At 61.8% G+C, this 54289-nt stretch carries 59 protein-coding genes (2 of these 59 only partly in view); 23 read left to right on the top strand and 36 right to left on the bottom strand.

What is annotated here, in order from left to right; all coding sequences use genetic code 11:
• Positions 1-557 carry the beginning of an MFS transporter gene (locus AC15MQ_RS06700; RefSeq protein WP_483079713.1) on the bottom strand. Its footprint begins 724 nt before the window's first position, so only the first 557 of its 1281 coding nucleotides appear in the window; it begins with the start codon at positions 555-557; its stop codon lies beyond the left edge, outside the window.
• Between the two features lie 213 nt (positions 558-770).
• Here AC15MQ_RS06700 and bamE point away from each other — a divergent pair, with 213 nt between their 5' ends.
• From bamE to zapD, 6 genes are all read left to right on the top strand, one after another.
• Positions 771-1259, top strand: coding sequence for an outer membrane protein assembly factor BamE domain-containing protein (bamE, locus tag AC15MQ_RS06695; protein WP_483079712.1), 489 nt, complete (start codon positions 771-773; stop codon positions 1257-1259).
• An 85-nt stretch (positions 1260-1344) separates the two neighbouring features.
• Complete coding sequence (gene speD, locus AC15MQ_RS06690) at positions 1345-1755, top strand: adenosylmethionine decarboxylase (protein ID WP_483079711.1); 411 nt, start codon at positions 1345-1347, stop codon at positions 1753-1755.
• 59 nt (positions 1756-1814) lie between these two features.
• Positions 1815-3179: a TrpB-like pyridoxal phosphate-dependent enzyme gene (locus tag AC15MQ_RS06685; RefSeq protein WP_483079710.1), complete on the top strand. Its 1365-nt coding sequence runs from the start codon at positions 1815-1817 to the stop codon at positions 3177-3179.
• On the top strand, positions 3176-3874 hold the full coding sequence (locus tag AC15MQ_RS06680) for an SPOR domain-containing protein (RefSeq protein WP_350496178.1): 699 nt from the start codon (positions 3176-3178) through the stop codon (positions 3872-3874). Before AC15MQ_RS06685 ends, AC15MQ_RS06680 begins: the two co-directional genes overlap by 4 nt.
• The gene (gene coaE, locus AC15MQ_RS06675) at positions 3871-4494 is read left to right on the top strand and encodes a dephospho-CoA kinase (RefSeq protein WP_483079709.1); all 624 of its coding nucleotides are present in this window, start codon (positions 3871-3873) and stop codon (positions 4492-4494) included. The genes AC15MQ_RS06680 and coaE overlap by 4 nt, the downstream gene beginning before the upstream one ends.
• Before the next feature lie 60 nt (positions 4495-4554).
• The gene (gene zapD / locus AC15MQ_RS06670; RefSeq protein ID WP_287655624.1) at positions 4555-5310 is read left to right on the top strand and encodes a cell division protein ZapD; all 756 of its coding nucleotides are present in this window, start codon (positions 4555-4557) and stop codon (positions 5308-5310) included.
• A gap of 428 nt (positions 5311-5738) precedes the next feature.
• Here the strand turns inward: zapD and AC15MQ_RS06665 are convergent, their stop codons facing one another.
• Positions 5739-6194: a copper resistance protein NlpE N-terminal domain-containing protein gene (locus AC15MQ_RS06665; RefSeq protein WP_353849914.1), complete on the bottom strand. Its 456-nt coding sequence runs from the start codon at positions 6192-6194 to the stop codon at positions 5739-5741.
• Positions 6195-6414: 220 nt separating this feature from the next.
• On the opposite strand from AC15MQ_RS06665, the gene AC15MQ_RS06660 reads away from it, so the two are divergent.
• Both AC15MQ_RS06660 and AC15MQ_RS06655 read left to right on the top strand, forming a co-directional pair.
• Positions 6415-6894, top strand: a complete 480-nt coding sequence (locus AC15MQ_RS06660; protein WP_287652960.1) for a CBS domain-containing protein — start codon at positions 6415-6417, stop codon at positions 6892-6894.
• A 324-nt stretch (positions 6895-7218) separates the two neighbouring features.
• Complete coding sequence (locus AC15MQ_RS06655; RefSeq protein ID WP_483079708.1) at positions 7219-8409, top strand: cation diffusion facilitator family transporter; 1191 nt, start codon at positions 7219-7221, stop codon at positions 8407-8409.
• Positions 8410-8439: 30 nt separating this feature from the next.
• Here the strand turns inward: AC15MQ_RS06655 and AC15MQ_RS06650 are convergent, their stop codons facing one another.
• The 3 genes from AC15MQ_RS06650 to AC15MQ_RS06640 all read right to left on the bottom strand — a co-directional run bounded on the left by AC15MQ_RS06650 (position 8440) and on the right by AC15MQ_RS06640 (position 11711).
• Positions 8440-9672, bottom strand: coding sequence for a glycoside hydrolase family 108 protein (locus AC15MQ_RS06650; RefSeq protein WP_483079707.1), 1233 nt, complete (start codon positions 9670-9672; stop codon positions 8440-8442).
• A gap of 120 nt (positions 9673-9792) precedes the next feature.
• On the bottom strand, positions 9793-10506 hold the full coding sequence (locus AC15MQ_RS06645; protein WP_483079706.1) for a DsbC family protein: 714 nt from the start codon (positions 10504-10506) through the stop codon (positions 9793-9795).
• 35 nt (positions 10507-10541) lie between these two features.
• Positions 10542-11711: a UbiH/UbiF family hydroxylase gene (locus AC15MQ_RS06640; RefSeq protein ID WP_287667097.1), complete on the bottom strand. Its 1170-nt coding sequence runs from the start codon at positions 11709-11711 to the stop codon at positions 10542-10544.
• 85 nt (positions 11712-11796) lie between these two features.
• Between AC15MQ_RS06640 and AC15MQ_RS06635 the strand changes: the two genes are divergently transcribed.
• Positions 11797-12138 carry a hypothetical protein gene (locus tag AC15MQ_RS06635; RefSeq protein ID WP_287667094.1) on the top strand — a complete coding sequence of 114 codons (342 nt, stop codon included), beginning with the start codon at positions 11797-11799 and terminating at the stop codon, positions 12136-12138.
• A 160-nt stretch (positions 12139-12298) separates the two neighbouring features.
• Here AC15MQ_RS06635 and AC15MQ_RS06630 read toward each other — a convergent pair whose 3' ends face one another.
• From AC15MQ_RS06630 to AC15MQ_RS06555, 16 genes are all read right to left on the bottom strand, one after another.
• A complete protein-coding gene (locus AC15MQ_RS06630; protein ID WP_287652966.1) occupies positions 12299-12616 on the bottom strand; it encodes a PsiF family protein in 318 nt (105 codons plus the stop codon).
• Positions 12617-12663: 47 nt separating this feature from the next.
• Positions 12664-13608 (bottom strand): HPr(Ser) kinase/phosphatase, encoded by a 945-nt coding sequence (hprK, locus tag AC15MQ_RS06625; RefSeq protein ID WP_287652967.1) that lies wholly within the window; start codon positions 13606-13608, stop codon positions 12664-12666.
• 2 nt (positions 13609-13610) lie between these two features.
• Positions 13611-14057, bottom strand: coding sequence for a PTS IIA-like nitrogen regulatory protein PtsN (ptsN, locus tag AC15MQ_RS06620; RefSeq protein ID WP_287652968.1), 447 nt, complete (start codon positions 14055-14057; stop codon positions 13611-13613).
• 101 nt (positions 14058-14158) lie between these two features.
• A complete protein-coding gene (hpf, locus tag AC15MQ_RS06615) occupies positions 14159-14485 on the bottom strand; it encodes a ribosome hibernation-promoting factor, HPF/YfiA family (RefSeq protein WP_287652969.1) in 327 nt (108 codons plus the stop codon).
• A gap of 16 nt (positions 14486-14501) precedes the next feature.
• Positions 14502-15926, bottom strand: coding sequence for an RNA polymerase factor sigma-54 (locus AC15MQ_RS06610; protein ID WP_287667091.1), 1425 nt, complete (start codon positions 15924-15926; stop codon positions 14502-14504).
• An 80-nt stretch (positions 15927-16006) separates the two neighbouring features.
• Positions 16007-16741 carry an LPS export ABC transporter ATP-binding protein gene (gene lptB, locus AC15MQ_RS06605; RefSeq protein WP_287667088.1) on the bottom strand — a complete coding sequence of 245 codons (735 nt, stop codon included), beginning with the start codon at positions 16739-16741 and terminating at the stop codon, positions 16007-16009.
• Between the two features lie 4 nt (positions 16742-16745).
• A complete protein-coding gene (recX, locus tag AC15MQ_RS06600; protein WP_332337688.1) occupies positions 16746-17198 on the bottom strand; it encodes a recombination regulator RecX in 453 nt (150 codons plus the stop codon).
• A 10-nt stretch (positions 17199-17208) separates the two neighbouring features.
• Complete coding sequence (recA, locus tag AC15MQ_RS06595; protein ID WP_287652972.1) at positions 17209-18225, bottom strand: recombinase RecA; 1017 nt, start codon at positions 18223-18225, stop codon at positions 17209-17211.
• 158 nt (positions 18226-18383) lie between these two features.
• Complete coding sequence (locus AC15MQ_RS06590; protein ID WP_483079705.1) at positions 18384-20126, bottom strand: type IV pilus assembly protein FimV; 1743 nt, start codon at positions 20124-20126, stop codon at positions 18384-18386.
• A 153-nt stretch (positions 20127-20279) separates the two neighbouring features.
• A complete protein-coding gene (locus AC15MQ_RS06585) occupies positions 20280-20789 on the bottom strand; it encodes a CinA family protein (RefSeq protein ID WP_287652974.1) in 510 nt (169 codons plus the stop codon).
• The gene (locus tag AC15MQ_RS06580; protein WP_287652975.1) at positions 20786-21319 is read right to left on the bottom strand and encodes a phosphatidylglycerophosphatase A family protein; all 534 of its coding nucleotides are present in this window, start codon (positions 21317-21319) and stop codon (positions 20786-20788) included. The genes AC15MQ_RS06585 and AC15MQ_RS06580 overlap by 4 nt, the downstream gene beginning before the upstream one ends.
• Positions 21264-22223 carry a thiamine-phosphate kinase gene (gene thiL / locus AC15MQ_RS06575; RefSeq protein ID WP_483079704.1) on the bottom strand — a complete coding sequence of 320 codons (960 nt, stop codon included), beginning with the start codon at positions 22221-22223 and terminating at the stop codon, positions 21264-21266. Before thiL ends, AC15MQ_RS06580 begins: the two co-directional genes overlap by 56 nt.
• Before the next feature lie 36 nt (positions 22224-22259).
• Positions 22260-22754: a transcription antitermination factor NusB gene (gene nusB, locus AC15MQ_RS06570; protein WP_287652977.1), complete on the bottom strand. Its 495-nt coding sequence runs from the start codon at positions 22752-22754 to the stop codon at positions 22260-22262.
• Entirely contained in the window at positions 22754-23272 is a 519-nt protein-coding gene (gene ribH / locus AC15MQ_RS06565; RefSeq protein WP_287652978.1) for a 6,7-dimethyl-8-ribityllumazine synthase, read from the bottom strand. The genes nusB and ribH overlap by 1 nt, the downstream gene beginning before the upstream one ends.
• Positions 23272-24405, bottom strand: coding sequence for a bifunctional 3,4-dihydroxy-2-butanone-4-phosphate synthase/GTP cyclohydrolase II (gene ribBA, locus AC15MQ_RS06560; RefSeq protein WP_287652980.1), 1134 nt, complete (start codon positions 24403-24405; stop codon positions 23272-23274). The genes ribH and ribBA overlap by 1 nt, the downstream gene beginning before the upstream one ends.
• A gap of 309 nt (positions 24406-24714) precedes the next feature.
• On the bottom strand, positions 24715-25674 hold the full coding sequence (locus AC15MQ_RS06555) for a hypothetical protein (RefSeq protein ID WP_483079703.1): 960 nt from the start codon (positions 25672-25674) through the stop codon (positions 24715-24717).
• 45 nt (positions 25675-25719) lie between these two features.
• Between AC15MQ_RS06555 and AC15MQ_RS06550 the strand changes: the two genes are divergently transcribed.
• Positions 25720-26082: a response regulator gene (locus AC15MQ_RS06550; RefSeq protein WP_332337691.1), complete on the top strand. Its 363-nt coding sequence runs from the start codon at positions 25720-25722 to the stop codon at positions 26080-26082.
• Positions 26083-26088: 6 nt separating this feature from the next.
• Positions 26089-26532, top strand: coding sequence for a thioredoxin family protein (locus AC15MQ_RS06545; protein ID WP_287667072.1), 444 nt, complete (start codon positions 26089-26091; stop codon positions 26530-26532).
• A gap of 10 nt (positions 26533-26542) precedes the next feature.
• Here the strand turns inward: AC15MQ_RS06545 and AC15MQ_RS06540 are convergent, their stop codons facing one another.
• From AC15MQ_RS06540 to AC15MQ_RS06530, 3 genes are read right to left on the bottom strand one after another with little or no spacing between them, the layout of a single operon-like run.
• The gene (locus AC15MQ_RS06540) at positions 26543-27049 is read right to left on the bottom strand and encodes a GtrA family protein (RefSeq protein WP_332337692.1); all 507 of its coding nucleotides are present in this window, start codon (positions 27047-27049) and stop codon (positions 26543-26545) included.
• Positions 27046-28281: a glycosyltransferase family 9 protein gene (locus AC15MQ_RS06535; protein ID WP_287652986.1), complete on the bottom strand. Its 1236-nt coding sequence runs from the start codon at positions 28279-28281 to the stop codon at positions 27046-27048. The genes AC15MQ_RS06540 and AC15MQ_RS06535 overlap by 4 nt, the downstream gene beginning before the upstream one ends.
• Positions 28278-30221 carry a glycosyltransferase family 39 protein gene (locus tag AC15MQ_RS06530; RefSeq protein ID WP_483079702.1) on the bottom strand — a complete coding sequence of 648 codons (1944 nt, stop codon included), beginning with the start codon at positions 30219-30221 and terminating at the stop codon, positions 28278-28280. Before AC15MQ_RS06530 ends, AC15MQ_RS06535 begins: the two co-directional genes overlap by 4 nt.
• Positions 30222-31019: 798 nt before the next feature.
• Between AC15MQ_RS06530 and AC15MQ_RS06525 the strand changes: the two genes are divergently transcribed.
• Positions 31020-31667: a TMEM165/GDT1 family protein gene (locus AC15MQ_RS06525; protein WP_483079701.1), complete on the top strand. Its 648-nt coding sequence runs from the start codon at positions 31020-31022 to the stop codon at positions 31665-31667.
• 49 nt (positions 31668-31716) lie between these two features.
• Here the strand turns inward: AC15MQ_RS06525 and aceA are convergent, their stop codons facing one another.
• Both aceA and moaC read right to left on the bottom strand, forming a co-directional pair.
• Positions 31717-33015, bottom strand: a complete 1299-nt coding sequence (gene aceA, locus AC15MQ_RS06520) for an isocitrate lyase (protein ID WP_287652991.1) — start codon at positions 33013-33015, stop codon at positions 31717-31719.
• A gap of 268 nt (positions 33016-33283) precedes the next feature.
• Entirely contained in the window at positions 33284-33766 is a 483-nt protein-coding gene (moaC, locus tag AC15MQ_RS06515; RefSeq protein ID WP_287652993.1) for a cyclic pyranopterin monophosphate synthase MoaC, read from the bottom strand.
• A gap of 146 nt (positions 33767-33912) precedes the next feature.
• Here moaC and AC15MQ_RS06510 point away from each other — a divergent pair, with 146 nt between their 5' ends.
• The 3 genes from AC15MQ_RS06510 to pabB all read left to right on the top strand — a co-directional run bounded on the left by AC15MQ_RS06510 (position 33913) and on the right by pabB (position 37523).
• Positions 33913-35373, top strand: a complete 1461-nt coding sequence (locus AC15MQ_RS06510; protein WP_353739653.1) for a beta-barrel assembly-enhancing protease — start codon at positions 33913-33915, stop codon at positions 35371-35373.
• Positions 35374-35405: 32 nt separating this feature from the next.
• Positions 35406-35633, top strand: coding sequence for a sulfurtransferase TusA family protein (locus tag AC15MQ_RS06505; protein ID WP_287652994.1), 228 nt, complete (start codon positions 35406-35408; stop codon positions 35631-35633).
• Between the two features lie 66 nt (positions 35634-35699).
• Entirely contained in the window at positions 35700-37523 is a 1824-nt protein-coding gene (pabB, locus tag AC15MQ_RS06500) for an aminodeoxychorismate synthase component I (RefSeq protein ID WP_483079700.1), read from the top strand.
• A 2-nt stretch (positions 37524-37525) separates the two neighbouring features.
• Here pabB and AC15MQ_RS06495 read toward each other — a convergent pair whose 3' ends face one another.
• The 4 genes from AC15MQ_RS06495 to AC15MQ_RS06480 form a co-directional block, all read right to left on the bottom strand.
• The gene (locus tag AC15MQ_RS06495; protein ID WP_483079699.1) at positions 37526-40411 is read right to left on the bottom strand and encodes a valine--tRNA ligase; all 2886 of its coding nucleotides are present in this window, start codon (positions 40409-40411) and stop codon (positions 37526-37528) included.
• Positions 40412-40477: 66 nt separating this feature from the next.
• A complete protein-coding gene (locus AC15MQ_RS06490; RefSeq protein WP_483079698.1) occupies positions 40478-40966 on the bottom strand; it encodes a hypothetical protein in 489 nt (162 codons plus the stop codon).
• Positions 40966-41391 carry a DNA polymerase III subunit chi gene (locus AC15MQ_RS06485; RefSeq protein WP_287652998.1) on the bottom strand — a complete coding sequence of 142 codons (426 nt, stop codon included), beginning with the start codon at positions 41389-41391 and terminating at the stop codon, positions 40966-40968. Before AC15MQ_RS06485 ends, AC15MQ_RS06490 begins: the two co-directional genes overlap by 1 nt.
• On the bottom strand, positions 41388-42884 hold the full coding sequence (locus AC15MQ_RS06480) for a leucyl aminopeptidase (protein ID WP_287652999.1): 1497 nt from the start codon (positions 42882-42884) through the stop codon (positions 41388-41390). Before AC15MQ_RS06480 ends, AC15MQ_RS06485 begins: the two co-directional genes overlap by 4 nt.
• Positions 42885-42958: 74 nt before the next feature.
• On the opposite strand from AC15MQ_RS06480, the gene lptF reads away from it, so the two are divergent.
• Positions 42959-44038, top strand: coding sequence for an LPS export ABC transporter permease LptF (gene lptF, locus AC15MQ_RS06475; RefSeq protein WP_483079697.1), 1080 nt, complete (start codon positions 42959-42961; stop codon positions 44036-44038).
• Positions 44035-45108 carry an LPS export ABC transporter permease LptG gene (gene lptG, locus AC15MQ_RS06470; protein WP_287653001.1) on the top strand — a complete coding sequence of 358 codons (1074 nt, stop codon included), beginning with the start codon at positions 44035-44037 and terminating at the stop codon, positions 45106-45108. Before lptF ends, lptG begins: the two co-directional genes overlap by 4 nt.
• Before the next feature lie 21 nt (positions 45109-45129).
• Here the strand turns inward: lptG and AC15MQ_RS06465 are convergent, their stop codons facing one another.
• From AC15MQ_RS06465 to AC15MQ_RS06450, 4 genes are read right to left on the bottom strand one after another with little or no spacing between them, the layout of a single operon-like run.
• Entirely contained in the window at positions 45130-45555 is a 426-nt protein-coding gene (locus AC15MQ_RS06465; protein WP_483079696.1) for an RDD family protein, read from the bottom strand.
• Positions 45555-46166: a DUF3106 domain-containing protein gene (locus AC15MQ_RS06460; RefSeq protein ID WP_287653004.1), complete on the bottom strand. Its 612-nt coding sequence runs from the start codon at positions 46164-46166 to the stop codon at positions 45555-45557. Before AC15MQ_RS06460 ends, AC15MQ_RS06465 begins: the two co-directional genes overlap by 1 nt.
• Positions 46139-46516, bottom strand: a complete 378-nt coding sequence (locus AC15MQ_RS06455; protein WP_287653005.1) for a DUF3619 family protein — start codon at positions 46514-46516, stop codon at positions 46139-46141. The genes AC15MQ_RS06460 and AC15MQ_RS06455 overlap by 28 nt, the downstream gene beginning before the upstream one ends.
• Positions 46513-47076 (bottom strand): RNA polymerase sigma factor, encoded by a 564-nt coding sequence (locus AC15MQ_RS06450; RefSeq protein WP_287653075.1) that lies wholly within the window; start codon positions 47074-47076, stop codon positions 46513-46515. The genes AC15MQ_RS06455 and AC15MQ_RS06450 overlap by 4 nt, the downstream gene beginning before the upstream one ends.
• A gap of 134 nt (positions 47077-47210) precedes the next feature.
• Between AC15MQ_RS06450 and ilvB the strand changes: the two genes are divergently transcribed.
• From ilvB to AC15MQ_RS06425, 5 genes are all read left to right on the top strand, one after another.
• Positions 47211-48923 carry a biosynthetic-type acetolactate synthase large subunit gene (gene ilvB / locus AC15MQ_RS06445; protein WP_287667056.1) on the top strand — a complete coding sequence of 571 codons (1713 nt, stop codon included), beginning with the start codon at positions 47211-47213 and terminating at the stop codon, positions 48921-48923.
• A 12-nt stretch (positions 48924-48935) separates the two neighbouring features.
• Complete coding sequence (gene ilvN / locus AC15MQ_RS06440; RefSeq protein WP_287653008.1) at positions 48936-49427, top strand: acetolactate synthase small subunit; 492 nt, start codon at positions 48936-48938, stop codon at positions 49425-49427.
• Positions 49428-49456: 29 nt separating this feature from the next.
• A complete protein-coding gene (ilvC, locus tag AC15MQ_RS06435) occupies positions 49457-50473 on the top strand; it encodes a ketol-acid reductoisomerase (RefSeq protein WP_287653009.1) in 1017 nt (338 codons plus the stop codon).
• A 77-nt stretch (positions 50474-50550) separates the two neighbouring features.
• The gene (gene pssA / locus AC15MQ_RS06430) at positions 50551-51324 is read left to right on the top strand and encodes a CDP-diacylglycerol--serine O-phosphatidyltransferase (RefSeq protein WP_287653011.1); all 774 of its coding nucleotides are present in this window, start codon (positions 50551-50553) and stop codon (positions 51322-51324) included.
• A gap of 103 nt (positions 51325-51427) precedes the next feature.
• A complete protein-coding gene (locus AC15MQ_RS06425; RefSeq protein ID WP_483079695.1) occupies positions 51428-52966 on the top strand; it encodes a 2-isopropylmalate synthase in 1539 nt (512 codons plus the stop codon).
• 25 nt (positions 52967-52991) lie between these two features.
• Here the strand turns inward: AC15MQ_RS06425 and AC15MQ_RS06420 are convergent, their stop codons facing one another.
• Together AC15MQ_RS06420 and wrbA are read right to left on the bottom strand one after the other, a co-directional pair.
• Positions 52992-53333, bottom strand: coding sequence for a DUF2069 domain-containing protein (locus AC15MQ_RS06420; protein WP_483079694.1), 342 nt, complete (start codon positions 53331-53333; stop codon positions 52992-52994).
• Complete coding sequence (wrbA, locus tag AC15MQ_RS06415) at positions 53333-53926, bottom strand: NAD(P)H:quinone oxidoreductase (RefSeq protein ID WP_287653014.1); 594 nt, start codon at positions 53924-53926, stop codon at positions 53333-53335. The genes AC15MQ_RS06420 and wrbA overlap by 1 nt, the downstream gene beginning before the upstream one ends.
• A gap of 84 nt (positions 53927-54010) precedes the next feature.
• On the opposite strand from wrbA, the gene AC15MQ_RS06410 reads away from it, so the two are divergent.
• Positions 54011-54289: the 5' portion of a YihY family inner membrane protein gene (locus AC15MQ_RS06410; protein ID WP_287667052.1), read on the top strand. It continues 564 nt past the right edge of the window; only the first 279 of its 843 coding nucleotides appear in the window; it begins with the start codon at positions 54011-54013; the stop codon falls past the right edge of the window.

Here is a 54289-nt window from a genome sequence, read left to right as displayed (position 1 = left end):
CAGATGGCCACCGCCAGCATGGCGGTAACTGCAGCCGAGACCCCCATCACCGGACGCCAGCCCCAGGCTTCGATCAGCAGGCGCAGGGGTACTCCGGCAATCACTCCGCCGACCACGCCGAAGAGCAGGGCCAGGCCCGAGGCGAGGGCAAACTGGCGTGGCGCGAACCACCGGGTCGCCAGTTTCAGCATCGAAACGAAGGCCACGGCCACCGAAGCGCCGATCAACAGGCGCCCGGCGCTGGCCCACCACAGGTCGCCGGCGCAGGCAAAAAGCACGCTGCCAGCGGCAGCCACGGCGGCACCCGCGGTGAGCAGGCGGCGTGGCCCCCAGCGATCCGCCAGAATCCCGGTCGGGATCTGCATCAACACATACGAGTAGAAATAGAAAGCCGAGAGATTCCCGAGGCCGGTGGCGCCGATGGCGAATTCTTCCATCAGCCGGTCGGTCATCACCGCCGGTGCGATACGCTGGTAGAAACCAATCAGATAGAGCAGTGCCCCCAGTCCCCAGATGCTCCAGGCCACCGCGGCCGGTGGATAGCTGCGCTCGTTCACCGGCCCGGCTTTCGCCGCGACTGTTCTGCACCCCCGCCACGGCGGCAATGGCGCCCGGTACGGCACGCGCATCGATGCCAGTTGATCAGCACGGACGCGGGGCGGGGATCACAACGCGGTGGGTTCCGGATACGCCAGGCTGCGCATCCGCTCTGGTCTATACTCGTGGCTTGCAGGCAACGATTGCCACTGTCCCCATGGAGCACGCAAGACATGTTCAGAAAACGCTTCGCACGCCTGTTTCTGGCTGCTTCAATCGCCGCGCTGCTGCCAGCCTGCGACGTTGATCGCCTCAACCAGCTCAAGCCGGGTGTCAGTACTGGCGAAGAAGTACGGAAGATCATGGGCCAGCCAAACTTCGAGTGGAAAGACGCTGATGGTACGCGTATCTGGGAGTATCCGCGCACCCCCGAGGGTATCGTCAACTACATGCTGGTCATCGGCCCCGATGAAGTCCTGCGCGAAGTGCGGCAGGTGCTGACCGAAGACAATTTTGCCCGCGTCAAGGCGGGCATGAGCCAGGACGAAGTCTATCGACTACTCGGCCGGCCAGCGCACCAGCAACGCTTCTCCCTGCAACAGGAGACGGTGTGGGACTGGAAGACCAGGGTGGAACCGGGCATGACCTGGTTCTTCAACGTACACTTCGACCCCGCCGGGGTGGTGACCAGAACGAGCACCCACTTCGTTGCCAGGGGCTGAGGCTGGCCCTTGTTTCATGACGTACGCGCACCCGCCCCGAACCGGAATACTCATTTACCGGCTGCCCGGGCACAGGGGATTTATCATGCATGGCCTGCATCTGATCGACGAGCTCTATGACTGCCGCTGCGACCCGCAACTGCTGGCCGATGCCGCAGCGCTGCGGGGGCTCTGTCTGGCAACCTGTTCCGCCGACGGCTTGACGCCTGTCGGTCTGGTCTTTCATCAGTTCGGCAACGCGCTGGAACCCGCTGGTGCGACGGGAGCGGTGGTGCTGGCCGAGTCGCATCTGGCCGTGCATACCTGGCCGGAAACGAAATCCGTATCCCTCGACCTCTACGTCTGCAACTTCAGACAGGACAACAGCAGCGCAGCCCGCAACGCCTGCCGGCGTTTGATCAGTGCCTTTGCGCCCACGCGCGTGCTGCGACGCGAACTGGTACGCGGATTGCCGGAACTGGCCGGGCCGATCGACCCCACCGGCGAAAGTGATTAGGCGCAGGATCAAGGGGTATACTTCCCGCTTCTGTCCAACAAGAAACACAGGGAGGCTTCGTGGAATCGCTCCGCATCACGCTCGAACAGTCCGAGATCCCCACGCACTGGTACAACGTCGTCGCCGACATGCCCAATCCGCCACTGCCACCGCTCGGGCCGGATGGCAAACCGGTGTCCCCGGAGCAGATGGGGATGATCTTTCCGATGGCGATCCTCGAGCAGGAAATGTCGGCCGAACGCTGGATTCCGATCCCCGATGCGGTACGCCAGGTCTACCGGCTGTGGCGCCCCTCACCCTTGATTCGTGCCCGCAGGCTGGAGGAAGCGCTCGGCACGCCGGCCAGGATCTACTACAAGTACGAAGGCGTTTCCCCGGCCGGTTCGCACAAGCCCAATACCGCCGTACCACAGGCTTTCTACAACCAGCAGGCTGGCATCAAGCGCATCACCACCGAAACCGGCGCCGGGCAATGGGGGTGTTCGATGGCCTTCGCCGGCCAGATGTTCGGCCTCGAGGTGCGCGTCTACATGGTCAAGATCAGCTACGATCAGAAGCCTTTCCGCCGCTCGATGATGCAGACTTGGGGCGCCGAGGTGTTTGCCAGTCCGTCGGCCATGACCCGGACCGGGCGTGCAATCCTGGAACGTGATCCCGGGAATCAGGGCTCGCTCGGCATCGCCATCTCCGAGGCCGTCGAGGAGGCGGCGTCACGGGCAGACACCAGTTACGCCCTGGGCTCGGTGCTCAATCATGTGGCGCTGCACCAGACCATCATTGGACAGGAAGCGAAAAAGCAGTTCGAAAAGGCCGGCGACTGGCCGGATGTCATTTTCGCACCCTGCGGTGGCGGCTCGTCGTTTGCCGGTGTGGCCTTCCCGTTTCTCGCCGACAACGCGGCTGGCGGGCGCCATGGCCGACCGACTCGGCTGGTGGCCGTCGAGCCGAGTTCCTGCCCGACCCTGACCAAGGGCATCTATGCCTACGACTTCGGCGACGCCTCGGGCTTCACGCCACTGATGAAGATGTACACCCTCGGCCACGACTTCATGCCACCGGGCATCCATGCCGGTGGCCTGCGTTATCATGGCGATTCGCCACTGGTTTCGCAGCTCTACCATGAAGGCCTGATCGAGGCTGTTGCCGTGGCGCAACTGGCGACCTTCGAAGCCGGCGTGATGTTCGCCCGCGCCGAGGGCGTGATTCCCGCACCGGAGTCCAACCACGCGATCCGCGCGGCCATCGACGAAGCGCTGCGCTGCAAGGCAACTGGCGAGGCACGGACGATCTTCTTCAATCTCACGGGGCACGGACACTTCGACATGGCTGCCTACGACCGCTATTTTGCCGGTGAACTCGAGGATTTCGAGTACCCGGCTGAAGCCATCAGAACGTCGCTGGAACATCTGCCGAAGGTGGGATGATTGCCAACATGCGTATCGCCGTGTTCCTGCTGTTGCTGGCCAACCTGCTGGTGCTGGTGTGGACGCGCGGCTACCTCGGCGCGCCGGCCAATCCCGACGCGCGGCGTGCCGAGCAGCAGTTGCTTCCCGAGCAGGTGAAGGTCGTCGGGCGGGCGAAACCACCGCAGGCGACGAACAGGAAAGACGAAGACGAAAAAGCCGCCGACGGGAAGGGCGCCGTCGCCTGCCAGTTCTGGAGCGATCTGCTCAGCGCCGACGCGGATCAGGTCGAGCGCCTGCTGGCGGAACAGTTCTCGGCGTTCAAGGCAACGCGGCGGACGATCGCCGAGAACAGCGGCTACTGGGTCTATGTCCCGCCACTGGCCAACAAGGAGGAAGTCAACAAAAAGACCGCTGAATTGCAACTGCTGGGCATCCAGGATTTCTTCGTCGTGCAGGCCAGCGGGCCCAACCAACTGGCCATCTCGCTGGGCACCTACCGCACCGAGGAAGCGGCCAAGGCAGGGCTGGAAGGCTTGCGCGCCAAGGGCGTCAAGTCGGCAAAAATGAGCGAGCGCAAGGGTAAGCCACCGTTCAACACCCTCGAAATCCGTGGGCCTGCAACCCAGGCCGATGCTCTGCGCCAGGCGATTGTCGCACTGCTGCCGAAAGCCAGCCCGACCGCCTGCAAAGTCAAGACCGAGGCGGCGCCATGAGCTTCGTGGTGGGGCTTACCGGTGGCATCGGCAGCGGCAAGAGTACGGTCGCCGAACTGTTCGTTCAACACGGCGCCGCCCTGGTCGATACCGATGCCATCGCGCATACTCTGACTGCCCCGCAGGGCGCGGCCATGGCCGCGATCAGGAACGCCTTTGGCGAGCGCGTGCTGCGGGCCGACGGTGGCCTGGACCGCGCCGCGATGCGCAGCCTGGTTTTTTCTGATCATACGGCGAAGGCGACACTCGAAGCCATCCTGCATCCACTGATCCGAGAGCATAGCGAGGCGCGTTGCGCAGATGCCACAAGTGCTCCGTACGTGTTGCTCGTGGTACCTTTGCTGGTCGAATCGGGCAGCTACCGCCGCCGCGCCGACCGGATCCTCGTCGTCGATTGCGACGAGGCGGTACAGATTGCTCGCGTCATGACGCGTAGCGGACTCACCGCCGGAGAGGTCGAGGCGATCATGGCCACGCAGGCGTCACGACTCGAAAGGCGCGCGGCGGCAGACGATGTGGTGCTCAACGATCGCGAACTCGGCGCTCTGGAGCCACAGGTCGACGGTCTGCATCGCCAGTATCTTGAACTGGCCATGGCCAAAGCTCATGCTGGGCGTTGAGGTTTTGCTGCAAATGATTCAGAATTATCGAAAATCCCCGTTCCCGGCGCTGGCGGCAGTGTGATCACATACGAATATCCTTTCAATGAACGCATACGCACGCTGTTGCGTCTGGAGGATTTGTTCCAGAAGGCTGGCAGTTTCCTGCAGCGGGATGGATCCCAGGAGCACCATGTTGTCCTGTTGACGCTTTTCGAAATCCTCGATGTCGCAGGGCGCGCCGACCTGAAAATGGATCTGATTCAGGAACTCGAACGCCAGCGCCAGAGCCTGCAGCTTTTTCGCAACAATCCGGATATTTCCGAAGAAGCCCTCTCCGGCGCCCTGTACGAGATCGAGCACGCCTCCGCCGCGTTGCTGGGCATGACCGGAAAAATGGGGCAGCATATTCGTGACAACGACTGGCTGATGAGCATCAAGAGTCGAGCCAGCATTCCCGGCGGCGTCTGCGAGTTCGACCTGCCGTCATACCACTACTGGCGTCATCAGGCCCCCGGCATTCGCCGTGACGCCCTGCTGGCCTGGCTGCAGCCCATGCTGCCGCTGCGTGACGCGCTGGCCATCGTGCTGCGCCTGTTACGTTCCAGTGGCCGTCCCGAGCACCACGTGGCTACCGGCGGCGCCTTCCAACTCATGCTTGGCGGTAGTAGCTCACAGATGGTGCGTATCTCGCTCAAGCTGCACGATCCCTATATCCCTGAAATCAGCGCCAACAAGTACGCGCTGAACATCCGCTTCACACGACCCGACAGCGATCACCGGCCGCGGCATTGTGACAACGATGTCGAGTTTGACATGCTGTTCTGCAACCTCTAGGCAGGTTCCAGACGTTGCAGAACGAGCAAGAACCAAGCTAACGCCCCGATTATTCGGGGTTTCTTGTTTCTGAACGTGTCGTAACGTAGCAGGACAATGCACCCTTCCTGAGTGGCTACGTGAGTAGCCACAGCGACGCTGACTAGCCAGGGGCGAGAGGACTGGGCATTGACGGTTGGACAAGGCCGGTATATCTATATGGAATATTTGTAATTCTCGCCCACCAATGACAAAACACACCCCGTTTGCATTCTCCGTCTCGCCAATCGGCTCGACTGCTGTGCTTCGGCGCAGGTCAGGGCTGGCGGTCGACCTGATCGGCTGCCCAGGCGATCCAGCAGGCGCAAGGACACATCGTTCCGTACGGCGAACAGCGTTGTCTGCAAACCGCTGCGCATTCTCAGCACTTTGCCGCCAGCCTCTGCGGTTCACCGACCAAGCTCGGTAAAAGACCCCTCAGACTTGCTCAGGTAAGTTCGCCGCAAGCGATACAGACCATCTGTGCGCAAAGTCAACGTTTGCGCAACGCCGGGGCAATCGGCGCACGGCACTACCTCGAAGAAAGTGGCAGGCAGTTCGACGCCGAGAGAAGTCGCCGGTTGGGTAGTGGGATTTGCCGACACGCCAGTGATCGCTGGCCGCGCCGTCCGCACTTTCTCAAGTACCAGGTCGACCTGGTACGGCGCACCGCTCGTCAGTACGGCAAGTCGGGAACGCGTGCAATCTGTGCCGCATCCGCTCCCTCCCTGCGCCAGGCGCCCGCGAATCTCCGTGCCTCCCAGCCGTCGAGCCCGAGACGCAGCGAGCGCCCTGCACCTCACACTGGCGTCCGTTTCGCCGGACAACTCGGCGTACTTGTGGGCATCACCGCGCGGGGTGAGCATCAGGCCTTCGCCGGTGCAGATAGCGGCAAACGGATGCTTGCCAGGGGTGAATCAGGAGTGTATTAATATTCCTTTCTACGTCGATCAGGAGGACTGCAAAATGCCAGACACTCGCTTCAAGCCTCTACCTTTGACCAGGCTCACGAGAGGCGTCCCCTGTTTCCTCCCCCAAGCGGCCGTGCGCACCGGGGTGGATGCCACTTCGCCGGCATTGGCGGTCATGACCGATCTCCAGCACGTCACACTCGTCACGATTGCTCGCGATACCTCTCTCGACGAAGCCAACAGGATCATGCGCCTGTGCCATGTGCGCTACCTGCTGGTCGCCGATGCGCAGAGACACCTGCTCGGGATCGTGACCGACGCGGGCACGAAGGGCGACAAGCCGCTGGCCGTGGCTCATACGCTGGGTGTGCGCCCAAGTGAACTGGTGGTCGGCGATGTGATGGTCAACAAGCACGACGACGCCCAGGTCATGCACCTGTCGGATGTGACTGCGGCAAAGGTGGGCAACATTATCGCTACCCTCAAGGAGTTGGGCACACCTTTCTGCCTGGTCGTGGATCACGACGCCGAGGACAATCACGTGCTCTGTGGCGTCTTTTCCTTGTCTCAGATCGAGCGCCAGATGGGGCTTGAGTTGCATGGGGAAGAAATCGCACAGACCTTTTCGCAGGTAGTGACATCTCTGGGCCATTGAAGTCATAGGCTTTCTTGATCCGTTGCAGGACTGACAGACTGGCGTGCGAGGACGCACCGGTTTCGTTCGCAGGCGCCGATTCTGCTGGTTATTCTGTCAACCACCCGGATACCCGATCGGAAGCGACGGCTGACACCCCTGCTGTTGTCAGATTGGATGCTGCTATTACGGGATTAAGCTTGGCTTAAGCTGTTTGTCGGACGATCGTTCGGAGTTGGTGCGTGCTGATCAGGACGTACGGCAGCAGGCAGCAGCAAGCCATGCGCCATGATGGGTATGGACCGCGGTAGAATGCGCGCAATTGATTGGGAAGGTGAGTGAGCCATGGGTACCCATAACGAGGCCCCCGAGATTTCTTTCGACGACCCGGGGCGGCACGGCATGACGCAGCGGGTCACCTGGATCAGCGTGGTGGTCAATGTTTTCCTGACCCTGGCGCAGGTGGTCGCGGGTATCCTCGCCCATTCCCAGGGCCTGATCGCCGACGGTTTGCATTCGCTCTCCGATCTGGTGTGTGACTTCCTGGTTCTTTTTGCTGCCCATCATAGCCGGGATCCAGCGGACGAGACACATCCGTACGGGCATGCCCGTATCGAAACCGCTGCGTCGTTCGCCCTCGGAGCGATTCTGGCAGCGACCGGCGCGGGTATCATCTGGGGCGCAGGGGTCAAGTTGCAAAACCTGGAAGGTTTGCCGCCGGTTCAGCAGTTGGCCTTATGGACGGCGATTCTGGCGTTGGCGGCGAAGGAGGGGCTGTTTCGTTACATGCTGCATGTCGGAGAGCGCCTGCGCTCTCCGATGTTGATCGCCAATGCCTGGCACGCCCGCTCCGATGCGGCCTCGTCACTCGTGGTGGCCCTGGGGATCATCGGCAATCTGCTGGGCTACAACTTTGCTGACTCGGTAGCGGCGGTCATTGTCGGCTTCATGATCGTCCGCATGGGGGTCGTGTTTTCCTGGGATGCCGTCCAGGAGTTGATCGATACCGGACTGTCGGCCGAAGAGGTCGCCAGCATCCGCCAGGTGATCGTCGATACCCCTGGTGTCGGCAGTCTGCACGAACTACGGACGCGCCGCATGGCGCATCGTTCGCTGGTTGATGCGCATGTTTGCGTCGATGCGCGGATCAGCGTTTCGGAAGGTCACCGTATTGCCGAGATGACCCGCAAACGGGTGCTCGATAGTCACCCCTCAGTCTCCGATGTTCTCGTCCATGTCGACGTCGAGGACGATCTGGAGCACGACACCAAGAGCCAGAGCCTGCCGGATCGCAGCGAGTTGCTGAAGCAGTTGGCACCACTGCTCGTCGACCTGCCGCAACCCCAGCGCGTCGTCCTGCACTATTTCAATGGTCGGGTTGAAGCCGAACTTCATCTGCCCCGGCAAGCACTCGAAGACCTCGCCGCTGTCACCAGGGTTGAGCACGCGATCGCCAGGCGCCTGGCTGAGCACCCCTTGCTGCGCTCGCTGTCGATCAATTATGGACGGCAGGTCTTTCCTGCCAGAACGCACTGATGTCTCCTGCGTACGTTGCCACCAGCAACGTCATGTTGTCTCAGGTGTGGTCATCGAGTGCGCGAGTGCTGCGACCTCGGCGGTGCGTTTGCTCCAGCCCGCGCCGAAGACGTCAAAGTTGTCGAGAGAACGGTAGTAGGCCAGGCGCGCCTCGGTCAGGGCATCGATCAGTTTGCCGGCGTCGGTAGCCGTTGCCGCAGCCAGGGTCAGTGGTCCCAGCGATCCATCGGCGGTAACCCCCACGGCGCGCTGCATCAGTTTTACCGAGGTGCGTGGGCCGGCGTTTACGCCGAAATCGAACAGCATCAGATCCACCCCTCGCGGCAGGTCTCCGCAGCGCATCGGTAACCAGTAGTTGGCACGGTAGATCTCCGCTGCCTCCCGCCTGGTCAGCGCCTTGAGGTCGGCGAGCAGTTTCGCCTTGGCCTCCTCGGTGATCTCTTCGAAGTTCAGTCCTTGCCACGATGCCAGCGTGCGGAGGGTAATGCCCAAGTTGGTTGGTCCACCGCGGTCGCGGGGATGGTCGGAAAAGCCGCCTTCCTTGTCCACCACGATGGCCAGGCAGCGCTCGAAATTGGCATCGCCGGACGACGCAGCAGGTTTGGCCGCGGGCGCGACGGGGTTCGCGGCCGAAGCCAGCGTCTGGACCATGCGTTCGGTTGCCGCGGCATGCGTGGCTTGCAGGTTGAGCGTCGCAGTCTGCAGGTCGCGCGCCGTCGAATCCTTGTCGCGTGAGCCCTGGGATGATCCGAGCCAGAAATTCACGACGGTGGCGAAGGCCGCAGCCAAGGCACCAACGGTGATGTTGATGATGCTCGTCAGTTCGGCCGGAAATGCCTTGTCCGTCATGATGAGGACGAGCAGGATCCCGAAGAAGCCGACGGTGACGATCACCGAAACGACTGGCGCCCCCCAGGCGACCGAACTGCCGGACTTGACCAGATCGACCATGGTGTTGCGCGCCCCCTGGGTGTTCTCGAGAGCTTTCTGCTGCGCCGCCAGTTCCGCCTGGCGCTTCTGCTCGGCGGCGCTGTCCATCGCCTTCTGGGTTTCCAGTGCGATCTCTGCCAGACGAATGCGCAACTGGCCAGCCAGCGCGGGATCCGCGGCGAGCTTGCGCTGCGCCTCGATGGCGTCCGGAGTGCCGGTGACTTCCTGGACGACGTTGGCGACAGTCGTTGCCACGTCGCCGGCCTTGTCGCCGGCGATCATCTTGATGAGTTCAGGGACGATGGACAGAGCCAGCGGAACGAGCGGCAGCATCGGCGTTCTCCCAGGAAAAGGCAGCGGCAGGTTCACCAGTAGCGTCAGGAGTATCTCTCGCCGTGGCGAGTGCCGTCAAGCCGGCTCCGACTGCCGGGTTGTCGGGGTCACCCGGCTGGTTTATCGCGCCGGTGACTGAGCCTGCATCAGTTTTTGCTCGATCTTGGCCAGCGGAACGGCACCGGGGATGCGCTCGCCATCGGCGAAGAAGATCGTCGGCGTGCCGTTGATGGCCAATCTTCGTCCGGTCTCGACGCTCTTCTTGACCGCTGTCGTGTCGCAGTCGCCCTTGCCGCCGGGCGCCTTGCCATCGATCATCCAGTCGTTCCACGCCTTCGCCTTGTCAGCGGCGCACCAGATTTGATTGGACTTTTCCAGGGAATCCGGCGAAAGGATGGGGTACAGGAAGGTGTAGATGGTCACGTTGTCCAGTTTGGCGATTTCCCGGGCCATCTTCTTGCAGTAGCCGCAGTTCGGATCTTCGAAGGTGGCCAGAACCCGTTTACCGTCGCCGCGCACCTGCTTTACCGCAAGTGCCAATGGCAGGTCGGCGAACTTGATGGCGGTGAGCTTCTGCATACGCCCGTCGGTCACGTTCTTCATCGTCTTGCCGTCGATCAGTGCGCCAAGAAGCAGTGCTGAAACCTTTTCGTCGGTGTAGACGATCTGGCCGTCTACGTAGACTTCATAGAGGCCAAGATAGGGGGTCTTGGTGACGCTGGTCACCGCGCCTCCCAGCTTGCCTTCAACAGCCTTCTTGACGCTGGCCTCATCGGCCAGACTGGGCATGCTCAGGGCCATGGCGAGCGTGAGCGGCACTATTGTCTTGTACATCGGGGGCATTTCTCCGGGGTAGAGGGGTTGTCGCTTCAGAAGGCGCCGGTGGCGTACCGCACAAGCATGTTTTTTACGACAGGCAAAGCGTTCGTCAGGTTCATTCCCAGATTGCGCAAGGTCCTGAACCCAGGGAAGTCCTGCTGGAAGAGGTGGTGCAGGGCGTGCGTGGTGGCTTGCATGAGCAGTGTCTCTTCGCGCCGCTGCCGCTGGTAAGCCTTGAGCAGGCGTTCGCTGCCGATGTCCTGCCACTCGGGCCTCGCTGCCAGCAGCTCGGCCAGGGTTCTGGCGTCCTGGTAGCCGAGGTTGATGCCGTGGCCGGAAAGTGGGTGAATTCCGTGCGCCGCGTCGCCAAGCAGTGCCAGTCTTGGAGCGACGATCTGCGGCACGCGCACCAGGCGTAGCGGGAAGGCTGTTGCCGGGGTGAGAAGCGTGAACGGACCCAATTCGCATTCGCCGGCAGCGGCGACCCGCGAGCAGAGTTCTTCAGCCGGTAAGGCCAGCAGTGCGCGCGCGTTCTCGTCGGGAGTGGACCACACGATGGAGATGCGATTGCCTGCCAGCGGCAGCCAGGCCAGCACTCCGTCACGGCGAAACCACTGGCGCGCGATACCACGATGCGGCGTCTGGCACTCGAAATTTGCGACCACACCCATTTCGTCATACGCAGTGACGTGCGCCCTCAAGCCAAGCGCGGTACGTGTCCAGGAGTCGCGTCCGTCAGCGCCGACCAGCAAGCTGGCGGCCAGCGTTCTACCGTCGGTCAGAGTCAGCAGCGCGCTGGCGGTGCCCATTTCGAGTTTGGCTGGCGTCGCGGGACACAGCAGGGTGACATTGCTCTGACGCTTGACGTTTTCCCAGAGTTCGCAGGCCATCAGCGACGACTCCAGGATCCACCCGAGTTCTGGGAGACCGGCGGCGTAGGCCGAAAAATCCAGGCGCGCGCCACCGTCGCCAACGACCTTCATGGCGGAAATCGGCGCCATGCGCTCGGCCGGCAGGTGCTTCCAGATGCCGATCGTCTGCAGGAAGTCGGCATTGGCCGGTGATACGGCGTAGACACGCGCATCCCAACCCGGTGCGGGGTGCGGCGGGCGTTGTTCCACCAGAGCGATCTTGAGGCGCGTGTCGCGCAGGGCACAAGCCAGCGCAAGGCCGGCCAGGCCACCACCAACGATAATGACGTCGAACCTCGTGACTTGCATGCCTTGTAACTCAGAGAAATGAAAGATGTGCCGCCCACGGTCGGGAATTTACAAGCGTGGCCAGTGATGTTAGAACTTCATCATCATGATCCCCAACGCCAACTTTCCCTGCCTCGGCTACTTTCCGGCCATTGTCCGCGTCGAGTGTGATTCCCCAATAGATGCGCTCGTCGCGGCGTGCATCCCGCGTCACGAGGCAATGGACCTGGTCGCCGCCTCTTGGTCCAAGGGGGGGACGGCGTGTATTGTTGCCACTCTCGACGGTGGTCGCCAAGTCGTCGTCCTGCGTACCCCGGAAGGGCGCTGGGCCGCGTGCAATGCCTTCCTGGGCAAGCTCTGTGCTACCCACCAGGAGGCAGAACGGCGATTGAGCCAACTGCTAAAACACTCTCGCCAGGGTTACGTGGTCTGCCTGGAGAGTGGTTAAACAGTACCGATGGCCGCGGTTGGGGGCGCTGCCCCCGAACCTGGCAGGCCAGCGGATGTCTGTCGGAACGCTCACCGCATTGTGCCGGGGGCCGAGTCGTCCAATCGAGGGAACCCAGGCCCCTGCGCCGCAGCATTGGCGATGGCCGGCGTCAGCCAAATTAACTCGGGTTGGCCTTGAGGCACTCGCTCATGAACTGCTTGCGCTCGTCACCCTTGAGTTGCTTGCTGCCGGCTTCCCCGTTGCAGGCTTTCATCTTCTCCTGCTGGGTCGCTTTTGCCGGCTTTGCCCCGAGGCAGGTGCTCATGAACTGCTTGCGCTCGTCGCCCTTGAGTGCCTTCTCTGCGGCCTGCGCGTTGCAGGCTTTCATCTTGTCCTGCTGCGCTTGCTGGGCGGCCGAGGGTTCTTTCTTCTCTTCGGCCGCAAGAGAGCTGCCGGCAGCAAAGACTAGGGCGACAAGGGCGATCACGGCTTTCATCGGAGGTTTCTCCTGAGGGTTGAGGAAGTCTGCTGATTAAGCCACTGCTACAGGTCGTCGTCAAGGAGCGCTTGCTGCTGCCGGTTGATGAAGTCGCCCATGCTGTCTATGCCACGCAGTTGCAGAATGCTGTTGCGCACCGCCGCCTCAAGCAGGACGGCGATGTTTCGCCCGGCCGCGACCGGGATCACCACCTTGCGTATGGGTACCCCGAGGATCTCCTGGGACTGCGCATCGAGTGGCAGGCGAGGACCATCGGCGCTGCTGAGCGGCTTCTGCAGATGCACGATCAACTTGAGTTTCATCTTCCGGCGCGATGCGGTTTCACCGAAGATGGTGCGGATATTGAGGAGGCCCAGGCCCCGCACTTCAAGATAGTCGCGCAACATACTCGGACAGCGTCCTTCGATCGTCGTCGGTGCGATGCATGACAGTTCGACGACGTCGTCGGCAACCAGGCCATGACCACGAGAGATCAACTCCAGCGCCAGTTCGCTCTTGCCAACGCCGGAATCGCCGGTAATCAGGACGCCCATGCCCAGCACGTCCATCAAGACGCCGTGCACTGATGTCGAGCCGGCCAGACGTCGGGAAAGATAGATGCGCAACAGGTCAATCACCGCCGAGCAGGGCTTCGGACTGACAAAGAGAGGCGTTGCGGTTGACTCGCAGGCCTCGCGAATCGCCGGCAGGATTTCAACGTCATCAGCAATGATCAGCGCCGGTGGCCTGGCGGCCATCAACTCCCTGACCTGGTAGCGCAAGCGATCGGCCGTTACCCGGCAGCCCCAGGCGGTTTCCGCCCGACCAATCACCTGCAGCCGTTCGGGATGAATCAGGTTGAGGTGCCCAACGACATCAGCACCGAAATAGCCCTGATCCTTGAGCTCGATCTGACGGTCGACACCGACGGCGACGACCCATGAAAGCTTGAGTTTTTCACGGTGGTCGTCATAGAGCTGCGCGACGCTGAACTGACGCCGGGTGTTCATCTTTAGCCGGCAAAAATCTGACGAATCACACTGGCGTCTGCGGCCTTGGCCAAAGCTTCTCGACAATTGCGGTCGGAAAAGTGTTGCGCCAGTTCGGACAGGATTTGCAGGTGCTGTTCGGTCGCCACTTCGGGCACCAGCAGGACGAACAGCAGTGACACCGGTTTCCCGTCCGGGGAATCAAACGCTACCGGTGCGGCCAGGCGCAGGAAGGCGCCGGTCGCATCCTTGAGGCCCTTGATACGTCCGTGCGGAATGGCAACACCCTGACCGAGACCGGTAGAGCCCAGCTTCTCGCGTGCAAACAGGCTGTCGAACACCGTGCTGCGTGCGATGCCGAGATAGTTTTCAAAGAGCAGCCCGACATGTTCAAAGACGCGTTTTTTGCTGCTCGCGTCCAGATCAAGAATGATGTTTTCTAGGGGCAGTAGTTGGGTGATCTGGCTCATGCGACAAAAACCCGAAAAGGCGGACGTGGAAGAATGCAAAAAAGGAAGCACACGGAGCGAGGGCCTGTTGCCGCTCAGTCCGTGCGCAGACTACACCAACTTCACTCGGCGACGATGTGATCGGTAATCTTGTTTCCGCGATGGTGGTCCTGCAGTTTCTGCTTGTACTTCTGCACCTGCCGCTCAAGCTTGTCTACCAGGCCATCCACCGCTGCGTACAGGTCCTCGTCGACAGACTCCACGTATACATCCTTGCCAGCGAGATGAACGGTAACTTCGGCCTTCTGCTTCAGCTTGTCCACCGACAGAATCACGTTGACGTCTATTACGTTATCGAAGTGACGAGTGATTCGCTCGAGCTTGCCGGTGACGTAATCGTGCAGCGCCGGGGTGATCTCGAGGTGGTGACCACTGACTTGCAGGTTCATGATGTGGCTCCTTTTGCTAAATGGACTTGCGTAAGTTGACCGGCGGGATGCTGAGCGCTTCACGGTATTTTGCAATTGTTCGCCGTGCGACAACAATGCCCTGCTGACCAAGAACCTCGGATATCTGGCTATCCGAGAGAGGCTTCTTAGGCTCTTCGGCGCTGATCATCTGCTTGATCAGCGCCCGAATGGCCGTTGCTGAACACGCCCCGCCAGCATCCGTGCTGACGTGACTGCCAAAGAAATACTTCAACTCAAAGATCCCACGCGGTGTTGCCATGTACTTCTGGGTCGTGACCCGCGAAATGGTCGATTCATGCAATCCGAGTACCTCGGCGATTTCACGCAGTACCAAGGGTCTCATCGCGACTTCACCATGATCCAGAAACTGACGCTGACGTTCCACAATAGCCTGCGCCACACGCAGGATCGTGTCAAACCGTTGCTGTACATTCCTGATCAGCCAGCGGGCCTCCTGGAGTTGACCCGCGAGGCCGGAACCGCGCTGCCTGGCCAGAATCTGGGCGTAGAGGCTATTGATCCGCAGTCGAGGAAAGGCGTCGGAATTGACGTTGACCAACCATTGCCCGCGCATTTTGCGCACCACGACATCGGGTGTGATGTAGCGGGTGTCGGGCGAGGCATAAGCGGCTCCGGGCCGCGGATTCAGGCTGCAGATCAGCAAATGCGCTGCGCGCAGTGCATCGTCATCACAACCGGTATGTTTCTTGAGTCTCGGGAAATCGTGGCTGGCCAACAGTTCGAGATGCTGGCCGACGATCTGCATCGCCAGCGAGCGGGTCTGATCAGCGGGGAGCACTTCCAGTTGCAGCGTGAGACATTCCTGGGCGGTGCGGGCGCCGACGCCGGTGGGGTCGAAATGCTGCAGGTGCCTGAGCGCGATCTGCAGTTCTTCCGGCGCTATTTCCAGTTCCTCGGGCATCGCTTCCGAGAGCTCCGCGAGTGACTGGGTAAGGTAGCCGTCATCGTCGAGAGCCTCGACCAGACATCGCACCAGGACGCGGTCACGGTCGGAGAGAGTCATCAGGCCCAGTTGCGCCAACAGGTGCTCGCGCAAGGAAACCGTTGCCGCCTGGATGTTTTGATAATCGCCGTCGCCGTCGTCATCGTCGTCGAAGGAACCGGACGAACCCGCAGTAACGGCCTGGTCGCCCAGCCAGCTGTCGTCCTCGGCCTGAGAGTGTTCGCCTTGCTCGGCAGCGGCGCCCGCCTCGGCAGGGGCGTCCGCGTTGCCCTCGTCGCGCGGCGTTTCGGGTGTGCGGTAGTCCTCCTGGCGTTCGAGCAGCGGGTTGTCCAGTAAATACTTTTCCAGCTCCTGCTCAAGTTCAAGCGTCGACAGTTGCAACAATCGGATCGACTGCTGCAACTGCGGGGTCAATGCAAGATGCTGGGAAAGCTTGAGCTGGAGGGATGGTTTCATCTACGGAACCGGGTAAGCCGCCGCTTTGGCATGGAAAACTCCCCGCATGGTTCTCGAATTATGGCTGCAGGCCGTTGGGTTCAGAGGCGGAAATTTTCACCCAGATACACCTTCCGGACATCGTCATTATAAATGATTTCCTCCGGCCGACCAGCGGCAAGGACGCTACCGTCGTTGATGATGTACGCGTGGTCACAAATGCCCAGCGTTTCGCGAACGTTGTGGTCGGTAATCAGCACTCCGATGCCGCGTTCCTTGAGGAAACGGATGATTTTCTGGATGTCGAGCACGGCTATCGGGTCGACGCCGGCGAAAGGCTCGTCAAGCAGGATGAATCGCGGTCCGGTGGCGAGAGCACGGGCGATCTCCACCCGTCGCCGTTCTCCACCGGAAAGGGAGGTTGCGGGGCTGATGCGCAGGTGGCTGATGTGCAGTTCTTCGAGCAGACTTTCCGTGCGGCTATCGATTTCGTCGGCCGACAGGTTCTGCAGCTCGAGTACCGCCTTGATGTTTTCGCTTACCGTCAACTTGCGGAATACGGAAGCCTCCTGCGGCAGATACGAAACACCCAGGCGCGCGCGCTTGTGAATCGGCAAATGCGTCAACTGCACATTGTCGAGATGAACGTCACCTCCATCACATGCAATCAGGCCGACCACCATGTAGAAGCAGGTGGTCTTGCCGGCACCGTTCGGGCCCAGCAATCCCACGACTTCGCCGCTGACCACGTCGAATGAAACGTCATGCACTACCGTGCGTGACTTGTAGCGCTTGTTGAGCTTGCGGGTGGACAATCTGCTCTGCTGGTCTGGCATGGGTTCAATCATCTTCAACAGTGGCGCGCAACAGGCGCCGAATGGTTTCTGCGGAAAAGCCCCGGGCGGCCAGGAAGCGCATCTGCCGGGCACGTTCGGTGGTGTCGTCGGCGCCATGCGGATTACTGCCGAAGCGCTTCTGCCAGACGCGCCGCGCCCGTGTCAGTTCGTCCTCGCCGGCAGCCAGGCTGGCACTCACCAGTTCGTCTGCAACTCCCCTGGAACGGAGTTCATAGGCCAGGCGTGCGTCGCCCAAACGGATACCCCGGGACTTGACACGTGTCTCCGCGTAGCGGGCATCGGAAAGCAGATGCCGGCTTGTCAGTTCGTCGAGCAAGGCATCCAGCTGTTCCGGCGACTCGGCCAGGGACAACAGCTTGCCAGCCAGCTCCTTGCGCGTGTGTTCGCGGCGAGTCAGCAGACCCAAAGCGCGTTCGCGCAACCCTTTCAACAGCACTGCCGGGAACTCACGACGCTGCGATCGCAGCCGGTGATGGGACTTTCACCGCGGCACGGATTCTCGCTTCGATTTCCTGGGCAATCTGCGGCTTGCTCTTGAGATACTCGCGGGCATTGTCCTTGCCCTGACCGATCTTCTCGCCGTTGTAGGCGTACCAGGAGCCGGACTTGTCGACCAGTTTGTGCAGCACTCCGAGTTCGATGATCTCCCCTTCGCGCGAGGTACCTTCGCCATAGAGGATGTCGAAGATGGCCTCGCGAAAAGGTGGTGCGACCTTGTTCTTCACCACCTTGACGCGCGTTTCGTTGCCGATGACCTCGTCACCCTTCTTGATGCTGCCGATGCGGCGGATGTCGAGGCGTACCGACGCGTAGAACTTGAGGGCATTGCCACCTGTCGTCGTTTCGGGACTGCCGAACATGACCCCGATCTTCATGCGGATCTGGTTGATGAAAATGACCAGGGTATTGGTACGGTTGATATTGGCGGTCAGCTTGCGTAGCGCCTGGCTCATCAGGCGGGCCTGCAGGCCGGGCAGGGAATCACCCATCTCGCCTTCGATTTCCGCCTTCGGGACGAGCGCGGCAACCGAGTCGATCACGACGACATCGACACTTGCCGATCGGACCAGCATGTCGGCGATTTCCAGCGCCTGTTCGCCGGTGTCCGGCTGCGAGATGAGAAGCTCATCAAGGTTCACTCCGAGTTTCTGCGCATAGCCAGGGTCGAGAGCGTGCTCGGCATCGATGAATGCTGCCGTGCCGCCGAGTTTCTGCATTTCGGCAATGACCTGCAGGGTCAGGGTCGTCTTTCCCGACGACTCGGGGCCATAGATCTCGACCACCCGACCGCGAGGTAGCCCACCAATGCCAAGGGCTATGTCGAGTCCGAGTGAGCCAGTCGAAACGACCGGGATGTCGGTGACGACGCTACCTTCACCCATCTTCATGATCGAGCCCTTGCCGAACTGCTTTTCGATCTGGGCCAGCGCTGCGGCTAGCGCCTTCGACTTGTTGTCGTTCATTGCCTATCCTTTTCCTTGGTTGAGAGGAATTATCCCACGTTCGACCGTGCTGAACATTGCCGTAGCAGGGCTGCCAATATACTGGAAATATGTACAGCAGTGAACCGGCAGCTGGCTGCGTGGCGCTGCCCCGCCGTGAGCCGGCGGACTGCGCCAGCTCACGGCGGGGCAGCGCTGCTGCTTTCCTGGAGCTCGATAAGAAACAGCAATTCACGCACACTGCTCAAGGAAAAGCCTCGTCGCTCACCATTGCGATTGTCTCGCAAGAGTTGGTTCAGGTAGGCCAGACACTCGGGAGAACCCCAGGTACGGGCAACCTCGCTGCAGATATGCGGCAGTTTCCCGAGTGTTGGCAAACGGGTCAGCAATTGTTCGATCGATGCGGCGTCGGTGGCGGACAGCTTCGGGTCCGGCGCGTCGCCCATCGTTTCCCAATCCGCCGGAGCAACATTGAAATGACGCTGCAGTTTGACGGCCAGCGTTTCGAAGGCGGCACGCTGCTGATCCTGCCGGTAAACTTCAAGCAGCTTGAGCCAGGGAGTCAGTGCCGCCTTCGGATGGTGCTCGATGAACTCTTCAAGAGCCTCCTCTGCCCCCTTGACGCGACCGAAGGAAACCATGATCTCCGCCAGTTCGAGCACGGTTGTCACTTCATCCTCACCTTTGGGCGACACCGGAACCGCCGTCGGGAACCAGTCCTCACGTGGGCGAGATGCCGTAGCGGTCGTCTGGATCTCGCGAACGATGGACAATTCTTTTACCTGCCCGGTGGTCGGCAATTGCCCATCACCGCCCCCCGTAGCGCCCGCGGTATCCGCGAGGCCCGCGGGCGCTGCCATCTCCGGCAGCTGCGAAACCTTGCCGGAGCGACGCCGAAGTAGCCAGGCCAGGCCGGCAATCAGCCCGAGCAGAAGGGCAGCCTCAAGCCACCAATCGGATAACTCGACACGGGGCGCTGCCTGAGCGGCAGCCACCTGAACCGGCTGCCTGCTTGTGGCAGCGTTCGCTGTCGGCTGCGGGTTGCTGGTTGCTGCCGTGGATTGTGTCGCCCGCGCGTCGTTCTTCTTCGCCAATTCCCCGAGCGTGGCGTCGAGTCGGCGTAGCCGTTCGGCGACAGCCAGTTGTTGCTCGGCCTGCGTATACAGGGCCGACAACAGTTTGTACTCGATACGCAGTATCGAGCGCCTTTCCTCGCTGGTTCGGCCCAGGAGTTGTGTTGACAGGCGCGTGCTCAGACGCAGGGGCAGGTCATCTTCCGGCTGCCAACGCGCGCTTTCGCTGTCGCTGGATAGGAGCAGGCGGTCGGTTGCGCCGCCTCCGACCGACAGTTTCCGGAGTGGCTCTCTGGCCGGCTGGGCCCTGGGCAGCGCTTCGTCATGAGCAAATGCCGGGGGGCTTACGGCCGCACCGAGAGGCGATCGGGGCGGCCGGCTATTCTGGGCATTGAGCGGTGCACCGGCGGTCGTCGGCGGCCGCGCTGTGGTTTCGCCAACGGGCGCGCCGCGGGCGCCAGGAAGCTCCTGCAGTCCTTGCGGCATTCTGGTCCGCGGGGGATCGATCAGCAACAGGTAGTTGCGATTGACTTCGGCGCCACAGCCTGCACGCAGATTGAGTTGCAGCAGCGGTTCGTTGATGGGCTGGTCGGAAACGATACGTAGCCGTAGCCCGCCGCCACGCTGCTCAACGCTGACGCGCGCGCGCGTCAGCAGCGGGACTTCGGCATCCTCCCCTGCTGACTGGCCGAGGCGAAAGCATTCTGCGAGCGGCCGCTTTTCGGCCGTCACCTCAAGCAGTTGGACCTCTGCCTCGAAGCGTGCGCCAAGATGCGAAAGGACGGTCAACTTGCCCAGACCAAGTGCTTGGGCCTCGCCAGTGAGCAGGCACAAGAACGGCAGCAGCAAGAAAACGACTCGAAAACAGGGAATGTCGAGGACTATCGAACGCATTGGCAGGTGAGGTACGTTTAAGCAACCCATTCTACATTCCATTCTGGCGCGATACGTACTTGCCGAACTGCCTTGCCCGTTCGAAGAGCGGCTGCAGGAAATTGGCCTTCAGGCGAGTCCGTGACGTGCTCGTAGCAGGATCCCCGTCAGTGCATGCGCCACCGACTGTGCCCGTACCGCCTCCCGGTCGCCTTGAAAATGGCGCGTGTCGGTGTCGATGCGCCGTTTCGGCCCGGTCCAGGCGAAACAGACAGTTCCAACCGGCCGGTCAGGTGAACCGCCGCCCGGGCCAGCTATACCGGTGATGGCCAGTGCCCAGTCGGCATGACTGTGCTGCACTGCTCCCAAGGCCATGGCCGCGGCGATCGCTTCGCTGACCGCGCCATGCGCTGCCAGGGTGTCGGCACCGACGCCCAGCAACTCGATCTTGGCGGCATTCGAATAGGTGATGAAGCCGCGCTCGAACCAGCATGAACTGCCGTCGATCGCGGTCAGGCACTGTCCCACCCAGCCGCCCGTACAGGATTCGGCCGTGGCCAGCTTCTCGCCGTTGCGCACCAGCAGTTGCCCGACTTCGGCCGCAAGCGCTTCGAGCGCTGCCTGATGGTCGTCACTCATTCGAGCACGAAGCGCAGAATTGCCAGGACCAGCAGTGTATAGCCGGCCGCGACCAGATCATCACACATCACGCCAAAGCCATTCTTCACCTTCTCATCAAAGTAGCGCGCCGGCTGTGGCTTGACGATGTCGAAAAAACGGAACAGGCCGAAGGCTATGGCTTGCCATAAGCCCGGCGTCGGGCAGAACAGCAGGACCGCCCAAAAGGGGACGATTTCGTCCCAGACGATGCTGCCATGGTCGACGACCCCGAGGTCTGCGCCGGTCTTGTGCACTGCCAGAACCCCGCCGACGAAACAGAGGAAGAGTAAACCGAGGAACTCCAGGTCGCTCATCCACGGCCGCAGCAGCGGGAAGGACGCCCAGGCGAAGAGGGTGCCTACGGTCCCCGGTGCCCGTGGCGAGAGACCGCTGCCGAAGCCGCAGGCCACCAGGTGCGCCGGATGCGCGAGCAGGAAACGGATCGAAGGGGGGCTAGCCAAAGTGATCGAATCCTCTTTCGTTGAACGCCTGCGCTTGTCCGTCCGCATCGAGGAGCCGCAGACGAGAATCTCCGGTGCCGACGACGAGACCGAATCGCCAGAGGGGCAAGGCGAGTTGCGCAGCGAGTTCGGTGATTTCGGCGCGCTTGTCGGGTGGCGCAGAGAACACCAGTTCGTAGTCGTCGCCGCCGGCGAGCTGGCATTGACGAGCCAGCAGTGGGTCTACTCCCGTCGGCAGTGGCGGCAACTGCGCCACGAAGACCTCTGCGGCAACGCCGGAGCGCTTGAGGATATGATCGAGATCGGCGAGTAGCCCATCCGAAACGTCGATCGCGGCATGCGCCAGGCCACGCCGGCGCAATTCCAGCCCGAGCTCGACGCGCGCCATGGGGCGTTGCAAGGCGTCAAGACAGCGTCGTGCCAACTCCGCGGGCAGTTGCGTCCGGCCCTGCAGTTGGGCCAGCCCCAGAGCGGCAAGGCCGGGTTGTCCTGAAACCCAGAGCTCGTCGCCGGGCACGGCGTGGTTGCGTTGTAACGCCGTGCCGGCAGGCAGCTCACCGAGGGCCGTCAGACACAGGTTGAGCGGGCCGCGCGTCGTGTCGCCACCGACCACATCGACGCCGTAGTGACTGGCGCAGGCAAAGAGCCCGTCGGCAAAAGCGCCTATCCACGCCGTATCCGCGGCGGGCAGACTAGCGGCAAGCAAGGCCCAGCGTGGTCTGGCTCCCATCGCGGCGAGATCGGAGAGGTTGACCGCCAGTGTCTTCCAGCCGAGCTGGCCGGGGTCGGTGTCGGGCAGGAAGTGTGTTCCGGCGACCAGCATGTCGGTGGTGATCGCCAGACTCATCCCGGGTGTGGGAGTCAACAGGGCGCAATCGTCACCGGGACCAAGCGTGGCCTGCGGCGTCGCCCGGGAGAAATGGCGTTCAATCAGTTCGAATTCGCTGGGCATGCCTGTGCCGCTGGCCGAATCAGAAGCCGTTGCTGTTCAACGTCCGCGGCCGCGGGCGGCACGCTTGGCTTCGACCTCGGCTGGACGCAAGCGGGCGGCCAACTTGTCGAGCACCCCGTTGACGTACTTGTGGCCGTCCGTTCCACCATAGGCTTTGGCCAATTCGATCGACTCGTTGATGATCACCCGGTATGGCGTCTGCGGGTGGTTACCCAACTCGAAAGCGCCGGCCAGCAGAACACACGCCTCAATCGGCGACAATTCGTTGAACGGACGGTCGAGGCAGGCTTGCAGCTGTGTTTCCAGGGCGATGCGCTCGCTGAGAACACCACGTAACAGTCCGACGAAGAACTCGCGGTCGGCCTTGTCGAAGTCGTCGATGTCGCGCAGATGCGCTTCGATTGCCGCTTCGTCGTTGCCACTGACCTGCTGCTGGTAGAGCCCCTGCAGGACCAGTTCGCGGGCTCGCCGACGTGGGGATCTGGGCGTCGCAGCTTTGCTGTCGGGTGTGCTGCGTGGCCCTCCGGTCATCACGATACCTCCCGGAGTGCGCGCAGCAGGCGGGCCATCTCGACGGCGGCTCGGGCGCAGTCGGCCCCTTTGGGTTGCATGCGGGCGAGTGCCTGGTCGTCGTCTTCGCAGGTCAGGATGCCGTTGGCGATGGGTACGCCGCTGTTGAGCTGGACTTCCATCAACGCCCGGCAGGAATCGTTGGCGACGATCTCAAAATGATAGGTTTCGCCGCGGATGACGGCACCAAGCGCAACCAGAGCATCAAAGCGGCCGCTGCGGGCCATGGTCTGCAGCGTCAATGGGATTTCCAGTGCCCCCGGGACACTGGCGATGGCAATGTTGCGGTCGGCGACGCCAAGCTGCTTGAGTTCGGCCGTGCACGCACTGAGCAGACCTTCACCGATGTCCTGGTTGAAACGGCTCATGACGATGCCGATCGCCAGACCGTCGCCTTCAAGCGAAGCGTCATACTCGTAGATGTTCTCGTAGCGCACCCGAGGAGGATGTAGGCTTCCGGGGATTTTCGGGGTGCCCATCAGAGTTTTTCCAGTTCGGACGGAGTGGCGATGTGGCCGGTAATTTCGAGATCGAAGCCGGTCATGCTCGGCATGCGACGCGGGCTTGACAGGATCTTCATCTTGCCGACGCCGAGATCGCGCAGGATTTGCGCACCGATGCCATAGGTACGGGGATCCCAGCGGGCGGCCGGACGCTGGGCGGCAATCGGCTCACGCAGTGTCGCGAGAATGTCCTGGCCGCTTTCGGGACGATGCAACAACACGATCACGCCGGCGTCTGCGCGGGCCAGCGCCGCTTGCGCCAACTCCAGCGAAAAAGTATGCCGACCGCCGTCCGGGTCGAGGAAGTCGACCACTGAAAGTGGTTCATGCACGCGCACCAGGGTTTCCTTGTCGGCGCGAATCTCACCCTTGGTCAATACCAGGTGCACCTCGTTCGAGGTACGGTCGGTGTAGGCGTGCAGGGTGAATTGGCCGTGGCGCGAACGTACCGGTTTGGAGAGCGTACGTTCGATCAGCGTCTCGTGTCGACTCCGGTAGTGGATGAGATCGGTGATCGTTCCGATCTTGAGGCCATGCGTGCGGGCAAAATCGACCAGATCGCCCAGGCGCGCCATGCTGCCGTCCTCTTTGAGAATTTCGCAGATCACCGCCGCCGGTTCGAGCCCCGCGAGCAGGGCGAGATCGCAGCCGGCTTCGGTGTGGCCCGCACGTACCAGTACGCCGCCTGGCCGGGCCATGATCGGGAAAACGTGTCCCGGCTGCACGATGTCTTCCGGCCGCGCGTTCCTTGCGACTGCGGCCTTGATGGTCAGCGCGCGGTCCTGCGCCGAGATGCCGGTGGTCACCCCTTCGGCAGCTTCGATCGAAACCGTGAAGGCGGTGCTGTATGGGCTCTTGTTGTCGCGCGCCATCTGCGTCAGGCCCAGTTGTCGGCAGCGGCCCTCGGTCAGTGTCAGGCAGATCAGACCGCGCCCAAAACGCGCCATGAAGTTGATGGCTTCCGCAGTGACATGCTCGGCGGCCAGAATCAGATCGCCTTCGTTCTCGCGATCCTCCTCATCCACCAGGACCACCGTACGTCCCGCCCGCATTTCGACAATGATCTCTTCGATCGGCGAGACATCGGCAGAACTGCTCTGTGGTGCCATCTATACCTCCTCTGTGAAACGTGGGTTGCGCCTGGCAGGTTGGGTAAGCTACTTTCTGGCCAACCGGAATTGCGTGAATTCCTGCTGTTCAATGTATGCAGGACCTCGATTCTCTCATTTCCCGGCCGGGCTTCCCATACGGGCGGGCACATTCTCCGTGAATCGATCACCCAACGGCTCAGATATTCGTTTTATCATGTTCGAAAAACAAGAATGAATCTGTTCCATTGCTCAGGGGCTGGAACGGTGCCAGGGGGCGCATCGGCACCTTTCGATGCTTGTCGATGATAGTCAGTACGAAGGATATCTTCAATGTCGATGAATGAGGGTTTGTTGTTGATCGCAGTTGGCGTAGTCGTCGCCGTCCTGCTGCGTTTCCTTGCCGCTCGCCGTTCTGCCGTGAAACAGGAGGGGCGAGAGGCTCTTGATCAGCGTGTCGCGGACGAAGCCGAGCGTCAGGCCGCGGAGGCCGCTGCCCGCCACGAAGCCGAGCGTCAGGCCGCGGAGGCCGCCGCCCGCCACGAAGCCGAGCGTCAGGCCGCGGAGGCCGCCGCCCGCCACGAAGCCGAGCGTCAGGCCGCGGAGGCCGCCGCCCGCCACGAAGCCGAGCGTCAGGCCGCGGAGGCCGCTGCCCGCCACGAAGCCGAGCGTCAGGCCGCGGAGGCCGCCGCCCGCCACGAAGCCGAGCGTCAGGCAGCGGAGGCCGCCGCCCGCCACGAAGCCGAACGTCAGGCCGCGGAGGCCGCCGCCCGCCACGAAGCCGAGCGTCAGGCCGCGGAGGCCGCCGCCCGCCACGAAGCCGAGCGTCAGGCAGCGGAGGCCGCCGCCCGCCGCGAGGCCGAACGTCAGGCCGCGGAGGAGGCTGCCCGCCACGAAGCCGAACGTCAGGCAGCGGAGGCCGCCGCCCGCCACGAAGCCGAGCGTCAGGCCGCGGAGGCCGCCGCCCGCCGCGAGGCCGAACGTCAGGCCGCGGAGGAGGCCGCCCGCCACGAAGCCGAGCGTCAGGCCGCGGAGGCCGCCGCCCGCCGCGAGGCCGAACGTCAGGCCGCGGAGGCCGCCGCCCGCCGCGAGGCCGAACGCCAGGCCGCGGAGGCCGCCGCTCGCCGCGAGGTTGAACGCCGGGCGGTCGAGGAAGCTGCCCGCCTTGAGGCCGAGCGCCGGTCTGTCGAGGAGGCGCAGCGCCTGGAGGATGAGGAACGTCAGGCGGTTGAGGCGGCGATTGCCGAGGAAAGCGCAAGGCAGGCTACCGAAGAGGCGCAAAGACGCCAAGCAGCAGCTGTCGCGAAGATCAAGACGCCCGAGCAGACCGTGGTGATGGTGGCCGACGATTCGCGGGTGGTGCGTGTCAAGACCGGGCGATTGCTGGCCGCACACCGATATCAAGTGCTGATGGCCGAAGACGGCCAGGATGCGGGCCGGCAAATCGAGAAGGCGGTTCCCGATGTACTGGTGACCGATGTCGACATGCCCGGCATGGATGGTCTTGAACTGGCCCGTCAGGTGCGTGGCAATCCACGTACTGCCCACCTGCCGATCATCATGGTGACGTCCGACAGTGACGAGTTGCGTATCCAGGCGCGTGCGGCTGGAGTCAACGTCGTGCTCGGCAAGCCGTACCCAGAAGAGCAACTCATCGCGCATATCCAGCAACTCCTGGGTAACTCGCCGCGCGCCTGACAAGCGATGCAGCCCAGCCAGGACAACGCGGCGCCAGGTGCCGCTCTCGGCGAGTTTCTGGTGATCTGCCTGTGCGCCGAATGGTGCGGAGTTTGCCGGGAATACCGAAGCGGTTTCGAGGAAGTTGCCAGGCAATTCTCCGCAGCCGGATTTCTCTGGCTGGACATTGAGGCTCACGCCGATGATCTGGGCGACCTCGACGTCGATGACTTTCCGACACTGCTCATCAAGCGTCAGGACAGGGTGCTTTTTTACGGCAGCATGCTACCTACTCCGGGTCACCTGAAGTGCACCCTGGGTGCATTCCTGCAGCAGACGGACGCCGAGAGTCGCGAGTATGCTGTTTCCAGCGCGGCGCGGCGTGCCTGGCAGGATGATGAAGACCTGCGGCGGCTTGGCCAGGCACTGGGGCAAGCGGGCGCACAGGCAAGAGATTGGCCGCCAGCTTGAGTGGAGATGCCTATTGGTCGTGCTGCGAAGTGTGGCTACGCTGACGCCAGCGCTGGATCAACATGCGCAGGCGGCCGAAAGTCCAGTGGTCGTTGACCACGAAGTTTGCCACGCTGGCGATCACGATCGAAAGCACATTTGCCGCCAGATAGTGCATGTGGCTGGCGAACGCGTGGGTCAGGGCGAACTGCAGCGCGATCCCGAGCCAGCAGGCGATGGTGTACTGGCCGAACTGCAGGAGAAGCGGCGTCTGCACATGTTCGTGCCGGTCGAACCAGGTCCATGCGCGATTGAGCAGGAAATTGTTGATGGTGGCAAGGAAGATGGCGACCGCGAGTGATACGTTCAGGCGCAGCGGTGGTGGTTCGATGGCCCGGAAAAGAATTTCCTGGGCCAGGTAGAGCACCACGACGTTGACCACCGTTCCGGAAGCGCCGACGACGCCGAACTTGATGAAGCGATGCCGCAACAAGCGCCCAACGAGCGGTAGATGGTGGAGCCGCTCAAACCGCGTCATGGTGTATCCTTGATCGGCCCCGGGCGGATACGCGTGACGACGGCGCGTGCTTCCACCAGTACCCGCTCGGGAGCGATCCGCCGCAGGCACTGGTTGTCGCCGTCGCAAGGCGAGTTGCGGTGGTTATATGCGGTGAGACACGGTGAACAGGGCAGTTCCAGATGCAGGCAACTGGCGTGGTCACCGAGCGGGCCGTAGAGCCGCGGCGTCTCCGGCCCAAACAAGGCTACGGTCGGCACGCCAGTGAGCGACGAAAACTGTGCCGGCCCACCGTCGTTGGTGATCAGCAGCGCAGCCCTCCCGAGCAGTGCAACGAGTTCCCGCACCGATCGGGTGTAGCCCGTGAGGTCGACGCAATCCGGGTGCGCGACTGCTTCGCTGAGCGCGCGCCCGAGTGGCTTGTCGGCAGGCAGGCCAATGATCGCTACCACATATCCTTCGGCGAGCAGGCCGGAGGCGACCATGCGCCAGTTCGCTGGCGGCCATGCGCGGATCGGCAGGATGCCGCCGCTCGGATAGAGCAGCGCCAGGCGTCGCCCGGAGAAGCGTGGATAGTCGTCGACAATCCGCGCCTGGAAGGCATCCACCTCGCCCGCGGTGAAGCCCGGTAACGGGGCGGTCAGGGGGAAATCGCCCGGGTCCTGCTGCTCCTTGTCGAGGGGGTGGGTTTTCGAAACGAGTGCGCGTGCCAGGGTCAGGAACTGCAGTGAAAGGTGGCGATAAGGGTTGTAGAGCACTCGCCGGTTGATGAACGAACCACGGTACAGTCCTTCCTGCGTGTGGCGGTGAAAGCCCACGCGCAACGGGGCTCCCGACAGCCAGGCCAGCAGGCTGCTGATGCGCGCGAATAGTTCACAGTCGAGAACCGCATCCGGGCGCAACTGACGCAGCGTGCGGATCGCGGCGAAGAGCGTCCGCAGGAGACCGCCGAGGGAGCGGTCGTCGATGGTAATGACGTTTTCCGGAGGGACGCTGGCCATCAGGTCGAGCACTTCGCGATTTTTTCCGAACAGCAGAACATGCAGTGAAGCCTCGGGGTAGCGGGCGCGCAATAGCGCGAACATGGGCTGCGCGAGCACCAGGCTGCCCATCTCGGAAAGCAGGATCACGACGATCCGGCGTGGCAAAGATGGCGGGGTGCGCCGTGGCAGCACGCGCTCGAGCAACGAGGCGAGTGCGCAGAGCGGCACGCCGAGATAGCGATCGATGGCACGCTGGAGATCGACGTTCATTGCCGAGGCGCCGGAGTGGGGGGCCGATACCCGTAAACGACCCGCGCATGGTAGGTGCCGACCGCGATGCCGTTCTTGTGCGCCGCAAGGGTCTGGATCGGACCCAGGCGGGTGGCGGCGGCGGCTATCCGGGGATCGTCGAGTTCGTCGCGTGCCGGCGCGACGACGATCAGGTCCTGTCCGGCGAAAGCGGCGCGCTGGAACCACTGCTCGTACATCAGGGCTTTCTCGTCATAGAACAGATGCCGGCTGGCGGTGTCGCGGGCGCCGTCGCCGCGTGGGTCGTAGAATGCCATCTCGTCGGCCGTATTGTGCTTGTCGAGGCCGACGACCGCCGGCCGGCGTCCGGTTTCCTGCAGAACCTGCTCCTCGATCTCCTGTACCTGCCGGCGCAGGTCTCGCCAGCCCATCTGCAGGTAATGATGGTGTGCGCGTACCCCCGCAAGTCCCCAAACCGGGTAGTAGAAGAGACCGTAGGCGTAGACCAGAATCAGGACGTGCAGCAGTGGCACCCAACTGCGCGCCAGCAGGCGATCGAGCGTGCCTTCGCCCAGCCCCGGGCGGGACATCGTCGCCGCCAGCGTCGGCAGGACGGACAGCCAGATGGGTCCGGTCCAGTGGAACTTGGTTTCGGCCCTGATGCTGGCGGCGGCGAAGACCAGCAGCGGGAACAGAGTGAATACCAGCACGAACAGGCGCCGACGTTTGGCAAGCGCGGCGGCATCGGCCGCGGGAACTGCCTGCAAGCAGGGAGATGTCATGCTGCCAAGCGGTCTCGGCAGACGCCATAGCGCGAGTACCCCGAGCGGAGTCAGCAACAGGACGACGGAACCGAGAAACACATGCAGACTGAATTGCGGTGTTCGCTCGCCGAGGCGGCGCGCGCCCTGAAAGGCGAACGACGCCCAGTCATGCTGGATGTTCCAGACGATCACCGGGGCGAACACCAGTAAGGCGATGAGTGCCCCGACCCAGGCCCATGGCGAGAGCAACAGTCGGCGGGAAGGCGCATCGACGATCATGAAGGCCAGGGTGGCCGCTGGCACCAGCACCATCGAATACTTGCTCAACATGCCGATGCCGATCGCCACGCCAGCGCCAAGCCAGGCGGTCTGGCGGCCGCCGAGCAGGGCTCTGTGCAGCCAGAACAAGGCCGCGGCCCAGGCAGCGGCGAGCGGAGCATCCGGCGTCATCAGCACGCCGATGCCGAAGAAGAAGGGCAGCGTCGCTGCCAGCAGGGCACTGCGCAGGGCGTTGCCGCGTCCTGCAAGATCGTGCGCGAAAGCAGCGACGAAAGCGAGCATCACAGCCCAGGCGAGTACTGCTGGCAGGCGTACGAAAAACTCGCCCTGGCCAAGCGCAAGCGACATGGCGATCAGCCACGCGACGAGCGGCGGGTGATCCAGGTAGCCGATGTCGAGATGCTGTGCATAATTCCAGTAGTACGCTTCCTGTGGCGCGAGTTCCAGTTGGCCCAGGTAGATCAGGCGCAGGACCAGCAGGTAGGCGATCGCCAACGGCGCGGCGACACTGAAGTCCTGCCCGCGCGCGTTATCGGCGAACGCAGACAGGCCGAGCAGCAACGTCAACGCAGCGGCGAGCGCCGCCGGCACGCTGGCCGCCAATGGCCCGAAGTGACTGGCGAGAAGCGAGAGCACGCCAGCGTGCAGCGGGTAGGCCAGCGCGACGATGAGCAGCAGCATCGAGCGTGGGCACGGCATGGCGGTACGGCCGAGCAGCACCGTTGCAACCAGCATGGCCGTCACAAAGGCGCCGGCATGCGCGCGCTCCAGACCCAGGTCTGTGGAATGCAGCAGTGCAAACGCCAGGACGTCGACAACGGTCGCCAGGGCGGCGGCGGTTCGCCATCGTCGCCAGCGTGATAGGTCGGTATCGCCGAGCGACGATAGTGAACGGCCTGTCACAGCGGCACGTACCATCGCGCCGACCTGCAGCGAGCAGCGCTGCGGGTGGGAATGGGACCTGCCTTGCAGGTCACGGCCGACGCTGCCAGGGTGGGTCCTACCGCTGGTGCGCCAGCTTGTGGCGGGCTTGATTGTTGCCGGCACGGAGCGACAACGTACCGGGCCCACAGGTTCAGGGCTGTGGCGTTGGCCTGGCGAGCACGGTCAGTACCAGTTTGCTGTGGGCGTTCGGGTCCTGCTGGACTCATCATGTTGGTATTCGTTGCTCGCGTGCAGGTTGGCGAACTCAATCTCCGGCGATTTCCATGTTCCCCGCGTGCCGTACTCTTTGGATATCGGGTGGTGCGTACGCTGGAGCGCGCTCCGCGCCCGTTGATGAATGCCGCGCCATGAGAACTCCCGGACCAGGAATGGATAAGCCTGACTGGGAGCAGGTTTGCGTGGCCGGCACATCGTTTCTGATGCCGGCGACGTAACCCGCAACTGTAACCAAAAGCCAACTCCAAGACAACCTGATTCGCGGGGGTAGATTGCCTGAAAAGCGCGGCCCACTTTGACTTCCCGGCGCGATGGTCACGCGATGGTTGGGCTTCGACAGGGGTTCGCGGATCGTGTCGAACAGGAGCCTCGCCGTGTGGGTGCCCGTGGTATTGCCGCATCGGTGGGTTTCTCCGCCTGGCGAACGCCAGCCCTGTTGTTCTGGAGGGAGGTGGCAAGGGTAGTCCATGACCGCGGCAGGCGTTATACTCACGGCCCTTTCGTCGCGTCGCTGATCCCCGCAGGCAAGCCGCGCGAGCATATCTGGAGATCAGGATGGACAACCCGCAGACTTTTCTGACGCACATCGAGTCGCTATTGAGCACCGGCAACATGGTCGAGATGTCGGCTGCGGCGGCAACCAGTTTTGCCTTGATTGCGGCCGCCGAAATCGGCGACAAGAGCCAGCTCGTTTGCATGACGCTGGCTTCCCGGCACCGGGCAACACCGGTCATGCTCGGCGCTGTGGCGGCCTTTGCCCTGTTGAACACGCTGGCCGTCGTGTTCGGTGTGGCCATCGCCAGTTGGTTGCCGGAATACGTGGTCGGCGCGACGGTCGCCGTCCTGTTTGCCGTCTTCGGCATACACGCCTTGCGTACCGAAGACGGTGATGAGGATGAAGAGCTTGAGGAGAAGAGTGGCCATGGCATCTTCTTCACCACTTTTCTATTACTTACGATGGCTGAATTCGGCGACAAGACGCAACTCGCCGTCGTGGCCCTGAGCAGTACGCACGCGCCAGTTGCGGTCTGGTTGGGGGCAACGGCTGCCTTGGCGACGACCTCTGCCCTGGGAATCCTGGCCGGACGCACCCTGCTGCAAAAAATTCCGCTGACCCTGCTGCACAGGATCAGCGGCGCATTCTTTCTGGTCCTGGCAGTATTTGCTGCATACCAGGCGTACGTCGCTTTTTCCGGCACATAGATAGAAAAGCCGCGCCCAGGGCGCGGCTTTTGGGGAGCAGCCGTGTCGCTTAGTGGAACTGCTCTTCTTCTGTCGAACCGGTCAGCGCCGTGACTGAAGAGGTGCCACCCTGAATCACGGTGGTGACTTCGTCGAAGTAGCCGGTACCGACTTCCTGCTGGTGTGAGACGAAGGTGTAGCCACGGTCGCGAGCCGCGAATTCCGGTTCCTGCACTTTTTCGACGTAAGCGGTCATGCCGCGCGCGACATAGTCCTGAGCCAGGTCGAACATGTGGTACCACATGTTGTGGATGCCCGCGAGGGTGATGAACTGGTACTTGTAGCCCATGGCGCCAAGCTCTTGCTGGAACTTGGCAATGGTGGCGTCGTCGAGGTTCTTCTTCCAGTTGAACGAGGGCGAGCAGTTGTAGGCCAACATTTTCCCGGGGTGCTTGGCGCGCACGGCTTCGGCGAACTGACGGGCGAATTCCAGATCCGGCGTGCCGGTTTCACACCAAACTAGATCGGCATAATCGGCGTAGGCCACGGCGCGCGAGATCGCCTGCTGCAGACCCTTGCGTGTCTTGTAGAAGCCTTCGGAAGTCCGCTCGCCAGTGACGAACGGGGTATCGTTGGCATCGCAGTCGGAGGTCAGGAGGTCGGCCGCTTCCGCATCGGTACGGGCGATGACCAGTGTCGGCACACCGCAGACATCGGCGGCGAAGCGGGCGGCAATCAGCTTCTGGACTGCTTCCTGCGTCGGCACCAGGACTTTGCCGCCCATGTGGCCGCACTTCTTGACCGAAGCCAGCTGGTCTTCCCAGTGCACACCGGCGGCACCGGCACGGATCATGGCCTTCATCAGTTCGAAAGCGTTCAGCACGCCACCAAAGCCGGCCTCGGCATCCGCGACGATTGGCGCGAAGTAATCCACGTGGCCCTTGTCGCCTGGGTTGATGTCCTTGGAAAACTGGATTTCGTCGGCGCGCCGGAAGGAGTTGTTGATGCGCTCGACGACCTTGGGTACCGAGTCGACCGGATACAGGGACTGGTCGGGATACATCGCCGCGTAAGAGTTGTTGTCGGCCGCGACCTGCCATCCCGAAAGATAGATTGCCTTGACGCCCGCCTTGACCTGTTGCATCGCCTGGCCGCCGGTCAGCGCACCGAGGCAGTTGACGTAGGGCTCGCTATTCACCAGGGCCCAGAGCTTCTCGGCGCCACGGCGAGCGACCGTGTATTCGATCGGGAACGAACCACGCAGGCGGACGACATCGGCTGCCGAGTAGCCGCGCTTGATTCCCTTCCAGCGGGGGTTTTCCGCCCAGTCCTTTTCCAGTGCGGCGATCTGTTGCTCTTTCGTGCTCATGTTCTTCCTCGCGAAAAATAATGACGTGAAGTTGGGACTATGGTGACGCACCAGGATGGAACCGGGAACCCTCTCAAGCACCAAAGCGGGGCGACCAATGGCATGAAGTATAGAAGGGTTTTCTCGCACAGGCAACAGTCTTATATAAGACATAAGAGATATTTTTTTCATAAATAGAACAGGCTGTTGCCAATCTCATCCCACATTACGAAAAGAAATTGTCTTGCGTGAAATGCCTGTCGTTCAACTCGTCCTGCACGTGCCGTCTTCAGGGCGCTATCCAGTGTCCTGTCTTGCCACCGGCCTTTTCGAGCAAGCGAACACCTTCTATGTGCATGCCGCGATCCACTCCCTTACACATGTCATAGATAGTCAACAGGCCGACACTTGCGGCGCAGAGGGCTTCCATTTCGACACCGGTACGACCGAAACACTCGCAGCAGGTCGTGCAATGCACGACGCTGGCCGCCACATCAATCTCGAAGTCGACCGAGATACGGGTCAACGCGATCGGGTGGCACAAGGGAATCAACTCTGAGGTGCGTTTGGCACCCTGGATCGCCGCAATCCGCGCAATGCCGAGAACATCGCCCTTGCTGGCCGAACCGGCGACGATCAGATCCAGGGTTTCCGGGCGCATCAAAATGTGACCGGTCGCCCTCGCCTGCCGATGGGTCTCGGCCTTGGCACCGACGTCGACCATTTGCGCCTGACCCTGCGAAGTGAAATGGCTGAGTGGGCTAGTGGTCATCAGGGTCACTGGTGCGCATGGAAGGGGCCGCCAATCGATGGCACCGACAACGAAGCGGGGATTCCCGGTAACGCTTGGTAACAATTGGGCGGCACGATATTGAGTATCATAGCATCATCCATGTTTGCCCTTCAGCGGGAGTCGCGTTGATCAGAGTCGCTTGTATTGCCGTATCCCTGGCTGTTGCCGTCGGGGTCGGCGGTTCCTTTCCGGTGCAGGCGGATGAACTCCCAGACCTCGGTGAAGCTGCGCGCGCCGAACTCTCGCCACAGGTCGAGCGGAAAATAGGCGAGCGGATCCTCAACGAAATCCGCCTGCACGAGCCGAGCTACGTTGACGATCCCGAAATCGCCGACTACCTCAATCGCCTTGGCGGTCGTCTGGTGGCCGCCAGTGCGAATCCCGCAGGCGATTGCCAGTTCTTCCTGATTCGCGACAGCACAGTCAACGCGTTTGCAATGTTCGGTGGTTTCATCGGGGTCAACACCGGAACCCTTTTGACTGCCCAGTCGGAGTCCGAACTGGCGGGCGTGCTTGCCCACGAAATATCGCATGTCATGCAGAACCACCTGGCTCGACAGATTGCCCGCGAGAAGCAGAACTCGATTGCCAGCATGATCGCGATGGCCATTGGTGTTCTGGCGGCTCGCTCCAATTCGCAGGTGGCGAGTGCGGCGATCGCTTCGGCGCAGGCCAGTTCCATTCAGTCCCAGTTGGCCTACAGTCGCGACTTCGAGCGCGAAGCCGATCGCCTGGGTTTTCAGACGTTGACCCAGGCAGGTTACGATGTCCGTGGCATGGGTGACTTCTTCGGGCGTCTGCAGCAGGCTGGGCGGGTGTATGAGAATAACGCTCCCGTATATATGCGTTCACACCCGCTCACCGCCGAGCGTATCGCCGACATGCAGAATCGTGCGCAAAGCGCCCCGTATCGGCAAGTGGCCGATAGCCTGGACTTTCATCTCGTACGTGCCAAGTTGCGTGTACAGATGAGCACACCGCGCGAGTCCGTCGGCGAGTTCGCTACGCAGTTGCGGGAAAAAAAGTACGTGTCGGAAGCAGCAACGCGTTATGGACTGGCGTATTCGTTGTTGCGGGCCAAGGATGTCGCTGCCGCGCAGCGTGAGATCGACGCGCTCAACGCCCTCAAGGTGTCGTCGCCGATGATCGCCGGTCTGTCCGCCGAGGCCAGGCTGGCGGCCAGGGATCTGGCCGGCGCACAGGCGATCTACCGCGACGCCTTGCAGCGCTATCCGCAGTCCAGGTCACTGGTCTATGGGTATGCCGAGGCACTGCTGATGGCGCGGCAATACGAACAGGGCCTGCTTTTTCTGGAGTCGCAACTGCAGATCTACAGTTCGGATTACAAACTGTATGGCCTGCAGGCCAAAGCGTTCGCGGCGCTGGGCAAGCGCTTGCCGCAGCATCGTGCGCAGGCCGAGTTCTACCTGTTGCAGGGGCAGCTCGGGTCGGCTGTCGAGCAGCTGCAGTTTGCGCAACAGGCTGCCGACGGCAATTTCTTCGAGCAGTCAGCAGTGGATGCCCGCTTGCGCGAATTGCGCAAGCTGCAGGCGGAAGAGGCGAAACAGAAGAAGAATGGCGTTTAAAATATGCCCTCAGTTTCGTTGTGGACCAGACCATGCATTTCGACCGAGAATTAGACGTCAAGGGGCTGAATTGCCCGTTGCCGATTCTGCGCACCAAAAAGACATTGTCCGAGATGTCGTCCGGGGCGGTGCTGCATGTGCTTGCGACCGACCCGGGTTCGGTCAAGGATTTCGAGGCTTTCGCCAGGCAGACGGGCAATGAGTTGCTGTCCAGTTCGGAGGCGAACAGCGTTTTCGAGTATTACCTCAAGCGCAAGTAAGGACCGGCTACGCGGCAGGAACGCCATACGAGTGTCGCGATTGCGTTGCCGGAAGCGTACTGACTGATGTCTGCAGGGGGCTATTTCGCCCTGTTTGACGATGACGGCGGGAACGCCTTGTTGCTGTCCGACATTCGTCGCAGCCATCAGCTTGACGGCGCCGCCGATCCCAAGGCACTTTTCGCGACGCTTGAGGCCGCCACTGCCGCCGGCGAGTGGGTCGTTCTGGCGGCCGACTACGCCCTCGGAGCGAGCTTCGAGCCCTCCTTGGCCCGGCCGCCTCCGGGCCGGCCCGTGCTGCGTGCCTGGGTGTTCGCCAAAGGCCGGCGTCTGGACGCAAGAGCCGTCGGAGCCTTTCTCGCGGAGCGCCTGGCTGCGCTGCCCGAGCATCGGCGGTTTGCCGGAATTGCCGACTTGTCATCGGCTGTCGATGCAGCCAAGCATGGCACTCAGGTTCGGGAAATTTGCCGCTGGATTGCCGATGGCGACTGTTACCAGGTCAATCTTACTTTCCCCCTGACTTTCCAGGTCTATGGAGATCCGCTGGCCCTCTACGCGCGCCTGCGCGAGCGCCAGCCCGTTCGTTATGGCGGCTACATATTCACGGCGGAGGAGACGATTCTTTCGTTCTCGCCGGAGCTTTTTTTTGAGCGCCGCGGCAGCCGCGTACTGACGCGACCGATGAAGGGTACGGCGGCACGTGGTGCGACGCCCCAGGACGATGCCGCGCAGCGTGCTGGATTACTTGCCTCGGCGAAGGAGCGTGCGGAGAACGTCATGATCGTCGATCTGCTGCGCAATGACCTGGGGCGCCTGGCGTCACCTGGTCAAGTACGCGTGGACGCCCTGTTCGAGACCGAGGCCTATCCCACACTCTGGCAGATGGTGTCGACGGTGGCCGCGGAGCTCCCGGGTACGGGTCTGGCAGACCTGTTCGGCGCCCTGTTTCCCTGTGGGTCGATCACCGGTGCGCCGAAGATAAGCGCCATGCAAAAAATCGCCGAATTGGAACAAACGCCGCGCGGGCTGTATACCGGCACGTTGGGCTGGCTGGCGCCAGGCGGCGATTGTCGTTTCAACGTCGCCATTCGTACCGTTGAGCTGGCCGCAGGTCAGCGCGGGAAGCTTGGGGTCGGTAGCGGCATCGTCGCCGACGCCGACCCCGCTCGCGAATATGCCGAGTGTTTGCTCAAGGCGAGTTTTCTGGCCAGCTTCGATCCCGGCTTCGAGTTGTTCGAAACCTTGCGTCTGGAAAACGGAGCGTATCCACTGCGAAGCCTGCACCTTGAGCGATTGCAGGCTTCGGCGCTCACCCTCGGCTTCGCCTGTGGCATGTCTACCCTCTCTTCGCTGCTGGCGGACGAAGCCGCGAGGTGGCCGACGGGAGTCCTTCGCGTTCGCCTCGGCTTGAATCATGCCGGTTGCTGCCGTGTCGTTGCCACGCCCCTGGACGAAGATCCGGTGAGGGAATGGCGGGTGACAATCGCAGATGAGACGCTGGCGGCCGACGATTACCTGCTCCGCCACAAGACGACGGCGCGCGCACGCTATGACCGGGCGTTGGCCGCACTCGCTGCACGCCCGGAGGTTTTCGACGTCATCTTTCTGAATGACCGCGGTGAGGTTTGTGAAGGGGCACGCAGCAATATCTTTGTCGAGTGCAACGGCGTGCTGCTGACGCCGCCGCTGTGCTGCGGCCTGCTTCCCGGCGTCCTGCGCCGGAAGCTGCTCGCATCGGGGCGTGCCGTCGAACGCGTCCTGCGCCTCGACGACCTGCGCCGAAGTGCCGTTGTTTACGTGGGCAATGCCTTGCGCGGCCTGATTCCGGTGACGGTCGAACCCGGCTCGTCGCGAACCATATTCGCGACGAGCCGTTCAAGGCCACCGTGAGCCTAGTTGCGCCTGAGACGTTGGCGTTGGGGTTCGAGCTGTTCGAGGGTGGCGACGAAGTCGTTCAGCCGCTGCCGTTCCTGCTCGACCACCGGCGCCGGAGCGCGCGCGACGAAACTCGCGTTGGCAAGTTTGGCCCGGGCCTTGCTGATTTCGCCCTGCAGGCGCGCAATTTCCTTGTCCAGTCGCTCGCATTCGACGGCAAGGTCGATCTGGACCTGCAGCATCAGCCGGGTTTCGCCAACGATCGCGATGGGTGCGCTGGCGCCGCCTGGCAGATCGTCGACAATCTGCACTTCGGAGAGCTTGCAGAGCGCTTTCAGATACGGAGCGAAGCCGAGCAGTGACTGGCGTTCGCCGCTGACCAGCAGCGGTACCCGCAGCGCCGGCGACAGGTTCATTTCTCCGCGCAGGTTGCGGCAGGCGTAGGCCAGGTTCTTCAGTTGCTGGACGCGTGCTTCGCTTGCCGGGTCAAGTTTTTCCGCCTGCGCCTGCGGATAGGCAGCGAGCATCACCGAGGCCTGTGTCTTGCAGCCGGCGATCGGCGCGACGACCTGCCAGAGTTCTTCGGTGATGAACGGCAGCAGCGGATGCGCCAGGCGCAGCACCGTTTCCAGTACCCGCGCCAGCGTCCGGCGCGTCGCGCGCAGTTCCGCCCCGGATCCGTGTTGGAGTTGCACCTTGGCCAGTTCGACATACCAGTCGCAGAATTCATCCCAGATGAATTCATACACCGCGCGCGCCAGCAGATCGAAGCGGTAATCGGCGAAATGCTGTGCGATCTCTATTTCCGTGCGCTGCAGCTTGCTGACGATCCATTGGTCAGCGAAAGACAAGTCGGGGGTGCCGTCCGTCAGGCCGAGGTCCTGGTCGGCGGTGTGCATCAGCACAAAGCGGCTGGCGTTCCACAGCTTGTTGCAGAAGTTGCGGTAGCCTTCGCAGCGGCTGAGGTCGAACTTGATGTCGCGGCCCGGGCTGGCCAGCGACAGGAAGGTGAAACGCAGGGCGTCGGTGCCGAACGCCGGGATGCCCGTGGGGAATTCCTTGCGCGTGCGTTTTTCGATCTGCTCGGCCTGTTTGGGGTTCATCAGGCCGCTGATGCGCTTTTCGATCAGGGCGTCGAGGCCGATGCCATCAATCAGATCGATCGGGTCGAGGACATTGCCCTTCGACTTGCTCATTTTCTGGCCTTCGGCGTCGCGGATCAGCCCATGTACATAAACGTGCCGGAAGGGTATCTTGCCGGTGATGTGCCGGGTCATCATCACCATTCGCGCGACCCAGAAGAAAATGATGTCGAAGCCGGTGACCAGCACGGTCGACGGCAGGTAAAGGTCCAGTGCCGGGTTCGTCTCGGCCGGCCATTGCGGCGTCCAGTCGAGCGTCGAGAAAGGCCACAGTGCCGACGAGTACCAGGTGTCGAGCACGTCCGGGTCGCGCGTCAACGCGCCGCCGTAGCCTTGTTCGGCGGCCATTGCCCGGGCTTCGGGTTCATCGTGGGCGACGAAGATTTGCCCCGCTTCACCGTACCAGGCGGGAATCTGATGGCCCCACCACAACTGCCGTGAAATGCACCAGTCCTGAATGTTGTTCAGCCACTGGTTGTAAGTGTTGATCCAGTTTTCGGGGAAAAACCTGATCTCGCCCGAGGCCACGCAGGCCAGGGCTTTGCCGGCAATGCTGCTACCGTCGGCCGTGGGCTTGCTCATTGCGACAAACCATTGGTCGGTGAGCATCGGCTCGATCACCACGCCGGTGCGGTCACCGCGCGGCACTTTGAGCTTGTGCTTGTCGGTCTTGACCAGGAAACCCATCGCCTGAAGATCGATGACGATGGCGTTGCGTGCGTCGAAGCGATCCATGCCGCGATACTTTTCAGGGATGGCGGCTTCCGGAAAGTCACCAGTTGCGGTCGTTTCGACGAACCCCGCTTGACCGTACTTGAGTTTGCTGTAATTCGGGTCAGAATCGGCGTCAATAATTCGCCCGTCCAGGGTCAGCACATTGATCATCGGCAACTGGTGCCGCAGGCCAACCGCATAGTCGTTGAAGTCATGCGCCGGGGTCACCTTGACGCAGCCGGTGCCGAAGGCAAGGTCAACGTAGGCGTCGGCGATGATCGGGATTTCGCGATCGCAGAGCGGCAGTTTGACCTTTTTCCCGAGCAAGTGCCGATAGCGTTCGTCTTCCGGGTGAACCATCACCGCGGTGTCACCAAGCATCGTTTCCGGGCGCGTGGTGGCGACGGTCAGGCTGCCCGAGCCATCGGCCAGTGGATAGCAGATGTGCCACATGAAACCGTCTTCTTCCTCACTCACCACTTCGAGGTCGGAGACCGCCGTATGCAGTTCCGGGTCCCAGTTTACAAGGCGTTTGCCGCGGTAAATCAGGCCTTCGCGGTAGAGGCGAACGAAGGTTTCGGTGACTGTCCTCGACAATCCGGCGTCCATCGTGAAGCGCTCGCGGCTCCAGTCGGGCGAGGTGCCGAGGCGGCGCATCTGCCGGGTAATGGTGTCGCCGGAGAACGCTTTCCACTCCCAGACTTTTTCGAGAAACTTTTCGCGGCCCAGCTGGTGTCGCGAAATGTCCTGCGCGTCGAGTTGGCGCTCGACGACGATCTGCGTGGCGATGCCCGCGTGATCCGTGCCCGGTTGCCACAGCGTGTTGTCACCCCGCATGCGATGATAGCGCGTGAGCGCGTCCATGAGCGCCTGGTTGAAGCCGTGGCCCATGTGCAATGTGCCGGTGACGTTGGGCGGTGGCAGCAGGATGCAGAAGGCCTCTTTGTTGTCGGCATCGAGGCCAGCGCCGAAGTAACCTCTGGCTTCCCATTCGGGGTACCAGCGACGTTCGATGTCTGCTGGTTCAAAGCTCTTGGCGAGTTCCATGGCGGGCACTAAAGGATGACGGGAGCGCGCATTATACCGGATCGCACCGTCGCTCCGACTCGGCCCCTAGGGTGCGTCTGGCGCGCCTTGTGGGCCATTGCCGGGATCTTCCAGCGGCAGCCGCAGTTGTCCGCGCTGCGTCAGAAAGTCGTGCAAGGCGGTTTCGATCGTGGTCGCCAGGCCGCGCTGCAGTTGCTCTGCAGCACCGCACAGAGCGGCTTCAATCAGTACGGGCAAATCGTTGCGCAGTTGCCGATCGACGACATCGGCGAGGTCCGTGGCAAGCAACGGGCGCAGCCCCGTGACGATGTCCGCTGCCTTTGCCTCAGGGAGAGCTTCGGCGGGCGATACGACTTCGGTGAGCACCGGCAGGTCCTCATCTTCAGCGCCGCTCCGGTCGGGGAGCGTTAGTTTTACCGGCCTGTCGACCGAGGCAATGAAACTGCGGCGGCGGCGCAGGCGGCGTGAGCTTTCCCGACGGTCCACGCCGGCAGGATCGGCCTCCGGGTTGATCAGCGAGTCGGCACGACGGATCAGATCACCGTCCTCGGCCATCAGCCTTGTCCCGACAGATCGACATAGCTGATGTCGTAGCCGCGATCCTTGTAAAACCTGGCGCGCCTGCGGCCGTCGACGCGCTCGTCGCGATCCTGGCCGACGACTTCAATGAGGCTGGCAAAACGGGAGAAGCCGGGCGGCACTTCGGCAGAGAGATTGAACAGGCGTTCATCGTGTGGCACCGCGTCAAGCGTGTCGGCGATCAGCACCGGCGTTTCAGTGGCCAGCGGCGAGTTCACCGCCACATGGGGGATGAAACCCGTCGGGGGGACCATCCACAGGTGGCGGTCAAGCGCGGCGGCAAGCTCGGCATCCGGCGCAAACACCAGCAAGGCTTTCCTCTGCGCAAAAGCCTTGCCGATCAAGGCGGCTGTGGCGGCAATCCGGTCTGGGGCGTTGTGGTAAAAGAAGACTCGTGTCAATTGAGTTTTCCGACGCGTTTCAGCAAATAGTGCATGAGCAGGGGTACCGGCCGTCCGGTTGCGCCCTTGTCGGTGCCTGACTTCCAGGCTGTGCCGGCAATGTCGAGGTGAGCCCAGACATATTTCCGGGTGAAGCGAGAGAGAAAGCAGGCGGCGGTGATGCTGCCGCCCCAACGGCCGCCAATGTTTGCCATGTCGGCAAAGGGACTCTTGAGCAACTCCTGGTAGTCATCCCACAAGGGCATTTGCCATGCCCGGTCATGCGCCTCGTCGCCGGCATGCAGCAATTCGCGAGCAAGTGTGTCGTTGTTGGCGAACAGACCGGTGGCGACATGACCGAGAGCGACCACGCAGGCACCGGTGAGGGTCGCGACGTCGATCAGAATGTCGGGTTCGAAACGCGCAGCATAAGTCAGGGCATCGCAGAGGATCAGGCGGCCTTCTGCGTCGGTGTTGAGGATCTCGATGGTCTGGCCCGACATTGAGGTGACGATATCGCCTGGCCGCGTGGCCGCGCCCCCGGGCATGTTTTCGGTGCTGGGCACGATTACCGTCAGATTGATCGGCAGCTTCATCATTGCTGCCGCCTTGATGGTGCCGAGCACGCCGGCAGCGCCGCACATGTCGTACTTCATCTCGTCCATTTCGGCTGCCGGCTTGATGGAAATTCCGCCACTATCAAACGTGACACCCTTGCCGACCAGGACCACGGGCTTGTCATCGGCCTTGCCGCCCTTGTGCTGCAGGATGATCAGCCTTGGTGGTTGCTGTGAGCCTTTGGCGACCGCCAGCAGCGACTGCATGCCCAATGCCGCCATCTCTTCGCTGTCGAGGATCTGACAGTCCAGCTTGTGCTCCGCGGCCAGCTTTTGCGCTATTTCAGCGAGGTACGTCGGGGTGCACACATTGGCCGGCAGGTTGGCCAGGTTCTTGGCCAAAGCCATGCCTTCGGCAATCGCCTGGCCCTGGTTGAGCGCTTCCTCGGCGGTCGCCAGTTCGTTTCGTCGATCAACCACAAAGGTGAGCTTGCGCAGGGGTCGGCGTACCTTGTCCTTCTTGCTCTTGAATTGATCGAAACGATAGACGGTCTCCTGGGCGACAATCGTCGCCTGGCGCACGCGCCAGGCCGCGCTGCGCTTCCTGACGCTGGTTTCGGTCAGGAAAACGGTTCCATCGAAGGAGCCCGTTTCGTTGAGGGTCCGCACGGCGCTGCGGACGGCGTCGCAGTATTCCTTGTCGCCGAACTCTTTTTCCTTGCCCAGTCCGACCAGCAGGACACGGTCGCAGAGGGTTCCCGGAACATTGTGCAGCAGCAGCGTGCTGCCGGACTTTCCCTCCATGTCGCCGCGGCGAATGATGTCGGAAAGATGATTGCGCGCGGCGTTGTCGAGCAGTTCGGCGGCCAGTGTCAACTTGCGAGGTTCGAAAACGCCGACCACGACACAGGCGCTGCGTTGCTTTTCCGGGCTCCCGCTTTTTATGCTAAATTCCACTTACCCCTCCTCAGGCAACGCGTGCTTCTTTCGAAGCCCTGATTATCACTGCAGTTTTTCACCAAAGTCAAAGAATGATCTTTCAGCGTGCGGTTCGGCGCGAGTTCACCCACTCCGCGGCCGGGGTCTTCACTGCGCTTTTTGCCATCATGATGACCACGCAGTTGATTCGCCTGCTCAATGAAGCGGCGCAAGGCAGCGTCGAACCGGATGCGGTGGTGGCGCTGCTCGGCTTCGCATCGCTCAACTACCTGCCGGTATTGCTGTCGCTGTCGTCATTTATCGCCATTTTGTTAACCCTGTCTCGCAGCTATCGTGATTCCGAGATGGTCGTCTGGTTCTCGTCCGGATTGCCGCTGACGGCGTGGATCAGGCCGGTACTGGTCTTTGCCTTGCCGCTGGTAGCGACCATCGCCGCTCTGGCCTTCTTCTTTTCCCCTTGGGCCGTGTCCCAGAGCGCCGAGTTTCGCGGCAAGCTGAATTCGCGAAAGGACGCCGGGCAGATCTCTCCGGGCGCGTTTCAGGAGTCATCGGCTGGCGACCGCGTGATCTTCGTTGAAGGTGTCGCGGAGGATACCAACGTCGTCCGCAACGTGTTTGTCAGCGAAGGCCGACCCGAACGGCTGGGGGTGACGATGGCGGGCAGCGGTCATCAGGAAGTCGCGGAAAATGGCGACCGCTTTATCGTTCTGCAGAACGGTCGCCGCTACGACTTCCAGCCCGGCACCGCCGATTTCCGCATCCTCGAATACGCGCGCTATGCTGTGCGTCTGGAGACCAAGGAGTCGCGCGGTTTGGCGCCGACACCGAGGACCATGCCCACCCTGGACCTGCTGCAGGTCGATACTCCCCAGCATCGCGCTGAATTGTTGTACCGGGTGAGCCTGCCGTTTTCGGCAATCGTGCTCGCCTTGCTGGCGATCCCGCTGTCGTTTACCAATCCACGTGCAGGTCGTTCGGCGAACATGCTGTTCGCCATTCTGGTCTACCTGATCTACAACAATCTGGTGACCATCAGCCAGGGGTGGGTGGCGAGTGGCAAGGTGTCCTTTGCGGTCGGCGTGCTGGCCGTTCATCTGCTCATGCTGTGCCTCCTTCCGGCCCTTTTCTACCGACGCATCGCCGTCTTCTCCTTCCTACGCTGGTCTCGATGAAGGTCTATCGTCGCTACCTTGCGCGCGAGGTGTCAGGCGCCATTCTGCTGGTGTTGCTGGCTTTTCTGGCCTTGTTCGCCTTCTTCGATCTGCTTGGGGAAATCAAGAGTGTCGGCGAGGGCGGCTACCAGTTGCACCATGCGTTTGCCTTCGTTTTGCTGCGTGCGCCGGGTCGGGCCTACGAACTGGTGCCGATTGCCGTCCTGATCGGCACGCTTTACGCACTCTCGGCGCTGGCCCGTCATTCCGAACTGACCGTGTTGCGCGTCTCCGGTTTGTCTACGGTGTCCTTGCTGGGGGGGCTATTCCAGGTGGCCGGCTGGTTTGCCGTAGCGACTTTCCTGATCGGTGAGTTTGTCGCGCCGCCTGCGGAGAAGGCGGCGTATCAGATGCGCCTGAAGGAACGAGGGCGCATGGTGGGGCAGGACCTGCGCTCCGGTCTGTGGGTCAAGGACGAACAGAGTTTTATCAACGTACGCGTCGTCCTGCCGGATACCAGTCTGCGTGGCATCCGTATCTACGAATTTGACGAGCAGGCGCAGTTGCGCTCGATCACCGAGGCTGCAGAGGGGAAGCATGTGGTGCCCGACAGTTGGCAGCTGACGCATGTGGTGCAGACGGTGCTGGATGGCGAACGTGCTGAAGTCCGGCAGTTGCCCGAACTGTTGTGGCGTTCGGCGCTGAGCCCGGACATTCTCTCGGTCCTGATGGTTTCACCCGATCGCATGTCGCTGCGACATCTATCGACGTATACCAAACATCTGGCGGACAATCACCAGAAGACCAACCGTTACGATATCGCCTTCTGGAAGAAAGTGATCTACCCGTTGGCCGCCTTCGTCATGGTTGCCCTCGCTTTGCCGTTTGGCGGTGCCCATTACCGGGCCGAGCGCGTTGGCCTCAAGATCTTTTCCGGAGTCATGGTCGGCATCCTGTTCTACATGCTCAACGGCCTGTTTTCCAATCTCGGCGCGATCAACAGTTGGTCGCCGCTGCTCAGTGCGGTGACGCCTTCGGCCCTGTTCCTGTTTGCAGCCGCGACGATGATCTGGTGGGTTGACAAGCGCTGACGCTTACCTGAATGAATTCTCTCAGACCATGACCAGTTGCGTGCCCGAAAGGCGATCGTGGAGAAATTGTCGGTCGCGATCGAACAGTGCCCAGACGATTCCGACACCTCCGAGGACGATGCTGGGCCAGCACAAAAGGTAGCGCAGGATCGCTTGCGCCGGGCGGACGGCCAGACCATCCCGGCTGACCAAGCGGATGCGCCAGGTTTTCATGGCCAGCGTTTGCCCGCCATGGCTCCAGAACCAGAGGAAGTAGATCAGCAATACCAGGAAGCAATGGGTCTGTACCACAACGGGTGACGCCAGGCGATGCGCGAAGGCGCCAAGCAGCACGTGCGGCAGGACCAGGAGAACCGCAAGCACTGCCGCCAACAACAGTCCTTCGTAGCCCATGCTGGCAAGACGACGCAGGATGCCCGGCCACCTGACGGCCGGTACAGTCGACATCAGCGCTTGCCGAGTGAGTCGCTCGCTGGCGCTGCAGCCGCTGCGGGCGGTGGATTGGCCGCTACGGTTTCCGCAGCCGGGGCAGGGGTACCTATGGCTGGTGATGCAGCGGGGTTCGGGGCCGGCACGGCAACTGGCGGGGCGGGGTTGGGCTGCCGCCCGGGTTTGGGTACCGGCTTGCTCGCGGCTTGCTGCTGTAGCCTTGCCTTTTCCTCTTCCGGCAGACTGGAGTACTCCTCCCATTTTTGCCTCAGTTCCTGCTTCTTCTCGATCGGGAGCTTGTTGGCAGTCAAGAAGTTCTCGCGAGCGAGTCGCCGCTGCTCAGGCGTCAGCTTTCCCCACTCCTGCATCTGACCCTGGATTCGGCGTTGCTCTTCCGGCGTCATGGTGGCAAAGCGGCGCGTGATGCCCAGCCATTTCTTTTGGCGGCTGTACTCCATGGCGTCCCAATCGTCGCTAAGCGGCGCCAGGATAGTCCTTTGCTCCACCGACAGTTCCGTCCATTGCGGTTGCGGCGGCGTGGCAATGGACGACGGGCTGGGAACGTCGGCCCAGGCCGTCAACGCAATGAAGCTGGCGAGGATTACTGCGACGCGGAGCTTTTCAGCCATGCATCAAAGCCCCGGTCGGTAAACGCAGCGATTGGCAGATCGTCGGAGAGGAGCGCGCTGTCGATGATCTCCAACTCGGTAATGCTCTGGTCGGCATACCAGTAGGTATAGGTGGCGATGCCTAACACGACGACAAGCGCCAGGAATAGTTGGCGGAAGTCCAGGCGATCAAGGCGATCATGAATAAAACTACCCGCGCCGGCCAGGACCGACTGGTGAACCGAAACCTTCTGATGTGCCAGGGCGCGCTGCCTGATCATTTCAAGGCGGCCGATTGTTTCCACAGGGATGTCGCGCAGACCTTGGTTCAAGTGATGCCTGACCTTGTAGGCAAGATGCAGTTCATTCATAGGGTAATTCCTTTTGCTTTCAGTGCCGCTGCCAGCGAGTGATTGGCTCGCGAGCAATGCGTCTTGACGCTGCCCTCGGAGCAGCCCATGGCACTGGCTGTTTCGGCAACATCCATATCTTCCCAGTAACGCAGGAGGAAAGCTTCACGTTGACGCGCTGGCAGCAATTCTATCTCTTTTTCAATTATCCCAAGGAGTTGCGATTGCTGGAGCTGGTCGTCCGGGGTCTGCGGGCTATACGATCCGGCTTCGCCGCTGATGGCTTCGAGCGGATCGTGGTCCTCGTCGTCTCCCGGCGAAAGCGACGAGAGCAAAGTGGTCCACAGGGCACGCACACGGCTGCGTCGATAGTAGTCGCGAATCGTGTTCTGCAGTATGCGCTGGAACAGCATCGGCAGCTCGGTCAGCGGGTGATCGCCATATTTCTCGGCGAGCTTCATCATCGCGTCTTGCACGACATCGAGTGCCGACTCCTCGTTGCGCACCGCAAACATGGCTTGCTTGAAAGCACGGCGCTCGATTGCAGTGAGAAAATCCGACAGTTCGCGTTGGCTGGCCAGAGCGAGAATCCTTGCGGTTGTGGGTTTGAGGTGGTTTTCGCGGGCGCCGGTTTGGTGAATGCCTTGACCAATCGAGGCCAAAGCTTTAACGTTGCAGACTTTTTTCGAGCAATTTGCTTGCTGGGGCGACGGCAATGACGATGATGACGGGTGCGGAGATTGTAATCAGGTGCCTGCAGGAAGAAAAGGTCGAATACGTATTCGGCTATCCGGGTGGGTCGGTCCTTCACATTTATGATGCGCTGTTCAAGCAGGACCAGATCAAACATATTCTGGTTCGTCATGAGCAGGCTGCGGTGCATGCGGCTGACGGTCTGGCGCGTTCCTCGCACAAGGTCGGCGTGGCTCTGGTGACCTCAGGTCCCGGCGCGACCAATGCGGTGACCGGTATTGCCACCGCGTACATGGATTCCGTTCCGCTGGTGGTGATCTCGGGGCAGGTGCCGAACGCCTATATCGGACAGGATGCCTTCCAGGAATGCGATACCGTCGGCATCACGCGTCCCTGCGTGAAGCACAACTTCCTGGTCAATGATGTGCATAAGCTGGCGGTGACGATCAAGAAAGCCTTCTTCATCGCCAACAGCGGTCGCCCGGGTCCGGTGGTGGTCGATATTCCGAAGGATGTCACCGCCGCCAAATGCAAGTTCGAGTATCCGGATACGATCCAGTTGCGTTCCTACAACCCGGTCATCAAGGGGCATCTGGGGCAGATCAAGAAGGCCGTGCACCTGCTGCTCGAGGCCAAGCGGCCGATGATCTATACCGGCGGTGGCGTCATTCTGTCCAATGGCGCCGAGCAATTGACCCGACTCACGCGCCGCCTCGGATTTCCGATCACCAACACCTTGATGGGGCTTGGAGCTTATCCGGGCACCGACCGCCAATTCCTCGGCATGCCCGGCATGCACGGCACGGTCGAGGCGAATCTGGCCATGCAGCATTGCGACGTATTGCTGGCCATCGGTGCCCGTTTTGACGACCGAGTGATCGGCAATCCGGAGAATTACGCCTCGATCCCTCGCAAGATCATCCACATCGACATCGATCCCTCGTCAATTTCCAAACGCGTCAAGGTGGATGTGCCCATCGTCGGCAACGTTCCGGATGTCCTCGAGGAGATGCTCCGATTGCTGGATGCCGGGAACGTCAGCCCGGATGCTGCGGCATTGGCGGCCTGGTGGAAGGAAATCGAGGAGTGGCGCGGCAAGCTGTGCATGAAATACCGCATGAAGAAGGGTGTCATCATGCCGCAGTACGTGATGGAGAAACTGTATGAGGTGACCGGCGGCAACGCGATCGTCACCTCGGACGTCGGCCAGCATCAAATGTGGGCCGCGCAATATTACAAGTTCGACGAGCCGCGTCGCTGGCTCAACTCGGGTGGCCTCGGTACCATGGGGGTTGGTCTGCCCTATGCCATGGGTGCAGCGCTGCAGCATCCGGAAATGCAGATCGCCTGCGTGACCGGTGAAGGTTCGATCCAGATGTGCATTCAGGAGCTGTCGACAGCCAAGCAGTTTCGTTTGCCGATCAAGATCATCAATCTCAACAATCGCTACCTGGGCATGGTACGGCAGTGGCAGGAGATGTTCTATGGCAGCCGGTACTCGGAGTCGTACATGGATTCGTTGCCCGACTTCGTGAAGCTCGCCGAGGCCTATGGTCACGTAGGTATCCGCGTCGAACGGCCAGAGGATGTCGAGGCCGCGCTGCGCAAGGCATTCATCGACCACAAGGACGATCTCGTTTTCATCGATTTCATTACCGATCAGAAGGCGAACGTGTTCCCGATGGTAGCCGCCGGCAAGGGCCTGGCGGACATGATCCTGACCGAAGATCTGTAAGGGAAAGGCAAGATGCGACACATTATCTCAATCCTGCTGGAGAACGAAGCCGGTGCACTGTCGCGGGTCGCTGGTCTGTTTTCGGCGCGTGCCTACAACATCGAGACCCTGACGGTCGCTCCGACCGAGGACCTCTCGCTGTCACGCCTGACCATCGTCACCTCGGGGACGGACGCCGTGATCGAGCAGATCACCAAGCAACTGAACAAGTTGATCGATGTCATCAAGGTTGTCGATCTCTCCGAGGCCGCGCATATCGAGCGGGAGTTGATGTTGATCAAGGTCCGGGCCACAGGCAAGGACCGCGAGGAACTCAAGCGCCTGGCCGACATCTTCCGTGGCCACATCATCGATGTGACCGAATCGACCTATGTCATTGAACTGACCGCGAGCGGAGCGAAGCTCGATTCCTTCATTCAGGCGATAGACGCCGGACTGATTCTCGAGACCGTTCGTACGGGGGTATCCGGCATCGGCCGCGGCGAGCGTATTCTAAAAGTCTAAGTACAGCGAACAGCAAAAGAGGAAATCGCATGAAAGTTTTCTACGACAAGGACGCCGACCTCTCCCTGATCAAGGGCAAGAAGGTCACCATCGTTGGTTACGGCTCGCAGGGCCATGCACACGCGCAAAATCTGAGCGATTCCGGCGTCAAGGTGACGGTCGGTCTGCGCAAGGACGGTGCTTCGTGGAGCAAGGCCGAGAATGCCGGCTTGAAAGTCGAGGAAGTTGCCAGGGCAGTCCGGGGTGCCGACGTGGTGATGATGCTGCTCCCGGATGAGAGCATCCCGCAGGTATATAACGCCGAAGTGGCGCCGAACATGAAGAAGGGCGCGGCATTGGCCTTCGCACACGGCTTCAATGTGCATTACAACCAGGTGATTGCCCGTGATGATGTGGACGTCATCATGGTGGCCCCGAAGGGGCCGGGGCATACGGTACGCTCGGAGTACCTCAAGGGTGGTGGCGTACCATCGCTGATCGCCGTTCACCAGGACCGCTCCGGCAAGGCCCGTGACATCGCGCTGTCCTACGCGGCGGCCAATGGCGGGACCAAGGGCGGGGTGATCGAGACCAACTTCCGCGAGGAGACTGAAACCGACCTGTTCGGCGAACAGGCCGTTCTCTGCGGTGGTGCCGTCGAACTGGCCAAGATGGGCTTCGAGACGCTGGTCGAGGCGGGTTATGCGCCGGAGATGGCGTATTTCGAGTGCCTGCATGAACTGAAGTTGATTGTTGACCTGATGTACGAAGGCGGCATTGCCAACATGAACTACTCGATTTCGAACAATGCGGAGTACGGGGAGTACGTGACCGGGCCCGAGGTGATCAACGAGACCTCGCGTGCGGCAATGCGTGCCGCCCTGAAACGGATTCAGAACGGCGACTATGCCAAGATGTTCATCCTCGAAGGGCGTACCAACTACCCGGCGATGACCGCGCGTCGGCGTTTGATTGCACAACACGAGATCGAGACCGTCGGTGCCAAACTGCGCGACATGATGCCCTGGATCAAGAAAAACAGGCTGGTCGATCAAAGCAAGAACTGATCGCTTCCATGGCCTGGCGAGGCTGAGGGCGGCACTCGCCTCCCTCTCGCCCGCCTCTGCACCGAGTCAACAGCGCAATGCCCGAAATCAAGCCCCGCAAGACACTGTTCAATCCCGAGTTGCGGCGCCGCGGCATCTATCTACTGCCAAACCTGTTTACCACCGCGGCGCTGTTTTGCGGGTTCTTTGCCATTGTCCAGGCGATGATGGGCGACTTCGAACGGGCTGCGGTGGCCATCTTCGTGGCGATGGTCCTCGATGGTCTCGACGGACGGGTCGCGCGCATGACGCGTACACAAAGCGCCTTTGGCGCCGAATATGACTCCCTGTCCGACATGGTGTCTTTTGGTGTCGCCCCGGCCCTGGTAACCTATGCTTGGGCGCTCAGGGACATGGGACGACTGGGGTGGATTGCCGCCTTCATTTATTGCGTCGGTGCAGCGTTGCGCCTGGCCCGCTTCAATACGACGCTGGAAGTCACGGACCGGCGCTATTTCCAGGGATTGCCCAGCCCGGCCGCGGCGGCGCTGGTGACCGGTTTCTTCTGGGTCATGATCGACAAGCATGTCGCCGCCGCAGATGTTCGCTGGTTCGCTTGCGGGCTGGTGATCTTTGCCGGCATTTCGATGGTGTCAAACATTCGCTTTTACAGTTTCAAGGACGTTAACCTGCGGCGCAGCGTTCCTTTCATCTTTGTGGTGGCCATAGCGCTCGGCTTTGCAGTGCTCTCCTACGACACGCCGATAGCCCTGTTCGGTCTGTTCGTCGCTTACGGGCTCTCGGGCTATGTTCTGGCGCTGTTGCACTGGTTCAGGCGCAAGCCGCCATCGCCACCAGCATCAGCAGTATAGCCGGCCCGCCGCGGCCGCGCCGGAGGCCTTGTCGCCTCCTTTGACACGGCGATTCAATACTGTTTCAGCAGGGTATTTCCATCCCTCGATCCGGAGTCAGGACATGAAAGAGCATCTGGTAATATTCGATACCACTTTGCGCGACGGCGAGCAGAGCCCGGGCGCCTCGATGACCAAGGAAGAAAAACTGCGCGTTGCACGGCAACTGGAGCGGATGCGGGTCGATGTCATCGAGGCCGGCTTCGCAGCGGCCTCACCCGGCGACTTTGACGCCATACAGTCGATTGCGAAGATCATCAAGGGTGCTACCGTCTGTTCGTTGGCACGTTCCAACGAGAACGACATCCGCCGGGCAGGCGAAGCGATCGCTCCTGCAGCCCGTGGGCGGATACATACGTTCATCGCCACCAGTCCGATCCACATGGAGAAGAAACTGCGCATGGCGCCCGACCAGGTCGTCGAGGCGGCGGTGAGGGCGGTGCATTGGGCGCGCGAATACACCGAGGATGTCGAGTTTTCGGCGGAAGACGCGGTACGCTCTGACGTTGATTTTCTGTGCCGTGTCTTCACCGCGGTGATCGCGGCGGGTGCCCGGACGATCAACGTTCCCGATACCGTCGGCTACAGCGTTCCTTCGGTCTGGGGTGAACTGATGCGTACCCTGATCGAGCGCGTACCAGGGGCCGAGCAGGTGGTGTGGTCCACCCATTGCCATAACGATCTGGGGATGGCGGTGGCCAATTCACTGTCGGCCGTGCTGGCCGGTGCGCGCCAAGTCGAATGTACGATCAATGGCCTCGGCGAACGCGCCGGCAATGCCTCACTCGAAGAGGTGGTGATGGCCGTACGCACGCGCAGCGACCTGTTTCCGGTGCAGACCCGGATCGATACCACGCAAATCGTTCCCGCGTCCAAACTGGTGTCGCAGATTACCGGCTACCCGGTGCAGCCCAACAAGGCCGTCGTCGGCGCCAACGCCTTTGCGCACGAATCAGGAATTCATCAGGACGGGGTGCTGAAACACCGTGAAACCTACGAGATCATGCGTGCCGAGGATGTCGGCTGGGCGCAAAACAAATTGGTGCTTGGCAAGCACTCGGGTCGCAATGCCTTCAAGTCACGCCTGGCGGCATTGGGGATCGTCTTCGACAGCGAGGAGTCACTGAACGCAGCGTTTGCCCGCTTCAAGGAACTGGCCGACAAGAAACACGAAATCTTTGACGAAGACCTGCAGGCCCTGGTATCCGATGAGGACATCACTCCGGAGGGTGAGTACTACAAGCTGGTCTATTCGCACGTCTGTTCCGAAACCGGCGAGACACCCGCCGCCAACGTCACTCTGACGGTTGGCGGCGTCGAGCAGAAGGCCTCGGGAATCGGCAGCGGCCCGGTCGATGCGACGTTCAAGGCGATCGAATCGATCGCGGCCAGCGGTGCGCAACTGCTGCTCTATTCGGTCAATGCGATCACCACCGGAACCGACGCGCAGGGCGAAGTGACCGTCCGCCTGGCAAGAGCAGGCCGCATCGTCAATGGCAACGGTGCCGATACCGACATCGTCATCGCTTCGGCGAAGGCCTATCTGAATGCCTTGAACAAGCTGCAGTTCCCCGACCGGCTTGATCCGCAGGGGGATGTCTGAACCATAGGGGGCGGTTGGCCCCCTATCACGCCGAGGGGCGTGTGAGCCGAGCGTAGGCGACGCTCGTGCAAAAGAAAATCAGCGACAACGCAGTTTCGGCGATCGCCAGCCACTGTGCAGGGCCCTGGTCGGTGGTAGCGCGCACGATGCCTTCGGTGAAATACAGCAGGATCAGCATCGCCGCCCACTGGTACGTATAGCGGCGGCCGTTGAGGAGTCCGAACAGCGGTGCAAGCAACGGCAGGCACTTCAGGGCCAGCCACGATCCCCCTGGGTGTACGGGGGCGAGGCGCAGTTCCCAGGCGAGACACAGGAAAATCAGCATGATGAGGCTGCTGCAGGCGGCCAGGTAGAGGGCCCGGAGCATCAGGAGGCGAGTTTCAGCGCGATGGCCGCGAGTCTGCGGCCTTGGGCGAATGCGAGTTGACGTTCGTCGTCGGTGAGCTTTGGATCGCCGTCGGCTCCGGCCAGGTGGCTGGCCCCGTAAGGGCTGCCGCCACTTCTTGTGCGCGCCAGTGCGGGCTCGCTATAAGGCAGGCCGACCACCAGCATGCCGTGATGCAGAAGTGGCAGCAGCATCGACAGGAGCGTGCTCTCCTGTCCACCGTGAGCGCTGGCCGTTGAGGTGAACACGCAGGCGGGTTTGCCCGCTAGCGTTCCAGCAGACCATTCGCTTGCTGTGCTGTCCCAGAAGTATTTCATTGGCGCCGCCATGTTGCCGAAGCGCGTAGGACTGCCGAGCGCCAGTCCGATGCACTCAGCGAGATCCGCGGCTTCCACGTAGGGCGCGCCGGTGGTCGGCACCTCCGGTGCGCTGGCCGTGCATATCGGCGAAACCTTGGGGACCGTTCGCAAACGCGCCGTCACGCCGGCGGTTGCCTCGATACCGCGGGCGACCTGCTGGGCGAGGGCGTGTACCGAACCACGATGACTATAGTAGAGGACCAGAATTTCCGACATGGCGTTATTATCCCGGAAACCGCCGCGAACGGCTAACCGCCAAGGCCTTGACAGATACCACCGATCTTGAAGAACGAGGAGCGCATGTATTCCGCGAGATTTCCATGGCGGCGCTTCCTGGGGCGTATCGCACGTCGCTTTGTCGAGGAAAATTTCGATCAGATCAGCGCCAGCCTGGCTTTTACCACACTTCTGTCGCTGGTTCCGCTGGTTGCTGTGGTGCTGAGCATCGTCACGGTGGTTCCCTACTTCCCGGACATGGTCGATCAGTTGGAACTGTTTCTGGCCCGCAGTCTTCTCCCGGAGCGAAGTGCCGGGTTGATTATCCAGTACGTTCTGGAGTTTTCTCAGAAGGCGGTAAAC

The organism is Candidatus Accumulibacter propinquus (genome assembly GCF_056856495.1).
This window is presented reverse-complemented; position numbering and strand designations above follow the sequence as displayed.

Excerpts from the sequence above, each read along its gene's own strand:
- bamE (WP_483079712.1), top strand. The coding sequence starts at position 771 with ATGTTCAGAAAACGCTTCGCACGCCTGTTTCTGGCTGCTTCAATCGCC.
- speD (WP_483079711.1), top strand. The coding sequence starts at position 1,345 with ATGCATGGCCTGCATCTGATCGACGAGCTCTATGACTGCCGCTGCGAC.
- AC15MQ_RS06680 (WP_350496178.1), top strand. The coding sequence starts at position 3,176 with ATGATTGCCAACATGCGTATCGCCGTGTTCCTGCTGTTGCTGGCCAAC.
- coaE (WP_483079709.1), top strand. The coding sequence starts at position 3,871 with ATGAGCTTCGTGGTGGGGCTTACCGGTGGCATCGGCAGCGGCAAGAGT.
- AC15MQ_RS06665 (WP_353849914.1), bottom strand. The coding sequence starts at position 6,194 with ATGCTCACCCCGCGCGGTGATGCCCACAAGTACGCCGAGTTGTCCGGC.
- AC15MQ_RS06660 (WP_287652960.1), top strand. The coding sequence starts at position 6,415 with ATGACCGATCTCCAGCACGTCACACTCGTCACGATTGCTCGCGATACC.
- AC15MQ_RS06655 (WP_483079708.1), top strand. The coding sequence starts at position 7,219 with ATGGGTACCCATAACGAGGCCCCCGAGATTTCTTTCGACGACCCGGGG.
- AC15MQ_RS06650 (WP_483079707.1), bottom strand. The coding sequence starts at position 9,672 with ATGCTGCCGCTCGTTCCGCTGGCTCTGTCCATCGTCCCTGAACTCATC.
- AC15MQ_RS06645 (WP_483079706.1), bottom strand. The coding sequence starts at position 10,506 with ATGTACAAGACAATAGTGCCGCTCACGCTCGCCATGGCCCTGAGCATG.
- AC15MQ_RS06640 (WP_287667097.1), bottom strand. The coding sequence starts at position 11,711 with ATGCAAGTCACGAGGTTCGACGTCATTATCGTTGGTGGTGGCCTGGCC.
- AC15MQ_RS06635 (WP_287667094.1), top strand. The coding sequence starts at position 11,797 with ATGATCCCCAACGCCAACTTTCCCTGCCTCGGCTACTTTCCGGCCATT.
- AC15MQ_RS06630 (WP_287652966.1), bottom strand. The coding sequence starts at position 12,616 with ATGAAAGCCGTGATCGCCCTTGTCGCCCTAGTCTTTGCTGCCGGCAGC.
- hprK (WP_287652967.1), bottom strand. The coding sequence starts at position 13,608 with ATGAACACCCGGCGTCAGTTCAGCGTCGCGCAGCTCTATGACGACCAC.
- ptsN (WP_287652968.1), bottom strand. The coding sequence starts at position 14,057 with ATGAGCCAGATCACCCAACTACTGCCCCTAGAAAACATCATTCTTGAT.
- hpf (WP_287652969.1), bottom strand. The coding sequence starts at position 14,485 with ATGAACCTGCAAGTCAGTGGTCACCACCTCGAGATCACCCCGGCGCTG.
- AC15MQ_RS06610 (WP_287667091.1), bottom strand. The coding sequence starts at position 15,926 with ATGAAACCATCCCTCCAGCTCAAGCTTTCCCAGCATCTTGCATTGACC.
- lptB (WP_287667088.1), bottom strand. The coding sequence starts at position 16,741 with ATGCCAGACCAGCAGAGCAGATTGTCCACCCGCAAGCTCAACAAGCGC.
- recA (WP_287652972.1), bottom strand. The coding sequence starts at position 18,225 with ATGAACGACAACAAGTCGAAGGCGCTAGCCGCAGCGCTGGCCCAGATC.
- AC15MQ_RS06585 (WP_287652974.1), bottom strand. The coding sequence starts at position 20,789 with ATGAGTGACGACCATCAGGCAGCGCTCGAAGCGCTTGCGGCCGAAGTC.
- AC15MQ_RS06580 (WP_287652975.1), bottom strand. The coding sequence starts at position 21,319 with ATGCGGACGGACAAGCGCAGGCGTTCAACGAAAGAGGATTCGATCACT.
- thiL (WP_483079704.1), bottom strand. The coding sequence starts at position 22,223 with ATGCCCAGCGAATTCGAACTGATTGAACGCCATTTCTCCCGGGCGACG.
- nusB (WP_287652977.1), bottom strand. The coding sequence starts at position 22,754 with ATGACCGGAGGGCCACGCAGCACACCCGACAGCAAAGCTGCGACGCCC.
- ribH (WP_287652978.1), bottom strand. The coding sequence starts at position 23,272 with ATGGGCACCCCGAAAATCCCCGGAAGCCTACATCCTCCTCGGGTGCGC.
- ribBA (WP_287652980.1), bottom strand. The coding sequence starts at position 24,405 with ATGGCACCACAGAGCAGTTCTGCCGATGTCTCGCCGATCGAAGAGATC.
- AC15MQ_RS06550 (WP_332337691.1), top strand. The coding sequence starts at position 25,720 with ATGGTGGCCGACGATTCGCGGGTGGTGCGTGTCAAGACCGGGCGATTG.
- AC15MQ_RS06545 (WP_287667072.1), top strand. The coding sequence starts at position 26,089 with ATGCAGCCCAGCCAGGACAACGCGGCGCCAGGTGCCGCTCTCGGCGAG.
- AC15MQ_RS06540 (WP_332337692.1), bottom strand. The coding sequence starts at position 27,049 with ATGACGCGGTTTGAGCGGCTCCACCATCTACCGCTCGTTGGGCGCTTG.
- AC15MQ_RS06535 (WP_287652986.1), bottom strand. The coding sequence starts at position 28,281 with ATGAACGTCGATCTCCAGCGTGCCATCGATCGCTATCTCGGCGTGCCG.
- AC15MQ_RS06530 (WP_483079702.1), bottom strand. The coding sequence starts at position 30,221 with ATGGTACGTGCCGCTGTGACAGGCCGTTCACTATCGTCGCTCGGCGAT.
- AC15MQ_RS06525 (WP_483079701.1), top strand. The coding sequence starts at position 31,020 with ATGGACAACCCGCAGACTTTTCTGACGCACATCGAGTCGCTATTGAGC.
- aceA (WP_287652991.1), bottom strand. The coding sequence starts at position 33,015 with ATGAGCACGAAAGAGCAACAGATCGCCGCACTGGAAAAGGACTGGGCG.
- moaC (WP_287652993.1), bottom strand. The coding sequence starts at position 33,766 with ATGACCACTAGCCCACTCAGCCATTTCACTTCGCAGGGTCAGGCGCAA.
- AC15MQ_RS06505 (WP_287652994.1), top strand. The coding sequence starts at position 35,406 with ATGCATTTCGACCGAGAATTAGACGTCAAGGGGCTGAATTGCCCGTTG.
- pabB (WP_483079700.1), top strand. The coding sequence starts at position 35,700 with ATGTCTGCAGGGGGCTATTTCGCCCTGTTTGACGATGACGGCGGGAAC.
- AC15MQ_RS06495 (WP_483079699.1), bottom strand. The coding sequence starts at position 40,411 with ATGGAACTCGCCAAGAGCTTTGAACCAGCAGACATCGAACGTCGCTGG.
- AC15MQ_RS06490 (WP_483079698.1), bottom strand. The coding sequence starts at position 40,966 with ATGGCCGAGGACGGTGATCTGATCCGTCGTGCCGACTCGCTGATCAAC.
- lptF (WP_483079697.1), top strand. The coding sequence starts at position 42,959 with ATGATCTTTCAGCGTGCGGTTCGGCGCGAGTTCACCCACTCCGCGGCC.
- lptG (WP_287653001.1), top strand. The coding sequence starts at position 44,035 with ATGAAGGTCTATCGTCGCTACCTTGCGCGCGAGGTGTCAGGCGCCATT.
- AC15MQ_RS06465 (WP_483079696.1), bottom strand. The coding sequence starts at position 45,555 with ATGTCGACTGTACCGGCCGTCAGGTGGCCGGGCATCCTGCGTCGTCTT.
- AC15MQ_RS06460 (WP_287653004.1), bottom strand. The coding sequence starts at position 46,166 with ATGGCTGAAAAGCTCCGCGTCGCAGTAATCCTCGCCAGCTTCATTGCG.
- AC15MQ_RS06455 (WP_287653005.1), bottom strand. The coding sequence starts at position 46,516 with ATGAATGAACTGCATCTTGCCTACAAGGTCAGGCATCACTTGAACCAA.
- ilvB (WP_287667056.1), top strand. The coding sequence starts at position 47,211 with ATGACGATGATGACGGGTGCGGAGATTGTAATCAGGTGCCTGCAGGAA.
- ilvN (WP_287653008.1), top strand. The coding sequence starts at position 48,936 with ATGCGACACATTATCTCAATCCTGCTGGAGAACGAAGCCGGTGCACTG.
- ilvC (WP_287653009.1), top strand. The coding sequence starts at position 49,457 with ATGAAAGTTTTCTACGACAAGGACGCCGACCTCTCCCTGATCAAGGGC.
- pssA (WP_287653011.1), top strand. The coding sequence starts at position 50,551 with ATGCCCGAAATCAAGCCCCGCAAGACACTGTTCAATCCCGAGTTGCGG.
- AC15MQ_RS06425 (WP_483079695.1), top strand. The coding sequence starts at position 51,428 with ATGAAAGAGCATCTGGTAATATTCGATACCACTTTGCGCGACGGCGAG.
- AC15MQ_RS06420 (WP_483079694.1), bottom strand. The coding sequence starts at position 53,333 with ATGCTCCGGGCCCTCTACCTGGCCGCCTGCAGCAGCCTCATCATGCTG.
- wrbA (WP_287653014.1), bottom strand. The coding sequence starts at position 53,926 with ATGTCGGAAATTCTGGTCCTCTACTATAGTCATCGTGGTTCGGTACAC.